The organism is Enterococcus thailandicus (assembly GCF_001886265.1).
Classification (GTDB): domain Bacteria; phylum Bacillota; class Bacilli; order Lactobacillales; family Enterococcaceae; genus Enterococcus_B; species Enterococcus_B thailandicus.
Map to the genome: position 1 here is coordinate 1 of NZ_JXLE01000016.1, position 57,671 is coordinate 57,671.

At 36.1% G+C, this 57,671-nt stretch carries 55 protein-coding genes and 1 pseudogene (1 of these 56 running past the window's edge); 43 read left to right on the forward strand and 13 right to left on the reverse strand.

Annotated elements, in window-relative coordinates; genetic code table 11:
• Positions 1-64: pseudogene (locus RV17_RS13290) on the reverse strand (PTS fructose transporter subunit IIB); the annotation flags it as partial.
• 14 nt (positions 65-78) lie between these two features.
• A complete protein-coding gene (locus RV17_RS10535) occupies positions 79-564 on the reverse strand; it encodes a PTS sugar transporter subunit IIA (RefSeq protein ID WP_067481219.1) in 486 nt (161 codons plus the stop codon).
• 171 nt (positions 565-735) lie between these two features.
• On the opposite strand from RV17_RS10535, the gene RV17_RS10540 reads away from it, so the two are divergent.
• From RV17_RS10540 to RV17_RS10625, 19 genes are all read left to right on the forward strand, one after another.
• On the forward strand, positions 736-1,521 hold the full coding sequence (locus tag RV17_RS10540; RefSeq protein WP_071869195.1) for a DeoR/GlpR family DNA-binding transcription regulator: 786 nt from the start codon (positions 736-738) through the stop codon (positions 1,519-1,521).
• 17 nt (positions 1,522-1,538) lie between these two features.
• Complete coding sequence (gene lacA, locus RV17_RS10545) at positions 1,539-1,967, forward strand: galactose-6-phosphate isomerase subunit LacA (protein WP_067481223.1); 429 nt, start codon at positions 1,539-1,541, stop codon at positions 1,965-1,967.
• A gap of 23 nt (positions 1,968-1,990) precedes the next feature.
• Positions 1,991-2,506 carry a galactose-6-phosphate isomerase subunit LacB gene (lacB, locus tag RV17_RS10550; protein ID WP_067481225.1) on the forward strand — a complete coding sequence of 172 codons (516 nt, stop codon included), beginning with the start codon at positions 1,991-1,993 and terminating at the stop codon, positions 2,504-2,506.
• 15 nt (positions 2,507-2,521) lie between these two features.
• Entirely contained in the window at positions 2,522-3,454 is a 933-nt protein-coding gene (lacC, locus tag RV17_RS10555; RefSeq protein ID WP_067481227.1) for a tagatose-6-phosphate kinase, read from the forward strand.
• A 73-nt stretch (positions 3,455-3,527) separates the two neighbouring features.
• Positions 3,528-4,502, forward strand: a complete 975-nt coding sequence (gene lacD / locus RV17_RS10560; protein WP_176694878.1) for a tagatose-bisphosphate aldolase — start codon at positions 3,528-3,530, stop codon at positions 4,500-4,502.
• Positions 4,503-4,709: 207 nt separating this feature from the next.
• The gene (locus RV17_RS10565; protein ID WP_067481229.1) at positions 4,710-6,653 is read left to right on the forward strand and encodes a PTS fructose transporter subunit IIABC; all 1,944 of its coding nucleotides are present in this window, start codon (positions 4,710-4,712) and stop codon (positions 6,651-6,653) included.
• Between the two features lie 87 nt (positions 6,654-6,740).
• Positions 6,741-8,663 carry a BglG family transcription antiterminator gene (locus tag RV17_RS10570; protein WP_067481230.1) on the forward strand — a complete coding sequence of 641 codons (1,923 nt, stop codon included), beginning with the start codon at positions 6,741-6,743 and terminating at the stop codon, positions 8,661-8,663.
• A gap of 425 nt (positions 8,664-9,088) precedes the next feature.
• On the forward strand, positions 9,089-10,555 hold the full coding sequence (locus RV17_RS10575; protein ID WP_071869196.1) for a helix-turn-helix domain-containing protein: 1,467 nt from the start codon (positions 9,089-9,091) through the stop codon (positions 10,553-10,555).
• A gap of 231 nt (positions 10,556-10,786) precedes the next feature.
• Positions 10,787-12,115 (forward strand): glycosyltransferase family 2 protein, encoded by a 1,329-nt coding sequence (locus RV17_RS10580; RefSeq protein WP_067481235.1) that lies wholly within the window; start codon positions 10,787-10,789, stop codon positions 12,113-12,115.
• Positions 12,099-12,245, forward strand: coding sequence for a hypothetical protein (locus tag RV17_RS13490; RefSeq protein ID WP_169819339.1), 147 nt, complete (start codon positions 12,099-12,101; stop codon positions 12,243-12,245). The genes RV17_RS10580 and RV17_RS13490 overlap by 17 nt, the downstream gene beginning before the upstream one ends.
• A 169-nt stretch (positions 12,246-12,414) precedes the next feature.
• On the forward strand, positions 12,415-14,583 hold the full coding sequence (locus tag RV17_RS10585) for a MucBP domain-containing protein (protein ID WP_067481237.1): 2,169 nt from the start codon (positions 12,415-12,417) through the stop codon (positions 14,581-14,583).
• A 14-nt stretch (positions 14,584-14,597) separates the two neighbouring features.
• Positions 14,598-14,990, forward strand: coding sequence for an LPXTG cell wall anchor domain-containing protein (locus tag RV17_RS10590; protein WP_071869197.1), 393 nt, complete (start codon positions 14,598-14,600; stop codon positions 14,988-14,990).
• A 1-nt stretch (position 14,991) separates the two neighbouring features.
• Complete coding sequence (locus RV17_RS10595; RefSeq protein ID WP_071869198.1) at positions 14,992-15,576, forward strand: WxL domain-containing protein; 585 nt, start codon at positions 14,992-14,994, stop codon at positions 15,574-15,576.
• Between the two features lie 70 nt (positions 15,577-15,646).
• Positions 15,647-16,714: a WxLIP family cell surface protein gene (locus tag RV17_RS10600; protein ID WP_083571985.1), complete on the forward strand. Its 1,068-nt coding sequence runs from the start codon at positions 15,647-15,649 to the stop codon at positions 16,712-16,714.
• A gap of 27 nt (positions 16,715-16,741) precedes the next feature.
• Positions 16,742-18,163 carry a hypothetical protein gene (locus RV17_RS10605; RefSeq protein ID WP_071869199.1) on the forward strand — a complete coding sequence of 474 codons (1,422 nt, stop codon included), beginning with the start codon at positions 16,742-16,744 and terminating at the stop codon, positions 18,161-18,163.
• Positions 18,160-18,489, forward strand: a complete 330-nt coding sequence (locus RV17_RS10610; RefSeq protein WP_071869200.1) for a hypothetical protein — start codon at positions 18,160-18,162, stop codon at positions 18,487-18,489. The genes RV17_RS10605 and RV17_RS10610 overlap by 4 nt, the downstream gene beginning before the upstream one ends.
• Positions 18,476-19,243 carry a class A sortase gene (locus RV17_RS10615; RefSeq protein ID WP_071869201.1) on the forward strand — a complete coding sequence of 256 codons (768 nt, stop codon included), beginning with the start codon at positions 18,476-18,478 and terminating at the stop codon, positions 19,241-19,243. The genes RV17_RS10610 and RV17_RS10615 overlap by 14 nt, the downstream gene beginning before the upstream one ends.
• A 9-nt stretch (positions 19,244-19,252) precedes the next feature.
• Positions 19,253-19,573 carry a hypothetical protein gene (locus tag RV17_RS10620; protein WP_067481249.1) on the forward strand — a complete coding sequence of 107 codons (321 nt, stop codon included), beginning with the start codon at positions 19,253-19,255 and terminating at the stop codon, positions 19,571-19,573.
• A 314-nt stretch (positions 19,574-19,887) separates the two neighbouring features.
• Entirely contained in the window at positions 19,888-22,035 is a 2,148-nt protein-coding gene (locus RV17_RS10625; RefSeq protein ID WP_071869202.1) for an Ig-like domain-containing protein, read from the forward strand.
• 113 nt (positions 22,036-22,148) lie between these two features.
• Here the strand turns inward: RV17_RS10625 and RV17_RS10630 are convergent, their stop codons facing one another.
• Positions 22,149-23,045 carry a helix-turn-helix domain-containing protein gene (locus RV17_RS10630; protein WP_067481254.1) on the reverse strand — a complete coding sequence of 299 codons (897 nt, stop codon included), beginning with the start codon at positions 23,043-23,045 and terminating at the stop codon, positions 22,149-22,151.
• A 173-nt stretch (positions 23,046-23,218) separates the two neighbouring features.
• On the opposite strand from RV17_RS10630, the gene RV17_RS10635 reads away from it, so the two are divergent.
• The 18 genes from RV17_RS10635 (at position 23,219) to holA (ending at position 43,054) form a co-directional block, all read left to right on the forward strand.
• The gene (locus RV17_RS10635) at positions 23,219-23,830 is read left to right on the forward strand and encodes a CPBP family glutamic-type intramembrane protease (RefSeq protein ID WP_067481256.1); all 612 of its coding nucleotides are present in this window, start codon (positions 23,219-23,221) and stop codon (positions 23,828-23,830) included.
• A 192-nt stretch (positions 23,831-24,022) separates the two neighbouring features.
• The gene (locus tag RV17_RS10640; RefSeq protein ID WP_067481258.1) at positions 24,023-24,298 is read left to right on the forward strand and encodes a UPF0223 family protein; all 276 of its coding nucleotides are present in this window, start codon (positions 24,023-24,025) and stop codon (positions 24,296-24,298) included.
• A gap of 5 nt (positions 24,299-24,303) precedes the next feature.
• Positions 24,304-25,068 carry an inositol monophosphatase family protein gene (locus RV17_RS10645; protein WP_067481260.1) on the forward strand — a complete coding sequence of 255 codons (765 nt, stop codon included), beginning with the start codon at positions 24,304-24,306 and terminating at the stop codon, positions 25,066-25,068.
• Positions 25,069-25,268: 200 nt separating this feature from the next.
• On the forward strand, positions 25,269-27,098 hold the full coding sequence (gene typA / locus RV17_RS10650) for a translational GTPase TypA (protein WP_067481262.1): 1,830 nt from the start codon (positions 25,269-25,271) through the stop codon (positions 27,096-27,098).
• A gap of 247 nt (positions 27,099-27,345) precedes the next feature.
• Positions 27,346-29,094, forward strand: a complete 1,749-nt coding sequence (gene recQ, locus RV17_RS10655) for a DNA helicase RecQ (protein WP_071869203.1) — start codon at positions 27,346-27,348, stop codon at positions 29,092-29,094.
• Positions 29,095-29,283: 189 nt separating this feature from the next.
• Positions 29,284-29,586 carry an Fpa/YlaN family protein gene (locus RV17_RS10660; RefSeq protein WP_071869204.1) on the forward strand — a complete coding sequence of 101 codons (303 nt, stop codon included), beginning with the start codon at positions 29,284-29,286 and terminating at the stop codon, positions 29,584-29,586.
• Positions 29,587-29,588: 2 nt separating this feature from the next.
• Positions 29,589-30,755: an FtsW/RodA/SpoVE family cell cycle protein gene (locus RV17_RS10665; RefSeq protein WP_071869205.1), complete on the forward strand. Its 1,167-nt coding sequence runs from the start codon at positions 29,589-29,591 to the stop codon at positions 30,753-30,755.
• Positions 30,756-30,776: 21 nt separating this feature from the next.
• Positions 30,777-34,205 carry a pyruvate carboxylase gene (locus RV17_RS10670; RefSeq protein WP_071869206.1) on the forward strand — a complete coding sequence of 1,143 codons (3,429 nt, stop codon included), beginning with the start codon at positions 30,777-30,779 and terminating at the stop codon, positions 34,203-34,205.
• Between the two features lie 27 nt (positions 34,206-34,232).
• The gene (locus tag RV17_RS10675) at positions 34,233-35,360 is read left to right on the forward strand and encodes a CAP-associated domain-containing protein (protein WP_071869216.1); all 1,128 of its coding nucleotides are present in this window, start codon (positions 34,233-34,235) and stop codon (positions 35,358-35,360) included.
• Entirely contained in the window at positions 35,350-35,781 is a 432-nt protein-coding gene (locus RV17_RS10680; RefSeq protein WP_067481350.1) for a YlbF/YmcA family competence regulator, read from the forward strand. Before RV17_RS10675 ends, RV17_RS10680 begins: the two co-directional genes overlap by 11 nt.
• On the forward strand, positions 35,771-36,109 hold the full coding sequence (locus RV17_RS10685) for a YlbG family protein (RefSeq protein WP_067481272.1): 339 nt from the start codon (positions 35,771-35,773) through the stop codon (positions 36,107-36,109). The genes RV17_RS10680 and RV17_RS10685 overlap by 11 nt, the downstream gene beginning before the upstream one ends.
• Positions 36,110-36,234: 125 nt before the next feature.
• Positions 36,235-36,795, forward strand: coding sequence for a 16S rRNA (guanine(966)-N(2))-methyltransferase RsmD (gene rsmD / locus RV17_RS10690; RefSeq protein ID WP_067481274.1), 561 nt, complete (start codon positions 36,235-36,237; stop codon positions 36,793-36,795).
• The gene (gene coaD / locus RV17_RS10695) at positions 36,792-37,283 is read left to right on the forward strand and encodes a pantetheine-phosphate adenylyltransferase (RefSeq protein WP_067481276.1); all 492 of its coding nucleotides are present in this window, start codon (positions 36,792-36,794) and stop codon (positions 37,281-37,283) included. The genes rsmD and coaD overlap by 4 nt, the downstream gene beginning before the upstream one ends.
• Positions 37,273-38,316: a SepM family pheromone-processing serine protease gene (locus RV17_RS10700; RefSeq protein ID WP_067481278.1), complete on the forward strand. Its 1,044-nt coding sequence runs from the start codon at positions 37,273-37,275 to the stop codon at positions 38,314-38,316. The genes coaD and RV17_RS10700 overlap by 11 nt, the downstream gene beginning before the upstream one ends.
• A gap of 203 nt (positions 38,317-38,519) precedes the next feature.
• Positions 38,520-39,188, forward strand: a complete 669-nt coding sequence (locus RV17_RS10705; RefSeq protein ID WP_071869207.1) for a helix-hairpin-helix domain-containing protein — start codon at positions 38,520-38,522, stop codon at positions 39,186-39,188.
• A gap of 18 nt (positions 39,189-39,206) precedes the next feature.
• Complete coding sequence (locus RV17_RS10710; protein WP_067481282.1) at positions 39,207-39,689, forward strand: ComE operon protein 2; 483 nt, start codon at positions 39,207-39,209, stop codon at positions 39,687-39,689.
• Positions 39,676-41,976 carry a DNA internalization-related competence protein ComEC/Rec2 gene (locus RV17_RS10715; protein ID WP_071869208.1) on the forward strand — a complete coding sequence of 767 codons (2,301 nt, stop codon included), beginning with the start codon at positions 39,676-39,678 and terminating at the stop codon, positions 41,974-41,976. Before RV17_RS10710 ends, RV17_RS10715 begins: the two co-directional genes overlap by 14 nt.
• Positions 41,977-42,010: 34 nt before the next feature.
• Positions 42,011-43,054: a DNA polymerase III subunit delta gene (gene holA, locus RV17_RS10720; protein WP_067481287.1), complete on the forward strand. Its 1,044-nt coding sequence runs from the start codon at positions 42,011-42,013 to the stop codon at positions 43,052-43,054.
• A gap of 235 nt (positions 43,055-43,289) precedes the next feature.
• On the opposite strand, the gene rpsT is transcribed toward holA, so the two are convergent.
• The 3 genes from rpsT to RV17_RS13755 all read right to left on the reverse strand — a co-directional run bounded on the left by rpsT (position 43,290) and on the right by RV17_RS13755 (position 44,544).
• Positions 43,290-43,544, reverse strand: coding sequence for a 30S ribosomal protein S20 (gene rpsT / locus RV17_RS10725; protein WP_067481289.1), 255 nt, complete (start codon positions 43,542-43,544; stop codon positions 43,290-43,292).
• Positions 43,545-43,966: 422 nt separating this feature from the next.
• Positions 43,967-44,236 carry a hypothetical protein gene (locus RV17_RS10730; RefSeq protein ID WP_067481291.1) on the reverse strand — a complete coding sequence of 90 codons (270 nt, stop codon included), beginning with the start codon at positions 44,234-44,236 and terminating at the stop codon, positions 43,967-43,969.
• 179 nt (positions 44,237-44,415) lie between these two features.
• Positions 44,416-44,544 (reverse strand): hypothetical protein, encoded by a 129-nt coding sequence (locus RV17_RS13755; RefSeq protein ID WP_256869128.1) that lies wholly within the window; start codon positions 44,542-44,544, stop codon positions 44,416-44,418.
• Between the two features lie 141 nt (positions 44,545-44,685).
• Between RV17_RS13755 and RV17_RS10735 the strand changes: the two genes are divergently transcribed.
• Positions 44,686-45,333: a DUF1361 domain-containing protein gene (locus RV17_RS10735; protein WP_082294061.1), complete on the forward strand. Its 648-nt coding sequence runs from the start codon at positions 44,686-44,688 to the stop codon at positions 45,331-45,333.
• A 78-nt stretch (positions 45,334-45,411) separates the two neighbouring features.
• On the opposite strand, the gene RV17_RS10740 is transcribed toward RV17_RS10735, so the two are convergent.
• From RV17_RS10740 to RV17_RS10760, 5 genes are all read right to left on the reverse strand, one after another.
• Positions 45,412-45,867: a DUF441 domain-containing protein gene (locus RV17_RS10740; RefSeq protein WP_067481293.1), complete on the reverse strand. Its 456-nt coding sequence runs from the start codon at positions 45,865-45,867 to the stop codon at positions 45,412-45,414.
• Between the two features lie 199 nt (positions 45,868-46,066).
• Positions 46,067-47,995 carry a heavy metal translocating P-type ATPase gene (locus tag RV17_RS10745; RefSeq protein ID WP_071869209.1) on the reverse strand — a complete coding sequence of 643 codons (1,929 nt, stop codon included), beginning with the start codon at positions 47,993-47,995 and terminating at the stop codon, positions 46,067-46,069.
• 195 nt (positions 47,996-48,190) lie between these two features.
• Entirely contained in the window at positions 48,191-49,024 is an 834-nt protein-coding gene (locus tag RV17_RS10750) for an undecaprenyl-diphosphate phosphatase (protein ID WP_067481296.1), read from the reverse strand.
• Positions 49,025-49,189: 165 nt separating this feature from the next.
• Complete coding sequence (locus tag RV17_RS10755) at positions 49,190-49,894, reverse strand: histidine phosphatase family protein (protein WP_071869210.1); 705 nt, start codon at positions 49,892-49,894, stop codon at positions 49,190-49,192.
• 23 nt (positions 49,895-49,917) lie between these two features.
• Positions 49,918-50,544 carry an MBL fold metallo-hydrolase gene (locus RV17_RS10760; protein ID WP_067481300.1) on the reverse strand — a complete coding sequence of 209 codons (627 nt, stop codon included), beginning with the start codon at positions 50,542-50,544 and terminating at the stop codon, positions 49,918-49,920.
• 340 nt (positions 50,545-50,884) lie between these two features.
• Here RV17_RS10760 and RV17_RS10765 point away from each other — a divergent pair, with 340 nt between their 5' ends.
• The gene (locus RV17_RS10765) at positions 50,885-53,233 is read left to right on the forward strand and encodes an ATP-dependent DNA helicase (protein WP_071869211.1); all 2,349 of its coding nucleotides are present in this window, start codon (positions 50,885-50,887) and stop codon (positions 53,231-53,233) included.
• Between the two features lie 407 nt (positions 53,234-53,640).
• On the opposite strand, the gene RV17_RS10770 is transcribed toward RV17_RS10765, so the two are convergent.
• Positions 53,641-54,132: a YajQ family cyclic di-GMP-binding protein gene (locus RV17_RS10770; protein WP_071869212.1), complete on the reverse strand. Its 492-nt coding sequence runs from the start codon at positions 54,130-54,132 to the stop codon at positions 53,641-53,643.
• Between the two features lie 178 nt (positions 54,133-54,310).
• Between RV17_RS10770 and RV17_RS10775 the strand changes: the two genes are divergently transcribed.
• The 3 genes from RV17_RS10775 to RV17_RS10785 all read left to right on the forward strand — a co-directional run bounded on the left by RV17_RS10775 (position 54,311) and on the right by RV17_RS10785 (position 56,308).
• Positions 54,311-55,237 carry a YitT family protein gene (locus RV17_RS10775; RefSeq protein WP_071869218.1) on the forward strand — a complete coding sequence of 309 codons (927 nt, stop codon included), beginning with the start codon at positions 54,311-54,313 and terminating at the stop codon, positions 55,235-55,237.
• Positions 55,238-55,378: 141 nt separating this feature from the next.
• Positions 55,379-55,723, forward strand: coding sequence for a metal-sulfur cluster assembly factor (locus RV17_RS10780; RefSeq protein ID WP_067481306.1), 345 nt, complete (start codon positions 55,379-55,381; stop codon positions 55,721-55,723).
• A 96-nt stretch (positions 55,724-55,819) separates the two neighbouring features.
• Positions 55,820-56,308, forward strand: a complete 489-nt coding sequence (locus tag RV17_RS10785) for a GNAT family N-acetyltransferase (RefSeq protein WP_083571986.1) — start codon at positions 55,820-55,822, stop codon at positions 56,306-56,308.
• 208 nt (positions 56,309-56,516) lie between these two features.
• Here the strand turns inward: RV17_RS10785 and RV17_RS10790 are convergent, their stop codons facing one another.
• Complete coding sequence (locus tag RV17_RS10790; protein WP_071869213.1) at positions 56,517-56,996, reverse strand: DUF3955 domain-containing protein; 480 nt, start codon at positions 56,994-56,996, stop codon at positions 56,517-56,519.
• A gap of 358 nt (positions 56,997-57,354) precedes the next feature.
• On the opposite strand from RV17_RS10790, the gene RV17_RS10795 reads away from it, so the two are divergent.
• Positions 57,355-57,671 carry part of the coding region annotated (locus RV17_RS10795) for a hypothetical protein (RefSeq protein ID WP_211276013.1) on the forward strand (this coding region is incomplete at its 3' end). 742 nt of the annotated region lie beyond the right edge of the window, so 317 of the 1,059 annotated nt are shown.

Here is a 57,671-nt window from a genome sequence, read left to right on the forward strand (position 1 = left end):
ATGCAGATTTGATTTGGTGGCTTGAGTTAACACCCGCACCACAAGCAGCTAAAATTTTGATCATTTCAGAACACTCCTCTAATTAAAATTCTTTTCTAAAAATGTATAAATTTCCTTTGGGTCTTCATATGAGAAAAATCTTTGTAACTCCTTTTTGTCAACAGAATTGATAAAGTCCATGATGTCTGCCAACATACCCGCTTGTTCTGCACCATTTTCATTTAAAATCATAAATAAAAAGGAAGCATCCAAAGTGTCTGATGGCCGAATCATGTGATGAAATAAAATTGGGTGCGTTAATTTGATTGGAACGATTCGAGTCGTTTTGACGAACTCGCTTTCAGTATGGGGAATCGCAATATCTGGCAAAGATGAATCGATGGGCGATAAGTCTAACCCAGTTGGATAATTGGCCTCTCTTTCTAATAAATGATCGAAAAAGTCTTCAGTGACTAATTCTTTTTCTACTAAATCTAAATAAACTTCCTCAAACACCTCTGTTTGGGTTTGTTTATTTGAAACATAGACTGTTTCGGGGAAAAAGAACGTAGTAGTTGTTGACATATTTCCTCCTCCTTTGTTTGAAAATGTTTGTATATCTCAATTACACCTACAGTATAACCGCTTACATAAGAAAGTCAAGCATCTTTTCAAAAGAAAATAAACATATTTTTGCTTTTCGGTGTTGATATTTGTTTGTAAATGTTTTATTATGTCGTTGGAAAGGTGGTGCCTATGTTGAAAAGTGAACGGCAACGTTCCATTTTAGAATTGTGTGAGCAGTTTGGCGTTATTACGGTGAAAATGATTCAAAAAAATTTACCAGTGTCAGATATGACGATTCGTCGAGATTTAGATGAACTGGCTCAGCAAGGTAAAATCGAGCGTGTGCATGGTGGTGCACAGAGTAAGGGATATGCCGAATCTGCGATAACGATAAGAGAACAGCCACTGACAGGGGTTGAGTTATCTCATACTGAGAAAAAAGCCATCAGTATAGAAGAAAAAAAGTATATTGCAAAAAATGCTGCTAAAAAAATTTCAGCAGGAGATACGATTTTTTTAGGATCTGGAACAACCATCGAATTAATGACTCATTTTATTCAAGAAGGGCCGTTACGGATCGTGACGAACAGTTTGCCAGTTTTTAATTTGCTAGAAAAAAAGGAAGATCTCGAGCTGTATTTAGTAGGTGGTTCTTTTCGTAAGAAGACCGGTGCATTTGTTGGTTCTATGGCAAATGAGACGATTCAAAAACTAAGTATCGAAAAAGCATTTGTCGGCGTGAATGGTATTTTGGACGAGCACGTCTTCACCTTCAGCATTGAGGAAGGAAAGTTCCAGCAATTAGTCTTGGAAAAAGCACACAAAAAATATTTAGTAGGTGATGCGCATAAATTTGGCCATAGCGACTTTTACAATTTTTATTCACTTACTGAAATCAATGGTTTTTTTACGGATTACACAATCTCAGAGGAAATGAAAACTCAATACGAACAATATACTCAAATTTTTAATTGATTAGAGGAGGAGTACAGATGAAAATCGTCATTGGATCAGATGAACAAGGAATGAAATTGAAAGAACCGATCAAAGAATATTTACTTAAAAAGGGTTTTGAAGTGGTTGACAAAAGTGAAACCGCTTCGACTGATTTTATCGAATCAACATTAGCTGTAGCAACAGACGTTTTAGCTGAAGAAGGAAGTCTTGGAATTGCATTTGACGGATATGGTGCAGGAAGTTTCATGACAGCAACAAAAGTGAAAGGTATGGTAGCGGCGGAAGTATCTGATGAGCGTTCAGCTTATATGACTCGAGAACATAATAATGCGCGAATGATTACGATTGGCTCAGAAATCGTTGGTGAAGGATTAGCCAAAAATATCGTCAAAGAATTTTTAGCAGCTGATTATGATGGCGGGCGTCACCAAATTCGCGTAGATATGTTAAATAAAATGGCGTAAAAAGAAAAGGATGGTAAATATTCATGAAAATAGCTATTGGTTGTGACCATATTGTGACAGATGTAAAAATTGCTGTTTCAGATTTTTTGAAAGGCAAAGGATATGAAGTTATTGATATGGGGACATATGACTTTACACGAACACATTATCCTATTTATGGCAAAAAAGTAGGTGAAGCAGTTGTCAGCCATGAAGCAGATTTAGGCGTATGTATATGTGGAACTGGTGTAGGAATTAATAATGCAGTCAATAAAGTTCCTGGTGTCCGTTCTGCTTTAGTTCGCGATATGACAAGTGCGATTTATGCGAAAGAAGAATTGAATGCGAACGTGATTGGTTTTGGTGGGAAAATCACCGGAGAATTTTTGATTTGTGATATTATCGAGGCCTTTATTCAAGCGAAATACCAAGAAACACCTGAAAACAAACGTTTGATTGCAAAAATCGATCACGTTGAAAAAAATCATCCAGAGCAAGCAGATGAACATTTCTTTGATGAATTTTTAGAAAAATGGGACCGTGGCGAGTACCACGATTAAAATGGAGGTGAAAAAATGATTGTCACGATCACAATGAATCCTTCAGTTGACATCTCTTATCCGCTGGAACATTTTCAACTGGATACGGTCAATCGTGTTTCGAAAGTGAGGAAAACTGCTGGCGGTAAAGGATTAAATGTCACACGAGTCTTAGAACAGTTGGGTGCCGATGTTTTAGCAAGTGGCTTATTGGGTGGTGAACTGGGCGATGCCATCCAACATGAATTGACAAGTGCAGGGATTAAACATGCGTTTTCACCTATTAGTGGTAAGACGCGAAATTGCATTGCCATTTTGCATGAAGGGAAACAAACAGAAATTTTAGAACAAGGGCCGGTCATTTCAGCTTCAGAAGCGGAAGACTTTTTAGTTCATTTTGAACAGTTGGCAGAAGATGCAACGATTCTAAGTTTCTCTGGGAGTTTGCCGGCAGGATTACCTGTTGATTTTTATAGTGAAATGTTGGCGATTTGTCAGCAAAAGAAGAAACCAGTCGTACTAGATTGCTCAGGGAAAGCTTTGCAAGCCGTTTTGGAAAGTCAGGAAAAACCAACAGTAATCAAACCGAATCTGGAAGAGTTATCAGAACTATTAGCGTTTGAAGTGACCAATGAGTTGCCAGTTTTAAAAGAAGCATTAAGAAATGAACGTTTCGCTGGGATTGAATGGATCGTTGTTTCACTGGGAGCGCACGGCGCTTTTGCCAAGCATGGAAATACTTTTTATCAAGTAAACATTCCTAAAATCGACGTGGTGAATCCAGTTGGTTCAGGGGATGCGACAGTTGCCGGTATCACCTATGCGTTGGAACAAGGGAAAAGTGCAGAAGAATTATTGAAAATAGCCAATGTTTTAGGAATGTTAAATGCGCAAGAAGCAGTAACTGGTCAAGTAAACTTAATGAATTTCCCTCATTTATATAACCAAATCAAGGTTGCGAAAGTTTAACTAATTATTTGACAAAATACATCAAACATTGAAGTGATTGATGATGAAACTCAATAAGGACGGTGCAAAATCAATGATTGGAACTAAAGGAAAACAAGCATATATTGAGCAATTAACGGATGAAAATAAAATTATCAGTGCATTAGCCATTGACCAACGGGGCGCATTGAAAAAAATGATTGCGAAACATCAAGCAACCCCCGCAACAGATGAACAAATTGAAAACTTCAAAAAAATCGTTTCAGAAGAATTAACCCCGTATGCTTCAGCTATTTTGTTGGATCCTGAATATGGCTTGCCGGCAGCTCAAGCGCGTGCAGAGAGTGCTGGGTTACTTTTAGCTTATGAAAAAACAGGTTATGACGCTTCGACACCGGGACGATTACCCGACCTTTTAGCGGATTGGTCAGTGAAACGGTTAAAAGAACAAGGTGCGGATGCCTGTAAATTTTTATTGTACTACGATGTGGATGAAGCTACCGAAATCAATCAACGAAAACAAGCGTTTATTGAACGAATTGGATCAGAATGTGAAGCAGAAGAATTGCCATTCTTCTTAGAGCTAGTTTCTTATGACGCTGAGAATGCGGATAGCGCATCTTCAGCATATGCCAAAGTTAAACCACATAAGGTGATTGAGATGATGAAAGAATTTTCTCGCGAACGCTATCATGTTGATGTATTGAAAGTAGAAGTCCCAGTCAATATGAATTATGTTGAAGGGTATGCAACTGATGAAGTTGTTTATACACAAGCTGAAGCTGCGGCTTATTTCAAAGAGCAGACAGAAGCAACTTCATTGCCTTTTATCTTTTTGAGTGCAGGAGTGTCTGCCGAGTTGTTCCAAGAAACATTGCGCTTTGCTAAAGCGGCAGGGTCAACATTTAATGGTGTCTTGTGTGGACGAGCAACATGGGCAAATGGTGTGGAACCATTCATTGTTGAAGGGGAAGTAGCTGCACGCAAATGGTTAAACCAAACTGGTCGAGAAAATATCGAGGCATTGAACACTGTATTAAAGGAAACAGCAACGCCAGTTTCCTTATAGATAACATTTAGCTAATAACGTAACTGAGCATTTTTAGCAAAAAAACTGTAGCGATGACGAATAAGTGATCGGCTACAGTTTTTTGTTTTGATTTTTTGAAGTAAAAGCTTTATGACAAAAATTTCCGTTATTTCGGAATCAAATTGTCCTTAATAAAAAGAAACCGTTTTTATATACTAAGTGAGTAGAAAGAAAGGTGGAAGAAAGATGAAAAAAATTGTTGCAATCACCTCTTGTCCAGTTGGAATTGCCCATACATACATGGCTGCTGAAAATTTAGAAAAAGCTGGGAAAGAACTTGGTGTCGAAGTGAAGGTCGAAACACATGGTTCGATTGGTGTAGAGAACGAGTTAACAGCCAGCGACATCAAAGAAGCAGCAGGTGTCATTATCGCGGCTGATACGAAAGTTGATAAATCACGCTTTGGTGGTAAACCACTAATCAATGTGGGTGTTCAAGATGGCATTCATCATGCGAATACATTAGTTGAAGATATCTTAACAGGAAAAGCGCCTGTTTTTGAAAGCGCTCTGACAGATGTTTCTGCTGAGAACAAGGGCGAAACAGAAGGACTAGGGAAAAAAGTTTATAAAAGTTTGATGAATGGTGTTTCTTATATGGTGCCGTTTGTTGTTACCGGTGGGTTGTTGATTGCAATTTCATTGACTTTAGGTGGGACAGCGACGCCAGAAGGAATCAAAATTCCTGAAGGCACGATCTGGGCAACGATGAACAGTATTGGCGGAATTGCTATGGGCTTGATGGTTCCTATTTTGTCAGCGTTTATTGCGCAAAGTATTGCGGATCGTCCGGGCTTAGTTCCAGGGTTTGTCGGTGGCATGTTGGCAGCTAACGGTGCTTTATATGGAAGTGATGCAAACGCTGGTTTCCTAGGTGGGATCATCACAGGGTTCCTGGCTGGATTTATTGCTTTGGGAATCAAAAAAATTCCTGTACCGAAAGCTTTGCAATCCATTATGCCGATTATCGTCATTCCGATTTTAGGTTCACTGGCAGTTGGCTTTGTCTTTATCTATGTTATTGGTGAACCTGTTGCACTTTTGTTTAATTCATTGACACAATTCTTAGCAGGTATGCAAGGTGGAAGTGAAGTTGTTTTAGCGATGATTCTTGGTGCGATGATTGCTTTTGATATGGGTGGACCATTTAATAAAGTTGCCTTTTTATTTGGATCAGGATTGATTGCTGAAGGAAATTACTCAATTATGGGGCCAATTGCAGTTGCAATTTGTATTCCTCCTTTAGCGTTAGGTTTAGCTTCATTGATCTTGAAAACGAAATTTACAAAAACTGAGCGAGAAGCAGGAAAAGCTTCGTTAGCGATGGGCTTGTTTGGGATTACAGAAGGTGCGATTCCATTTGCCTCAACTGACCCATTACGTGTTATTCCAAGTATTGTAGTTGGTGCGATGACTGGTAGTGTAATTGCGATGCTTTCAGGTGTAACTGACCACGTTGCACATGGTGGACCAATTGTAGCGGTGTTAGGTGCAGTTGATCATGTGGCAATGTTCTTTGCAGCAGTGATTGCTGGAATCGCAGTAACTGTTTTAATGTTAAGAATCTTGAAACCAACTTTACAAGTTACACCAGTTGTTGCGACACCAAACGGAGCAATGCACCTAGACGAAGTAGAAGACGCAGAAACTGAACCAACGATTGCTCCAGAAAATTTTGATTCAATCACAGAAATCATGACAGATGATACGATTGTTTTAGACACAACTGAAACAACAAAAGATACCGTTGTTGAAGATTTAGTACAACGTTTAGGGAAAACAGGTCACATTACAGATACAGCAGGGTTTAAAAAAGCAATCTATACTCGTGAAAATGAAAGTACAACTGGAATTGGGATGGGTATCGCAATCCCTCATGGTAAATCAGCCCATGTTACCAAGCCAACACTTGCTTTTGCGAGAAGTCAACAAGGAATTGATTGGCAATCACTCGATGGTGAACCGGCGCATTTGATTTTTATGATTGCTGTTCCAGAAAATAGCCAAGGAGATATGCACTTAAAAATTCTCCAACGTCTTTCACGCAAATTAATGGATGATGACTTCCGTCAAGCATTGATGGAAGCCCCAAATAAAGCGGCTGTTAATCAATTATTAAGCGAAATGTAACATAAGATGAAAAATCGACTGTGATGAGACATAATAGATGTGTTATCATAGTCGATTTTTTTATTCAGAAGGGAGCTTCTTTTCTTAATGAATCAACGCCAGCAATCTTTAATTTATCAATTAATAAAAAATAATAGTTATTTAACTACCAAAGAATTAGCAACGTGCTTCCAAGTTTCTGAGCGCACTATCCATAGTGATTTAAACAAAATCGAAGACTGGTTGAATGCGCACCAATTACCTTTAATTATTGAAAGAAAAAAAGGAACAGGTATTTTACTAGTTGGCTTACCTCATGAAAAAGATCAGGTCAAACGTCTGCTGAATGAAAAGACTGAAACGGAACTGGAGAAAAGCCAGTTAAGGCAATTGTTGATTTTTCATTTGTTAGTTGCAAAAGACGGTCTCAGTCTTGAAGAATTAGCAGAGAAATTATTTGTTGGTCGCCGAACAGTCAGAAAAGAATTAACAGATTTGCAAAGTTTTTTCCAACAACATCATTTAGTGTTAGTGTCAAAAACAAAACTGGGCACATTTATCACCGGTGACGAGCAAGAAAAAAGGCGACTGCTGGTGAAAACATTGCGTAATATGCAAAAGGCAGATCCACAAAGTCCATCCTTGAAGGAATTTTTTGCAAAAGACACACTAAAAGTAATTCAACATACGTTACGAGATGTCTTCTATGAGAATCAGCTAGAGGAACCAGCAGGCTTGTCTACTGTTGAGATTCATATTTATTTTATGTTAGAACGCATGAAGCAATTGCAAAAAGTCAAATTGAGTGAAGATGAAAATGAAGCAGTCAATCATACGCAAGCGCAAAAAATCAGTAGCCAAGTCTTAGCCAAGTTAGCAAACGTGTATCCAATTGAATTTTCACCGGATGAAATCAACTATTTAGCGTTAAGAATTGCTAACTTATTTTCTAAATCTCAGTCTGCTGCACGCTTTCAAGGTGAAGCAGATGAATTAGCCCTTCATTTGATTGATCAAGTTGAGCAATTCTTAGGTTATTCATTGAAAGAAGACCAGCTTTTGGCACAAAATTTAAGTTCTCATTTATCTTCCACTTATTTTCGTTTGAATTATGGATTAACGATTTCAAATCCGTTAACGAAAAATGTTTTTAGCACGTATACGCAATTATTTTTAGTTCTGCAATTGATTTTGGAGGATTATTTTGATAAAGAACCCTTTTATGTGCCGCAAGATGAGATTGCTTATTTGACGATCCATTTCCAAGCGGCAATCGAGCGCCACCAGCATCAAAAAAGTCGGAGATACCAAACGATTTTAGTTAGCGAATACTCAAAGGCAATGGCAACTTTTCTTGAAGCGAGACTTAATCGAGAACTTCCTGAATTGACAATTTTGGATTTAGTTGAGCATAGTTCTGAGCTGAATGCTGAAGAATTTCCACCGGTTGATTTTATTTTGACGACGCTCCCTTTTCAACATGAAAGCATTCCTGTAATCGAAATTTCACCGATGATTACGGAAACCGATTTATCGAGGTTGGCGAAATACATGCTAGAGCATGTGCCAAATAAACGAACAAAAACGTTTGATTTGGCAAATTTCACGAATCCATTCTTGATTTTCCCACATTTAGACTTAACAGACCCTACAGAAATCTTGTCTTTCATGGGAAATGTCTTAGTTGAAAATCAATATGTTCATCCGGAATTCATTGAATCTGTGTTAGAGCGAGATCGCCATTCGAGTACGCGGGTCGCATCACTAATCACGCTTCCCCATGGCAATCCATTTTATGTGAAGCATTCAACGATTTCGATTGCGACGATGAAGCAACCAATTACTTGGCACGGTGAGCAAATCTGTGTTGTTTTGTTGCTGGCGGTCAAGAAAAATGATTTGAAACATCCAGAATTCAAAAAATTATTCTCCGTCATTCATTATTTAGAGAAGCAGCCTGAACGTATGAACGAATTGTTGCAAACAGATCATCCGTTAGAAATTTTAACTTTGTTGTCTAGCTATGAGTAAAAGATATCCAAAGTTAAGAATAGTTGAACATATTTTTTTGGATAATAAATGTTTTTTTATATCTGACATTATTCCGTATAGGATGTTCAAATCCATTTTGCTACTTTATTAGCGAAATATTTGTATTATAAAAAAAGTATGGTATCATTAAGTTAGTTCAAATTATTAGATTTTCTTAAGGTAACACTGCCCGTTAGTGAAGTTTCAGGCAGTGTTACTTTTTTTGTTTATTTATGAAATAAAATTAGTTAAAATGTTATTATAAAAAAAACATTGTGTTTTTTTAGTAAAGAGTTCTTTTGTTAATTATGGCGATCATTTTGATGAAAGTAATATGTTAATTAAGTTTGGGTAGGACTGAACGTTATTGCGTACATAATAATAGGAGATAAAATTGGAAAAGTTAGGGAATATAGGTGAGCAAAATGAATCATTTAGTTGACGGGATGTTTGAAACCTTATTTTTTGAGTCAAACAGTCGAAACAAACTTCATTTATTTAAATATTTGATTGTGCAAGAACAAAAAGTTTCGTTAAAAAGTGTAGCAAAACAGTTTAATCTTTCCTATCAAGGAATACAAACATTGACGAAAGAAATTATTCAAGATGAGTTACAAGAACATGGTCAATCGCAATTTATCTTAAAAACGGGAAAGGTTCTTCAGGAGCAAGAAGTACAATTATTTACGATTGACAGTTATCGTTTATTTTTGCTAAAAAAAGAAAGTGTCACGTTTACCTATTTGGTTTATAAAGTGCGTCATCCTAATAAAAATGAACTCAGTTATGCGCAAAAACATTTGATTAGTATCTCAACTTTTCACCGGAAAATTCAGTTGCTAAAAAGCGTGCTAGCCGTTTATCAAATGAATCTAACGCTTAAAACGACAAACGATCTTCAAGAAACGGCTTATCGGACCTTTCTTTACTTTTCATTATGGTGGGGATATCGCGGTCAAGAAAATTTATTTACTTATCTAGGTAATGAAAAGAAATATCAGGTGATTGCGAGTCAAGATAGCTCATTTATCACAAAACAGCAGCTGGTTTTGCTATTAAATGTGTTGGAAAGTCGCTATTTATTAAAAAAATATTTAACGAATTTTGAGTTACAGGACGGATTACATACCCTCTTTTACGATTATGGAGCTCCTTATGCTGAATTATGGCATCACACACCGAAAAAGGTCAGAAGTGCAGAGAAAAAATTCTTGAGCACGTTTATCAATTTGTTTATCTTGAATGAGCGAATCGCCACGGAACAAAAGAGAGTATTTGCCAGACAACAATTAAAACAAAACAAACAATTAGCCGAGTTTGTCAAAACGTACCTGAGATTACTTGAAAAAAATCAATTTGAAATCATCAGTGACAGTGAGTTTGTGTATGATGTCTTGCTTTTTTCAGGAATGGTCAACAACTTGATTGGGGAAGAAGCCAAAGAAATTATCCAGCTTATTCAACAATTGTTACCAGCTAGCTATCAAAAAACGTTAGTCGCATTGAAAGGAAAAGTGATTGAGCAGGAAGAACTACAACTCGCAACAAAAAGCAGACCTTTATTGGTGCTCTGTGTATTGTTGACACTTCACTACCGTAAGTATCGCGTGCCATCAGTGACCGTTGGTTTACCTAAAGAATTGGGAATCATATGTATCAAGGATTTGCAATCATTTTTGGGAAGCTTTGGCTTTGTCAAAGTCATTATTCTTGAGGATATTTCAACTAACTCCTGTGATTTACTTTTAATCAATTATTCGCTCATGAAACAAAAGGTGCCAAAAAAACAACGATATTATTATTGGGATCAAAGTAATTTTCCAGAAAATTACACCGCACTTGAAAGAAAAATTTTTGAAGAAAAAAATAGAAGAACTACTGAAAATCATTGAGTTTTCAGTAGTTTTTTTATTTTTTTAAAAGATAAGTAGAGACTGATTCCATGAAATTTGAAAAAGTGTAATTTATTTTTTGAATTTTGAAGAGGAAAGCATAAATTATGCTTGTTATACTAATTTTCGTTGGCTGACTTCTCAATATCTGAAAAAAATTTTTTAAAATAATGGGAAGTTGACTATCCAAGAGGGTGCTACTATTTAATAGAAGGACAGGAGGAATTTTAATTGTTTACGTTACCAAATTATTTATTTGAACCGCTATCTTGGATTTGTACAGCGTTGATTGTACTTGTTTTTGCAAATCTATTATTTTTTACAGCATTATCTGTTTTTGGTCTCATCACGCCAAAAAGAGATTATGAAATAGTTGCTCCGAAAAAGAAATTTTTATTTTTGATTCCTGCGCATAACGAAGCGGCAGTAATCAAAGAAACTGTCGAAGCGTTAGTTCATCAGGATTACGATCCTAACTTATTTGACATTGTGGTGATTGCTGATAACTGCACTGATAATACAGCAGAGATTGTACGGAGTATTGGCAAAGCAAAAGTGTTTGAAAACACATCGAAGCCTGATGAACCAAGAGGGAAACCACATGCAATTGCAAGCTTCATCAATAATGAAAGTTGGCAAGAGTATGATTATATTGCATTTATTGATGCGGATAATATTGTGGAACCTAACTACTTAACAGAAATGAATTCACAAAGTATTGCTCATCCGGAATTTGTAGTCATCCAAGGATATTTGGGTATGAAAAATGTGTTTACATCGATTACAGCATCTGGTTATTCTGCTGTGTACTTTATTACTAATCGTGCGGTTCAATTTGCCAATTATGTTTTAGGCTGGAATGCAGCGATTGGTGGCACAGGATTTATTTTAGACACAAAATATTTAATGGAACGTGGCTGGAATCCAAGAAGTTATACCGAAGATTTCGAGTTGCAAGTGGAGTTGTCAATGAATGGGTTAAGAAGTGGTTGGAATCAGTTTGCAGTTGTCCATGATGAAAAACCAAATAGCTTTTTAGCAAGCCATCATCAACGAACACGTTGGGCGCAAGGACACTGGTATGTAGCATTTTCAACAACTTTTAAACAAATTAAGTCGTTATTTAAATCAAAACACTTCAATGAACTAATGAGTAAGATTGAAACCTTATTTTATTCTTATTCAATGGTTCGTCCGGTAGCTTACTTAATTATTTTAGCATTAGGAATTATTGATATTCGTTTGTTGAAATACTTACCTAATTTGTTTTCTGTTATCACATTCTGGTTAACAATGGAAGCATTCAACTTTTTGATTATACCGACCGTTTACTTTATTGAAGAAGGTAAGGACTATTTCCAATTGAAAAACACTTGGTGGAAAAAAATCCTGTTTTTCATTCGCTTGGTTTACTGCTTTATTTATAATTCGTTAACGTATATGATTGCGCAAATCGTAGGCTTCTTTACGTGGTTCAAGCCACAAAACAAATGGAACAAAACAGTACATTCCGTACAATACAAAGATTTGGAAGGTGAACAATATGCAAGCACAAAATAATTTGAAGTTAGATCAAAAAACAAGTCGTCATCAGACGGAGAAAGAACATCGCGCAGGTTATTTCGGAAAAAATTTGGTTTATTTAGTGGTAATTGCAGGAATTTTAGCATTTTTCTTTATCAGTGCATAAGTCTTAACTAGCGTAATTAGCTTGTGAAAGTTTATTCATTCTTTGAAATTGAAAAATTTTTTTAAATATTAAAGAGGAAAAGGTTTTTTATGATTAGTACAATGGGTTTGTAAGTAAATAACAGCGAAATGTTATTTAGGTGCAATACATTTGAAGGGAGGTGAAAGAAGTGAAAAGTTCAGCATATAAGAAGTTTGTTTTATTAAGTAGCGTGTTTCTAACTTTATCAGTAACAAATGATCTTGTAACAATTGTTTATGCAGAAACAGCTGACCAAACAACTCTCTCATCGGAAGCAACAGAAACAACAACCACTCAAACCTCTGAAAATTTAAGTGAGACAACAAATACTTCCGAAAAAGAGTCCAGTGAAAAAAATATTTCAAGTTCCATTATAACGGAAACTGAAACGAGTGCAACAGAAAAAGAAACAACAGCAGATGATGCAATCAAAAAAGACGTTCTCCCCGGAATAACTCCAAAAATTGCTACCGGCTCTGTTTCTTATAAAGCTAACTCTAGTGAATATACGTTAAATACAACTTATACAGGGACGATTACGTTGAGCAACAAAGATGGTGATTCGATTCCTGCAGGTACAACAATCGTTATTTCTATTCCGTCAGAAGCAATTGATTATAGCACGATTGATTTAACAGATGAAAACATTTCAAATTATTTTGATGTAACAATTGATGAAAGTGCGGGAACGCTCACGTTCGTGGTCAAAAAAGATATTGTTGGTAATACTACAATTTCGGCTGATTTTCATACAAAAGTAATTGGAACCCCTGGAACAACGTATAATGTGTCTGCAACGACGACATCAAACGGACAGGACATACCAACAATTGTTGGCACGCCTAAGTTAAAAGTAAATACCAATACACCGCCAATTTATAATTATGTTAACTCTTATTGGGGGATTTCAAATAGTAATCCTGGAAATTTTGTTGCAAGAGATGGCTCTGATATAGGTGGACTACCAACTGGTAATTTTAATCGTACGTCAGACGTGATTCAAAACTTTATTGAGGTAAACTATACTGGAGAAAACATTTTGCCTTCTGATTGCTTTTATCGTTTTGCTTGGTACATCGAACCAGTAGGAAACGGAAAAGTGACTATTACAGACGAAGACATAGCGAATATTGTTGTTCGAGATACGTTAACACAAGCAGTGATTCCTAAACAATATTACAAAGTGTATCGGGATTCTGGAAAGCCAGACAACAATGAAATTTGGATCGATTTACAGTCTGAAGACGTTTCGGGAGGCTATATCAAACGAGATGGTCGCTACGAAGCAAGTGTCAGCGCACATGCTAATAATGATAGTATCACTTACCCAAGTCAAGCTTATATCTATATGGCTACAGCTAATGGTGGGAATATCGGTGGTGGCGCACATTTTGATTTGAATAACCGGTTCTTGACGACTGGTGACAGTACCGTTTTTGCTAACTTAACTGTTGAAGATAAAACATTTTATGTTGGTGATCTAACAGACGAAAATATTAAAGAAAAATTATTAGAAAATATTACGGCTAGAGACACTGAAGATGGCGATATCAGTAAAGATGTGACAGTTGATTATAGTAGTGTTCAACCGAATACGCCAGACAAGTACCAAGTCACTTATTCTGTGACAAATTCTTCTGGACATCTCTCAACGAAGACGGCAACCGTTACGATTTTGGAAAAACAAGATGGTGCGCCAGTTACTGTGAAGTATGTTGATGAAGATCAAAATGAAATTGCTGAAGCAAAGGTTCTAAATGGAAAAGTTGGCGATCCTTATACTTCTCAAGCAGCAACAATCGATAACTATACTTTATTAGATGAACCTGATAATAAAGAGGGGCAATTTACAGATAAACCTCAAACAGTCACATATATTTATCAAGGCAAACTTCTCTTTGTTGATGCGCCAACTCAACTGCAATTTGGCGAGCACACCATTTCAGCAGGAGATGAAACTTACTCTTTAGAATCTTTGGATAAGAACTTACTCGTCCAAGATTTACGTAAAAATGGATCTACTTGGAGCTTAACTGCAAAATTGAATCAAGAATTCATTGGCACAACAACGAGCAAAAAATTAGGTGCTACACTGTATTACAATAATCCGACACAAGGTAAACAAGCAATCACAACAGACGAAAGTGTCGTTATCCATAATCAAACAACAAGCAACCATGATGAACAGAATGTGTCTCAAGACTGGCAGTCAAAACCCGACACTCTTCAATTATTCGTTCCTGGTGGAAAAGCTGTTGCGGATACGTACGATGCAACGATCGAATGGGATCTAAACGATGTTGTAGCAAATGAATAAGGGGATAGAAAGCTATGAAAAAAAGAAACAAGCGATTCGCTGCATTACTATCCTTGATCTTATTCTTTGGTTTTGCTTCACAGGTTCAAGCAGAGCAAGTCGCTGATTCTGGTGGAAGTAAAGCAAACGTTGGTTTTTACAAAACAGAGGATAGTAGTACAAGTGATTCACAAGAAGATTCAAACAATCAGATCATCAATAATAACGATCAAACAACAAATAATACAGTGAACAACGATACAAGACAACTTGTTCCTGATACGACACAATCAGGTTCTTACAAAATAAGCTCTGGCATCCTGCCCAAAACAGGTACTGTTAACTCAGACCCGATTACACTTCTTGGAGTTGCCATGATGATTATTGGGGTCATTTATTTATTAAAAAAACGAAAAGAGGAATTTTAAAATGAAAAAAGCAATTATGGGAATCGTATTATCTGCAACTTTATTATCTGCAACAGCTGGGGCAACTGTTTATGCTGCTGACATTGATCAAAAAGATACAACTGGTGAAGTTGGGTTTAAAGCACCAGATACTGGCGCTTTGACACTTGTAGAGGCTGCTGACCTAGACTTTGGTATGCATGAAATCTCAGCTACTGACCAAAACTATACAACTGAATCAGATACTTTCAGCAAAGTTCAAGATTTACGTGGTACTGAAGCTGGTTGGGCATTACAAGTTTCTGAAGCTGGTCAATTTAAAAATAACACACATGAATTAACAAATGCACAAATTACATTAGTTTCACCAACGATTGATACAAGTTCAACAGCAGTTGCTCACGAAAAAGCAGGTGTTGTTTTGAAGACTACCAATGAAGCAGCAGTCATCATGGATGCTCAAACAGGTGAAGGTAATGGTTTAGCAATTGAAGATTTTGCTAAAGGTGCTGCATCTTTAAGCGTTCCTGGTGCAACAGTTAAAGTGGCTGGTCAATATACTACTACGCTTAACTGGGTATTGACAGATGGAGTTGCAAACAACTAACCATTTGTAAACGTGTAGGAATAGACAGTCATCCGGCTATCTATTCCTATTTTTTTGAAGGAGAAAAAAGATGAAAAACAAAGTCAAGGCTTTTTTATTATGTGCTATTTCAGTAGGTACGTTTTACTCATTTCAAAACGTGTCTGCTTCTGCGGTTGATTTTCAAGTAAATCCATTACCTTCTGAGAAACAGGTAGATAAGTCGTTATCGTATTACGATTTACAGCTGAAACCGAAAGAAGCAACAGAGTTAGTCGTTCAAGTGACGAATAATGCCAACCATCCAATTGTAGTCGATACAAATGTGGATCATGCATCAACAAATAGTAATGGTGTTGTGGAATATAAGAATAGTCAACAGTTTGAAGTAGCAAACTTAACAAATGATATGAAACAGTTGGTGAAAGTCCAAGTCGATAAAATTGCGCTAAAAGCCAATGAAACAAAAGAATTAACTTATACAATTACTGCGCCAGAAAAAACGTTTGATGGAGTTGTAGCAGGCGGAATCAATTTGATAGAAGAGATTTCTAAAGAAACGCAAGACAGTGCTGCAAATAAGAGCAGTATGGCAGTCCAAAATCAATATGGATACACGATTGCACTTATTTTACATGGCGAAAAAGAAATCACAAAGCCGATTGTCGAAGCTGGCAAAATCAAGGTGGAACAAATTAACGGCCGAAATAGTATTAAATTCCCTCTAAAAAATACCAGTGCAATGTTTATCAATAAGTTAAATGTGAAGGGGGACATTCGCAAAGCCGATGAAGAAAAGGTGTTATACACCACGAAAATCGAAAACGGGCAACAAGCGCCAAACTCAGTGTATAACTTTGATATTCGAACCGATGGAAAAGAATTGAGTCCGGGTAAATACACGGCAACTCTGACTGCTGAATCAAAAGGAGAAAAATGGGAATTCAAACAAAATTTCACTATTTCGAAAAAAACAGCAGCTGATTTAAATAAAACGGCAATAACTAAGGAAGAAGATCACACGATGCTTTACCTGATTCTTCTAGTATGTGGTATTTTATTACTTCTTTTTATTATTATCTTTATCTACATTCGTAAGAAAAATCAGAAAATCAAAAAATTAATGAATGAACTACAGAAAGAAGATAGCGCCAGCTAAATAGTAGCTATTTTAAAGAGGAATCGTATGAAGGAACTATTTGAAAAAGAGACGTTAGCAAAGCTGATGTTATTCTCATATATTGATAATTTAGACACTGACTCTTTTGCAGTCAAAGATATTGAAAAACAATTTGACTTAACTTATTTTCGGGCAAATAAACTTTTAGGTTTATTAATCGAAGACTTTAAAACGATGGAGCTGGATGATTACTTCTTTATCTCCAAAAATAAAAGTAAATATATTTATAAGAAAAACTGTTTGGATTCTATCAATCGTTTGATTTGGAAATATGGTAGAGAATCTTATTTATTTAGTCTTTTAGATTACTTCTTAAAAAATGGTATGAACACCAAAGAAATAATGGAGAACTATAGCTATTACCACTATGTAAGTGTTTCTTATTCCTATGTCATCAAAAATAAATTGGAAGCATTTTTGGAGATGCACCAAATGAATTTTTTGGTTGAAAATGTAAGTGAAAGCAAGTTACGCATTTTTTTAGCACAGATTTATTTTTATATTTTTAAAAATTATGAAAATCCTTTTTCAGCGGAAGAGTGGACAACTGCGCAAGCTTTTATTGAGGAATTACAAGAATTAAAAGTAATCGAGCCAATTGAAAAATTGAAAAAAACAAAACTTCTGTATTATTGTTTGGTTTCTTTTTTTAGGGTAGAAAACAAGCAAAATAGTGGCGATGAGGTATTGCTTGTATCAACTGATGAACGCTATATGGAACCAATTATCTTAAGTTATCGCAAATTTGCGGAAAATCGGGATGAAGTCAAAACTGAAGACGTCATCACGTTGATCAACTATTTGAGAGTCAACCATTATCTTTTTCAGGAAAAAGACAGTAGCTTAAAAAAAGAAAATGATCTTATGCAACTAACACGCAATTTGTTAACTACAGTAGGAATCGAACAACCAGATGAAAAGCTTAATAACCAGTTATACGAATTGTTGTTTAAATTTTCTTATTACAAAGATAGTCTATTAGACGGTCATTTTTATGTCATCTTAGATTTCTTTTTTGATGGTTTTGGTCAAGAAGCAGAGCGAATTTTACAATTTTTGCGTAATAAAGAAACGATTGCGGTGATTGGTAATCAAGCGGAAAGCCAACAACTATTATTAGAAACACTTTTACTTATCATCAACAGTCAAGCCTATCGAAATCAAAAACAAGCAATCACAATCACGATTGATTTCACTTTAGGAGAAGAATACAACAAGTACATTGCCAATAATATTGTGCATTTGCCGTTTGTTACCCTAAAAGTCGATAATCAGTACTCGGCTCAAACAGATATCTATCTATCAGATGTTCTATCCGAAGTAGTTGAGAGTGAATACTTAATTTGGAATAGTCCGCCAAGTTCAAAGGATTGGAAAGTCTTTGGGAATTTGGTATCAAAAATTTATGGAATGAGAAATAGCTTATGAAAAAATATTTAATCGTTTTTTTGTTTAGTTCGGTTATGATGATGAATGGTGAAAAAGCAAGTGTTCCTAAACTTTATCATGCAGAAGAAGATGTGGTACACGAAGAAGAGCATACCCGTGAAACAAGTGTTGGCTTCTATGAAAAAAAGTTGAGGAAGAAAAAATCAGCACAACCAGTTGTTGGTTTTGCACCAAGTAATGGGATTAGTAAGAAGAAAGTCGCGAATTTTGGAAGTAGCTCAATCCCGGTAACTAAATTGGGGAATGTTTTCGAAAGTCTGTCCGGTACGCTTATCTTTGGAGGAAAATCGAATGAAAAAGAATAAAAAAGTTTATTTTCTGCTGTTTTTCTACATTGCTTTAGCGTTGGTCGCTTATCGGTACATTGAAAATTCAATTTTTACACAGCACATAGTAACTGCCGAGTATACGGTGGGCGACAACGTAGCAAACTTACCAACGATTCCATTTGAAGAAGTGCAGTCTGCGACGATGAATGATGTGTTTACGTTGAAAAATGAGGAGTCAACGGCAATCGGTGCATTATCAATCCCTGAATTAACATTAGCTGTTCCGATTTTTCCTGGAATCAGTCAAAGTGCTATGCTTATCGGTGCAGCGTCTATGTATCCGAGCCGGAATCCATTGAAAGAAAATATGATTTTTCTAGGACATCATTTAAGCGAAAAAGGTTTATTGTTTGGAAAATTAGTAGATGCGAAAAAAGGACAGCATATTGATATGACGTATTTAGGCAAAAGCTATCACTATGTAATAAGCGAGAAAAAGATAATTGATGAAAAAGAAGTCAATTACATCGAAGAAAATCCAGAAAAGACAGTAACGCTATTGACGTGTGATAAGGCAGCAGCAACAACAAAGCGCATTTTAGTTAAGGCAAAAATGATCGAGGATACACAAACAGCATTAACAAAAAAACAACTTTCAGCAAAAGAGCCACTTCAAATGATTGAACAGGTGAACAAAAAGGCAATGCATAAAGTTTATTTACAAATCGCCTTGTTTGGTTTGTTTGCAATCGTTGGAACAGGTGTCGTTTTATTTAGCAATAAGATTTGAGGTGTCACAATGAATTATTATGGAAAAATATCAAGTTATAAACAAAGATATTACTTGGAAAGAATTGCTAGCTTGAATCAAAAACTTCCGCGAATGGGTGCCTATAATTACCAAATAGAAACAATATTTTTAGAAAACTACTGTCCAGTTACATCTATTTCACTTTATCAAAAAAAGAAATGGATCAAAACTTGGCGAATCAGTGTTCAAAATGATGCCAATATCATTAGAAAAACAAAGGATGATTTTGTCATTGGCATTGATGGTCAATGGACGAATGCCAAAAATAAGATTTTAAATGATGCAAAATCGATTATTTTACAATCATAAATAACTTAAAAGTTGAAATGCCCGATATGAATTGTATCAGGTATTTTTTTTATTGTTTCAAAGCGTTTTTTTAATATAAATCATTAGTTTTTATGGTTTTTAGTTATTTTAATTATAATAATTATTTTTAAAGTATATTTTCATTCGAATAAAATAACTTTTATATTTTAATTTTTTGTTATATTTTAATATTGATGTTTCTTTTTATAGGTGTTATATTAGTTGTTGTAAGCGGTTGTTACATAATTTGTTTATTTTTTGATATTATCGTTATAACTGTAATTACATAAAAATAAGTGTAGAGGTGTTTTGTTATGAAAAAATCATCAATTATTTTATCGTTATCAGGAGTTCTTTTTTCAGTCGCGCTATTAGGTCAAGCGCAATCAGTTAAAGCCGAGACAAGCCAGCCAGCTATTGAGGTTAAACAAGTAGAAAATAACGTAGATGTGTCGACGTGGGAAGAGTTTAAAGAAGCAATTAATGATGACACAGTGACAGATATCAGCTTGTCTTCCGATATCACAATGGCGACGACAGAATCAATTACGAACTTATCGAAAAATATTCATGGTAACGGACATACGATTGATGCCGACTTACATCAACTTTATTTTACGAAAGCAGATGCGGTTGGTTTGATGGAAAATGTGAAAATTATCAACACAGATATTTATGGACTACTTTGGAGTTCACATACAGCAAATATTACATATAAAAACGTTGAACATACAGGAAGACAAATGATTTATTTACCAGAAGGAAAGCTAACTTTAGATGGTAATGTATCTAGTGTTTCTACAACAGAAGAAGTTTATCAAGGAAAAGAATTAGAAGTGAAACCAGGTGCCGTAATTAACTTTGAAAATGAATCAACGGGACTTGCAGCGGTACATATGGCATATGCAGATGGAACTTTATTCGTTGGCAAAAATGCTGAGGTCACGATTAAATCTAATTCAACGGCTATTCAAGGAGGAAGCGATTTCTCATTTGTCAATGAAGGAAAGATTGAGTCAACTTCCACAGATGATCGAGGAATTAAATTGGGAACCGGAAGTACGTTGGAATTGAAAGATGGTAGTTCTTTAAAAGTACATACGGACGATACAGTTTATGAAAGTATTTTAGTTACTTCTGGTAATTTCTTCGTACGAAAAGGTGCGACTGTTGAAGCTGATTCAAATGGTAACCACAGTACAATCATCGCAGGAAAAGAAATCGTTTTCGAAAATGGGTCAAACTATTCAATTACCAATCATCACTCAGAGGGCCCTATTTTAGGTGGCTATGCAACAACAGCGCATGTAACTTTGGATTCACCAACAGGCTACAATCTTTGGTGGATTGACAGTGTAGAAGAAGCAACGCCTGAAGAAGTAATTGCGGGGCCGGTAAAATCGTCATTTAATATCTCGGGGTATACACATACAGGAATTAAGACCACGGATTTCTCATCAACTGATTCACATTTTGAAACGACACCATTTACAAATTACGGAAAAATTCAAGGGGGGTCATTTGTTGATGATGGCATCGTTATTGAGAAACCAGTTTTCAATGCAGTAACGGATCAAGACAAAGAGTTAACTGGAACAGGAACGCCGGGGGCGACAGTTAATGCGTATGTGAATGGTGACTTGATTGGAACAGGAACAGTGGATTCAGAAGGAAACTGGACAATCACAATTGATCCACAGGCAGAAGGAACGAAAGTTGATGTGAATCAAGTTGTTGATGGAAAAGAAAGTGAAATGGTTTCACAAGTAGTTACTCATGAAGAAAAAGTTGATGCGCCTGTTTTTAATGTTGTCAATGATAAAGACAAACAGTTAACAGGACTTGGCGTACCAGGTGCAACAATCAATGCTTATGTAGATGGCGTATTACTTGGAACGGGAACCGTAGAAGCGGATGGTCGTTGGACAATCACGATCGAACCACAAACTGAAGGAACAAAAATTGACGTGAATCAAGTCATTGATGGAAATGAAAGTGAGTTTGTTTCACAAATTGTTAGCCACTTAGATCAGACTGTTAACTTCTTCAAAACAGGTTATTGGCAAAGTTATGGGTTGATTTTAGAAGGATCAATGGATAACGGGAACTTAGATTTAACAAATCAAGATGCTGCGAAGAAAACGCTTCATTTGACAGCTGCAGACGGAACAGAGGTTGGTACGATTGCCTGTGCAAATCAAGATTGGTATAATCATGGTGTTTTCAATGGCTATCAAGGCATTATTGACAACACATTACTAGGTGGATTAGAACCCGGGGAATATAAACTTAGCGTAACGTTGCAAGTTGGCGACTTTGACGAAACACAAGATTTAAATGTAACAGGATCTGTACGTGATGATTATCAGCATGTGTTTACAGACATTGAAGAAACGACAGTTGGTAGTCATACGATTTCAACATTGGACAAAGATGGAATTGGTTATTTAGTTGTAAAATAAAGGAATAATCAAAAGAAGCATTTGGGACAACAGATAATGTTCCAGATGCTTCTTTTTTTTAGGTAACGACAGCTTTAAGCGTTGCACAGATAAAGAAAATTTTTTTGCTATAATTAATCTGTAGAGTTGGTTTCTTTTTGACGTAGTGTTCGAGTCAATGTGAGGGTTAAGATTTCTGTGTGGTAGTGATAGTCCATTTGCTTCAAAAGTTCGATTGCAGCTCGCGCTTTTTTTTCGCCGTTTGGGTGGTTGGTAAGAATCTGCCAAAGTCCTAAATAAAAATGATAATAATTTCGAAAAAACATCTGGTGCGCTTTATCTGAAAAATCATATAAAGTAGTTAGCAAGGCTGGAATGCCTTCTATATGGAAATCTTCAATTAACTCATGAATCGCGTTAACTAAGAGCACACAAATCACATTCCGTGCTTTTTCAAAATTTTTGTAGCGATCCATTGCTGGTAATATGGACTGAAAATAAAGTACACGATCAGTTGAGTCAAGTAAATCCAAGGTGTTAGCAAAAAATCGAAAATCTTCGATTGTCCAAGATTGGATACTACTTAACGTTTGTTTTATTTTTGTTGTTGTTTGTAAGCTGACGCTGTCTTTTGTTAGTTTATTGGTTTCTTGATAATAAACTAACTGATCTAAGCGAGCATCTAATTGGAGTTTCCAAGGATGATCGGCTGAATGCTCTGTATATGTCTTTAAATAATGTTCCTTTAAAGAGAATAAAGCTGTGCTATCTGTTTGGTTGCCGCGTTTGCTAAATTCTTCGTAGAACCACTCTGTTTCAGATTCTTGATAATTCTGATGAATATAGAGAAACTCATCAATCTCCATTGGAAAGCGTGCCAAAATTTTGAGCAATAAATAAAAAGAGATATCGTGTTTTCCTTGTTCCAATCGAATGGCATATGATTTCGATAAAATATCTTGGTAGAGTACTTTTTGAGGCATATTTTTTTTTAAGCGAATCGTACGAATTGTTTCACCATAATTTTTCATGATTGCTACCTCCCTAACATGGATTTTAGCATCTAGGTAGTAAATAAGGTACTTTTCAGCTTGAACTTTTTTTTGGCAGTATAATTATGCCATTCCATAGCTAGCAATGGCTAAATATTGTTCATCAGTACAATGTAGTTGTGGAAAGGATGAGAAGAATAGGAGGAACTAAGATGGATTACTTAGTTAACGTGAAAATTAAATGGCAGCAATTAATAATTGGTAGCGCACTTTTGATTATGGGGTTCGGTTTATTATCACTATTTGAATGGACTTGGTGGGCATTGTTTTTTACGAGTATTCTTGCGTGGGTCGTTGTATTTGGTCCTGCTAGCAAAGAGATTTTTACTTTTCCAAGAAAATTTTGGGTGATTCCTTGTGCGGCACTTTTTTACTTGATTTTTGGCGGGGTCATAAGTGCGCTAACAAAAAGTATTGGATTTGACTGGACCAGTAATCCAGCAACAGGTAATCTGATGCTTTTGATCTTTAAGTTACCTTTTATGTTAATGGGGGAGGAATTATTAGGAATTGGTGTTCTGGAAGTTGCACATAATAAAGGCTTTTCCCTAACGATTAGTAATTTAATAAGTGCACTAGTTTTTGGGTTGATGCATGTATTTGTGTATTGGGACGGATCCATCATTTCAACAGTAATCCATGTATTGTTGTTGCAAGGTGCCGCACGATTAATTTTTAATTATGTCTATATTATTACTGGAAGAAGTATTTGGGGATCTTGGTGTACACATGTTTTAGTGGATTTAGTTGCATTAAGTCTGTAAACAAGTATACGAATGTTAAAAAGTTTATGAGATTACGCGGAGCCGTTTATTTCATAAACTTTTTTTGTGTTTTTAAAAATTAGACTCTTACTTATAAGTTTGCTGGGAAAAGTTTAAAGCTTGTGAGATTCTGTTGCAAATGTCTTAGCTGTGATAAACTAAGGTGGAGTAGGAAAATGGAGGAATGAATGCATGCAAGATTACCAATATCCAATTGATTTAGATTGGACAACGGATGAAATGGTGACCGTAATGAATATGTGGGAAGCGTTAGAAAAAGCAAACGAAGCCGGCATTAATAATGAAAAATTTTTAGCTGCGTATCAGCAGTTTAAAACAGTGGTGAAATCTATTGGAGAAGAAAAGCGTTTAGGTCGAGAATTTGAAAAAGTTTCAGGCTATTCGCTGTATCGAACAGTTCAAATGGCGAAAAAAAATCAGAAAAAAACTTTGAAAATGAATGGGTGAACCAGATGGAACCAATAATTCACGAAATCAAAAGTTGGCTGCTTGAAGCGGGAGAACAAATCAAAGCAAGTGAAAGGCAACAACTAACTATCTTTGAAAAAACAAATCGAAAAGACTTAGTCACAAATATGGATCGAACAGTTCAACAATTCTTAGTTCAGAAGATTGCTGCATTCGATCCAGATGCAAGAATTCTAGCGGAAGAAGATGGTTATAATGAGTTAACTGACTTAACTGGACGAGTATTTATTATTGACCCCATCGACGGAACGCTCAATTTTGTGATGGAAGGCGAAAATTTTTGTATCATGCTGGCTATGTATGAAAACGGCGTAGGACAGTTAGGGTTTATTTATGATGTGATGCAAGAAGAACTTTACTGGGGCGGACGTGGAATAGGCGTCTATCAAAATGATTTGCAGCTTTCACAACCTGTGAACAAAACGTTAGAGGCTGGATTGTTAGGAATGAATGGCTATTTATTTGCGCATAATAAGTTTAATATCCGAACAATTGGTGAAAAAAGTATGGGGGTCAGAATCACTGGGTGTGCCGGCTTGGAAATGATTGCAATGCTAAAAGGAAATCATATTGGCTATTTGTCAAACTTGAGTCCATGGGATTATGCGGCTGGTTGTGTTTTGTTAACAGAATTCGGTTTCTTCTATAGTAATATGAATGGTGAGCAGTTAGCATTTCATGGGCGTGAATTATTTGTAGCAGCAACTCCGAAAGCGTTCCAGCAAATCCACTCATTCTTAGAAATCTGAGTAGGCAGGTACAAATGAAACTTAAAAAAGCTGTGAAACGGAATTTTTCGAGATGAAAATGAAAAAAAGTTGATAGTTTATTAAGTTTCGCGAAAAAATGAAAACATTTCACTATATTTCATGAAAAAAGTTTGCTATAATAAGCAGTCGAGTAAATTGCCCTGTCAGAAATAAACTGATAAAAGAAGGAGTTAGTTACATTGAATTATAGAAACGATATCCGTAACGTAGCAATTATTGCCCACGTCGATCACGGAAAAACAACATTAGTTGATGAGTTATTGAAACAATCAGATACATTAGACGCACATACACAATTACAAGAACGTGCGATGGACTCAAATGCATTAGAAAAAGAACGTGGAATCACAATCTTAGCTAAGAATACAGCTGTTGATTATAAAGGTATTCGCGTAAACATCATGGATACACCTGGACATGCGGACTTCGGTGGTGAAGTTGAACGTATCATGAAAATGGTTGATGGCGTAGTTTTAGTTGTTGATGCTTATGAAGGTACAATGCCTCAAACACGTTTTGTTTTGAAAAAAGCTTTAGAACAACACATTACACCTATCGTTGTTGTTAATAAAATTGACAAACCGTCTGCTCGCCCTGAACACGTTGTTGATGAAGTTCTTGAACTTTTCATCGAATTAGGAGCAGATGACGACCAATTAGATTTCCCAGTTATTTATGCTTCTGCATTGAACGGAACTTCAAGCTTATCTGATGATCCTGCAGATCAAGAAGCAACAATGGCACCAATTTTTGATACAATTATTGAAAAAATTCCTGCGCCAGTTGATAACAGTGACGAACCTTTACAATTCCAAGTTTCATTGCTTGATTACAATGATTACGTTGGACGTATCGGTATTGGTCGTGTGTTCCGCGGAACAATCAAAGTGGGCGATCAAGTTGCTTTGATGAAACTTGATGGAACAGTTAAAAAATTCCGTGTAACAAAATTATTTGGTTTCTTTGGTTTGAAACGTTTAGAAATCGAAGAAGCAAAAGCTGGAGATTTGATTGCTGTGTCTGGTATGGAAGATATCTTCGTTGGAGAAACTGTTACACCAGTCGATCATCAAGATGCTTTACCAATCCTACACATTGATGAACCAACTTTACAAATGACTTTCTTAGTTAATAATTCACCATTCGCAGGTCGCGAAGGTAAATATGTAACAGCTAGAAAAATCGAAGAACGTCTAATGGCTGAATTACAAACTGACGTGTCTTTACGTGTTGAACCAACAAATTCACCTGATGCTTGGACTGTTTCAGGCCGTGGGGAACTACATTTATCAATTTTGATCGAAACAATGCGTCGTGAAGGTTATGAATTACAAGTTTCACGTCCAGAAGTTATTGAAAAAGAAATTGATGGTGTAAAATGCGAACCTTTTGAACGTGTACAAATCGACACACCAGAAGAATACATGGGTAGTGTGATTGAATCACTAAGCTTGCGTAAAGGTGAAATGCAAGATATGGTTCATACTGGAAATGGCCAAATTCGTTTGACTTTCTTAACACCGGCGCGTGGCTTGATTGGTTACTCAACAGAGTTCCTTTCAATGACTCGTGGTTATGGTATCATGAACCACACATTCGACCAATATTTACCAATGTTAGCTGGTCAAATTGGTGGACGTCACCAAGGTGCATTAGTTTCTATTGATACTGGTAAAGCAACTACTTACTCAATCATGAGTATTGAAGAACGTGGAACAGTCTTTGTAGAACCAGGTACAGATGTTTATGAAGGTATGATCATTGGTGAAAACAGCCGTGATAATGACTTAACAGTTAACATTACAAAAGCAAAACAAATGACTAATGTTCGTTCTGCTAACAAGGATCAAACTTCTGTAATCAAAAAACCTAAGCAATTAACACTTGAAGAATCTCTTGAATTCTTGAATGATGATGAGTACTGTGAAGTAACTCCAGAATCAATTCGTTTGAGAAAACATATCTTAAACAAAAATGCTCGTGAAAAAGCATCTAAAAAGAAAAAATAATTCATTGATGAATGAATAATCTTAAGACCAGCTCGTTCAAAATGAGCTGGTCTTTTTTTACCTGTGGAGAAGTGAGAAAGAAAAGGAAGAAAAATCTCGTAAAAACAAATAAGAACTTTTAAAAGTTTTCTTAAAGTTTTAAAAAACCAGTGAAAATGTTTCATATTTTATGTTTGTTTCACGAACAAAACGAGTACTTGTATTGCTCCAACTCTCGAAGTAAACTAAAAAAGAAAGGAGTCACAACATGTATGAAGTATTAAAAAAATATTTTGGCTATGAACAATTTCGTCCTGGACAGCAAGAAATCATTCAAAAAATTTTTGAACAACAGGATGTATTAGGAATCATGCCGACTGGTAGTGGGAAATCAATCTGTTATCAACTCCCGGCAATTATGATGGATGGACTAACAATTGTTGTGTCACCCTTAATTTCCTTGATGAAAGATCAAGTCGACGCTGCCAACCAACTAGGCATCCCTGCTACATTTATCAACAGTTCGCTAACAGGAAAAGAAACAGCCGAAAGATTTCAGTTATTGAATCACGATCAGTGTAAATTACTTTATGTTGCACCAGAACGTTTTATTATGCCTGATTTTCAGCAGGCAATGAGCTATTGGAAAGTTGAATTGATTGCAATCGATGAAGCACACTGTATTTCACAGTGGGGACATGACTTTCGTCCAAGCTATTTGCAAATGGCTGAAGTTTTAACTCAATTACCAAGTCGACCAGTAATTGTAGCGTTGACAGCGACGGCAACCATTCAAGTTGCTGCAGATATCAAAAGACTTTTAAAAATCCCTGATAGTAATCATATTCAAACTGGTTTTGCTCGGGAAAATTTGACCTTTCAAGTAATCAAAGATCAAAAAAAGGAACAATACTTAATTGAATATTTAAAAATCAACAAAAATCAATCTGGAATTATTTACGCGGCGACCCGAAAAGAAGTTGATCGTGTGTATCATTTGCTGCAAAAGTTTGGGTTTTCAGTTGGACGCTATCATGGTGGACTAAATGAACGTGAGCGGACCGAAATGCAAGAAGCATTTTTGTTTGATCGTGTTCAGCTGATTGTAGCAACCAACGCATTTGGTATGGGAATCAACAAAAGTAACGTTCGCTTTGTCATCCATTATCAAATTCCTGGATCCTTAGAAGCTTACTATCAAGAAGCAGGTCGGGCTGGTCGAGATGGATTACCAAGTGAAGCAATTTTATTGTTTGCTGCTCAAGACATTCAAGTTCAAAAGTTTTTTATCCAACAATCACAGCGTGACGAAGGACAAAAGCAAAAAGAATATGAAAAATTAAAAGCAATGACTGAATATGCGTATATTGAGTCTTGTTTGCAGCAATATATCTTAAATTACTTTGGTGAAAAGAGTCTACCTTGCAATCGATGCGGAAACTGTTTAGACGATCGCGAGCTGATTGAAGTAACAACTGAAGCGCAAATGGTCTTGTCATGCCTTAAAAGAATGGGTGAAGCTTACGGAAAACAGCTTTTGATGAAAGTTTTGGCGGGTTCTAAAGAACAGAAAGTAAAAACGTTAGGATTTCAACAATTATCGACCTACGGGCTATTGAAGAAGCAATCTCAAAAAGATATTTTACAACTCATTGAGTATTTGATTTCAAGCGGTTATCTGTTATCTGTGACGGGTGAGTTTCCAGTACTTAAGGTGACTGATAAAGGAATCCGAGTGTTGAAAAATGAACAGAAGGTTTATCGAAAAGAAGCGAAGAAAGTTCGGCAATTGGCAGAAGATGATACTTTGTTTGAACAGCTTTGTGAGTTGCGAACTGACTTGGCTGCTGATGCAGGTGTGCCACCTTATGTGGTTTTCTCTGATTCAACATTGAAAGAATTGAGTCAGGTACGTCCAACAAATCGACTAGAAATGTTACAAATCAAAGGTGTAGGACAAAGTAAATTAGATAAATATGGCGAGGCATTTTTAAAAATTTTGAATGAAACAACTTAAAAAAATAACAAATAACTACTTGTTTTACAAAAGTGATTTTTTATTTTGTAGAAAAGTTTGTAACCTGAAAAAAATTTGTGTCTATGTAAGAAAAAATGGATAAAAAAAGCGAGGAATCCCTTGATTTTACTGTTCGTTAAAAAATCAAGTATGTTATAATGAATAAATTAGAATAGGGGGTAGACATAGATGGATTCTCTAACCAAAGAATTCGCCGTTCATGTATTAAAGGAAGATGCAAATCGGATCAAACGATTGATTCGCAATCAAAAAAACAGTTTGTGTATTTCACAGTGCAAAGCATTTGAAGAAGTTGTTGATACGCAAATGTATGGTTTTTCTCAACAAGTTAGCTTTGCTATTCGTGTGGGAATCATTGAAAAAGACGAAGGACAGCTAATTTTGAGTGAACTAGAGCGTGAATTGAATCAGTTATATAATGATGTTTATCAGGAAAACTATGAAAAAAATGAAAGTGGCAAGGAGGAATAAACTTGCCTAAAAAAGTAAAAAAACGGCATTTAATGGACTATACGATTTTAATTCCCTATTTGATTTTGTGTGCACTAGGCTTGATTATGGTCTATAGTTCTACTTCATATTTATTATTAGAAAATGGTCAAAATCCCATGTCATCGGTGATCAATCAAAGTGTCTTTTGGGTATTGAGCTTAGTGGCAATCGCACTTTTATACAAGATGAAGACAGATGTTTTGAAAAATCAGCGACTCATTATGATTGCTTTTGTTGTCTTGGGACTCTTGTTGATAATCGTGCTATTTTTTGGGAAAGAAGTAAACGGAGCCAAAGGTTGGCTAACAATTGCAGGTTTTTCCATTCAACCAGCTGAGTATTTAAAAATCATTGCCATCTGGTATTTGTCATTGACGTTGGCAACTCGTCAAAATGGTGTGCAGAAAGATTTTGTGGGTTCGATTAAACGACCCTTAGCATTGGTTCTCGGATTGACAGTTATCGTGGCTATCTTACCCGATTTTGGGAACGCAACAGTAATCTTCTTGATCGTTTTAGTTATGCTTTTAGCAAGTGGTGTAAACTACTACTACACTTGGATTGTCGGAATTGGTGGAGTTGGCTTAAGTATTTTTGTTATTTGGCTGATGAATGTTACGCATGGGAAAATTTTACCTGCGCGTTTGCAGTACATTTATAGCCGCTTTTCGATTTTTCAAAATCCATTTGCTGATGAGCTGGATAAAGGACATCAAATGGTCAATGGTTATTATGCAATTTTCAACGGTGGTTTGTTTGGCCGCGGTTTAGGTAATAGTATTCAGAAAAAAGGATTTCTGCAAGAGGCACAAACAGACTTTATTTTCGCTATCGTTGTAGAAGAACTTGGGTTGATAATGGCAGTCTTGATTTTAGCTTTGCTATTTTTCATGATTGCTCGCATTATTTTAGTTGGAATTCGCTCAAGTGATCCATTTAATTCATTGTTATGTATAGGAATTGGCGGAATGTTTTTGATCCAAGTGTTTATCAACTTGGGTGGGATTACTGGCGTTATTCCTTTAACTGGGATTACCTTTCCCTTTTTAAGTCAGGGAGGATCAAGTTTACTGATGCTCTCGGTGTGTGTCGGATTTGTACTTAATATTAGTGCAGATGAAAAACGGAAAAGTTTAGGATTATACTAAAAAAGATGTAGGAGTGGTTCGATGAAAAAGGTTTTAGTTGCTAACCGTGGAGAGATTGCCGTGCGAGTATTTCGTGCTTGTACAGAATTAGGAATTAAAACTGTTGGGATCTACGCACAAGAAGATGAATATTCTGTCCATCGCTTTAAAGCGGATGAAGCTTATTTGGTTGGTAAAGGGAAAAAACCAATTGATGCGTATCTTGATATTGAAGGAATCATTGAAATTGCGAAAGAATGCGGTGCGGATGCCATTCATCCTGGTTATGGATTGTTATCAGAAAATTTAAGCTTTGCTCGTCGTTGTGAGGAAGAGGGCATTATTTTTGTGGGACCTAAACTTCACCATTTAGATATTTTTGGTGATAAGATTAAAGCAAAAACTGCTGCAATTGAAGCTGGAATTGCTTCCATTCCTGGGACAGATGGACCAATCGCAACTGTCGAAGAGGCATTACAATTTGCTGATACTTACGGTTATCCAATCATGATCAAAGCTGCCCTTGGCGGTGGCGGCCGTGGGATGCGTGTTGCTTATGACGAAAAGAGCGCTCGTGAAGGGTATGAACGTGCTAAAAGTGAAGCAAAAGCTGCTTTTGGTAGTGATGAAGTTTATGCAGAAAAATATATTGGTAATCCCAAACATATTGAAGTCCAAATCTTAGGTGATACTCATGGAAATGTGATTCATCTTTTTGAACGTGATTGCTCTGTTCAACGCCGTCATCAAAAGGTTGTTGAAGTTGCACCATGTGTATCTTTAAGTGAAGAACAGCGCCAAAAAATTTGTGAAGCAGCTGTTCAGTTAATGAAACATGTTGGTTATGTGAATGCAGGAACTGTTGAATTTTTAGTGGAAGGGGAGAACTTCTACTTTATTGAAGTCAACCCACGTGTCCAAGTTGAACACACGATCACTGAAATGATCACTGACGTAGATATTGTAACTACCCAATTATTGATTGCCCAAGGAAAAGATCTCCATAAAGAGATTGGGTTGCCACAACAAAAAGATCTTCAATTGAATGGTTCAGCTATCCAGTGTCGAATTACAACGGAAGATCCATTGAACCACTTCTTGCCAGACACAGGGAAGATTGATACTTATCGTTCACCAGGTGGATTTGGTGTTCGTTTGGATGTGGGTAACGCCTATGCTGGTTATGTCGTTACACCTTATTTCGATTCATTGTTAGTAAAAGTGTGTACGCATGCGGCGGATTTTGATACAGCAATCCAAAAAATGGAACGTTGTCTGAAAGAATTTAGAATCCGTGGGGTCAAAACGAATATTCCATTTATGCTAAATGTGATTACTCACCCGGAATTTCAGTCTGGCCATGCCAAAACGACGTTTATTGATAATACACCTCAATTATTTGAATTTCCACGTTTACGTGACAGAGGAAATAAAACAATGAAATATATTGGCGAAATCACGGTGAATGGCTTCCCGGGAATCGAAAAAATGGAAAAACCATTTTATGATGAACCAAGAATGCCAACTTCATTGGAACTTCGTCAAGACTATGTGACAGCAAAAAATGTTTTAGATGATCAAGGTGCAGATGGTCTGGTTGATTGGATTACAAATCAAGAGAACCTTCTGTTAACAGATACGACATTTAGAGATGCACATCAAAGTCTGTTAGCTACGCGTGTAAGAACGCAAGAATTCAAGAAAATTGCTCGCTTAACTGGTGAGGCGTTACCTGAATTATTCTCAAGTGAGATGTGGGGTGGCGCAACCTTTGATGTTGCTTATCGTTTCCTAAATGAAGACCCATGGCAACGACTTAGAAAAATCCGTGCATTGATGCCTAATACATTACTACAAATGCTCTTTAGAGGATCAAATGCTGTTGGTTATTCTAATTACCCAGATAATGTTCTAGTTGAGTTCGTACAAGAAGCAGCGGCACAAGGAATTGATGTTTTCCGAATTTTTGATAGTTTGAACTGGACACCACAAATGGAAAAAAGTATTCAAGCAGTTCGTGATGCAGGAAAAGTGGCTGAAGCTGCAATTTGTTATACTGGTGACATCAATGACCCAAGTCGTGCAAAATATAATGTGCAGTATTATAAAGATATGGCAAAAGAGCTAGAGCAATTAGGTGCCCATATCATTGCAATCAAAGATATGGCAGGTTTATTAAAACCACAAGCAGCTTATCGCTTGATTAGTGAATTAAAAGCAACAACAGACTTACCAATTCATTTGCATACACATGATACTAGTGGCAACGGGATCATTACTTACTCTGCTGCTTCAAAAGCAGGTGTTGATATCGTCGATGTGGCAATGAGTGCAATGAGTGGAAATACGAGTCAACCAAGCATGAGTAGTTTGTATTATGCTTTGGTAAACGGTCCACGTTTACCAGAAATCAATATTGAACATGCCCAAAAACTGAATCATTATTGGGAAGATGTCAGAATGTATTATAAGCCTTTTGAAAATGGCCTGAATGCTCCTGAAACAGAAGTGTATATGCATGAAATGCCTGGTGGACAATATTCGAATCTCCAACAACAAGCAAAAGCTGTTGGTCTTGGCCATCGTTGGGATGAAATCAAGAAAATGTATCATACAGTTAACCTGATGTTTGGGGATATCGTAAAGGTGACACCTTCTTCTAAAGTAGTAGGAGATATGGCGTTATTTATGGTTCAAAATGATTTAACAGAAGAAGCTATTTATGAAAATGGGGATAACTTGAGTTTCCCTGAGTCAGTCGTAACATTTTTCCAAGGAGAACTTGGTCAGCCTGTTGGTGGATTTCCAGAGAAACTGCAAGCAATCATCTTGAAAGATCGTCCAGCATTTACGAAACGTCCAGGATTATTAGCTGAACCAATTGATTTTGAAAAAGTAAAAGCAGAATTGGCAGAAAAAATTGGTTATACTCCTCGCAAAGATGAAGTGTTAAGCTATTTGATGTATCCACAAGTCTTTTTAGATTACCAAACGTCCTATAACCAATTTGGAGATGTTACGTTACTGGATACACCGACATTCTTCCAAGGAATTCGTTTGGGCGAAACAGTGAATGTTCAAATCGAGCGTGGGAAAATCTTGATTATTCGTTTAGATGAAATTGGGGAACCTGATATTGATGGAAACCGAGTATTATTCTTTAATTTGAATGGACAACGTCGTGAGATTCTCGTTAAAGACAATTCAATTATCAGCTCAGTTCAAACGAAACGTCGTGCTGAACCAACAAATAAAGAACAAATCGGGGCAACGATGTCTGGGTCTGTTTTAGAAGTATTAGTGAAAAAAGGTGACGTAGTCAAAAAAGGTGATACGTTATTGATTACAGAAGCAATGAAGATGGAAACAACGATCGAAGCACGTTTTGACGGAAAAGTCGAACATGTCTACGTGAGTGCTGGTGAAGTCATCAATTCAGGTGATTTGTTAATCGAAGTGACCGAACAATAAAATTTGATGAAGGGTGGAATTAAAAACGTGAAAAGAGTAGGATTGTTTACTGCCATCTTCTTTTTGGTAGTTGTGGCATTTTACATGGAACCTGTTTTCTTTCCACCTAAGACAGAAATCAAAAATGATCGAACTCAGCAAATAGAAGAAAATCAAATGACAACGTGGAAATATCAGGAGCTTCAAGCGACTGGTTTTTCCACGTACATAGACCAACCCGTTAGCAAGCTTGAAGCGGATTTTGGCAGTGCGCATGATCGATTAGCCAGTGGATTTGGATTTGAAATCAGATATTACCAAGATGCCGAAAAACAGCTTCTCTTAGAAGCAAATATTCAAGAGAACAAGGTGAAAGCCGTTAAGGTACTAAACAGTGCGAATGATCAGATTGCACCATTTTCTTTTGGCATGACGATGCAAGATTTAACAGCTTTTACAACGATTTATACGAATTTCACATTTGATTATCAAAAAGAAGAAATTGGAATCGAATTGATGGAAGAAGATATGAACTACCGTCCCTTGATTGCTTTTGATAACGATACTTTTGCAATTATGTTTTTTGATCAGACAACAAATGGTCTATTTGCCGTAACATATTTGGATAAAGAAAGCTTGCTGAAATTGCTTCCTTATCAAGTTTTTGGTGACAATCTGCCAACCTATCAACTAGATAAAGAAGCAGACTGGGATAAAATCAATCGGGTAAAAGAACAAAAAGGAACAGAACTACTTAATCAACTGAGAGAAGAAGATAGTTTACCTGCTTACCGACAGATGTTACTTTTTGAAGAAAAAACAAAACATGTTTTATCAAGCTTTTTGACTAAACCAGAAGATTACTTAACACCAGAACGAGTAGGAGAATGGCAAGCAGCAGTGACTTCTTCTAAAACAATGAAACGTTTCTCTCTGACTGGTGATGAGTTGACGGATATTCTTGAAAAAAATCAATTGAAGCAAACAACTGGCTTGTTTACGCACCCGATGATTGACCCAACCTTTTCTTTTTTACAGTGGTATAGTGATCCGTATACACACGAGCGTTTTATGAGTGAATCGGCTGATACATTAGCAATTGCCTTTTCAAAAGAAAATGTGTTAGTCTTATTGCAAGAAGAGCAGGAAGAAAGTAGTGATAGCAGTGATCATTAATGAAGAATTATTTTGCTTAGAAGATCAATGTCAACAAGTGGTTCAGCGTATTCGTGAAAGTGAAACATTTCGTGCATATCTGATAAGTAAAAGAGTCATGAATCACTCTGATGAAGTTGAAGAGCTAAAAAAAGATTTTTTAACGAAAAAAGCTAGCTTTGAGCAAATTGCCGATTATGGGAAGTATGCCCCTGATTTTCGAGAAAAACAACGTGCAGTCAGAGCTGCAAAAAGAAAACTAGACTTAACGGATGAAGTGTCAGAGTTTCGGGTAAATGAAACACAATTACAAGGGATTTTGGATGAGATAGGGCAACAACTTGCAAGCGGGATTTCCAGTGAAATCAAAATTAATGCAGGTAGTCCGTTTTTTGAAACAAGTAAACATGCTGGATGCGGAGGGAACTGTCATGCAAGTTGATAAAACTAACTTTGAAATAACGAAACGTCGTGGAATAATCGTTTGGGTATATAGCTTAAAACAATTAAAAAATCTAAAGAAATTTGGGTTACTCCACTATGTCTCAAGAAGAATGAAATATGTTGTTCTTTACTTAAATGAAGAGACATTTGAGCAAACACAAGAGAGAATCCAAAAGCTTCATTTTGTTCGGCGAGTAGAACCTTCTTATCGTCCTGACATTGAAATGAATTTTGCAGAAAAAATTGGTTCTAAAGATGCAATCAAAGATGATGGCTTTGAAATCGAAGAACTAAGCACAGAAATTCGTTTAGCTGAAAATATTTAAGTCATACTTTCGTAGATAAAAAAGAGTGAGGACTGTAAGTTACTAAGAAATTGTTTGGTGACTTGCAGTCCTTTTTTTGTCAGGTTTTGGTATACTAGTAAAAGCGAGAAACAAGGAGTGAGCATATGCGAGTTATTTCCGGAGAATACGGCGGACGCCGATTAAAAAGTTTGCCTGGTGCAAATACGAGACCAACAACTGATAAAGTCAAAGAATCGATTTTTAACATGATTGGCCCTTACTTTGACGGTGAGCGAGTATTAGATTTGTTTGCAGGTAGTGGTGGATTAGCAATTGAAGCTATTTCACGAGGCTGTTCACACGCTGTTTGTGTGGATAAAAATTATCAGGCTTTAAAAATCATCAAAGAAAATATTGCAATCACCAAAGAACCAGAAAAATTCACTACATTGAAATTAGATGCTGATCGTGCAATCGAACAATTAGCAAACCAAAAGGAGCAATTTGATTTTCTTTTTTTAGATCCCCCCTACGCAAAACAAAAAATCGTGGATCAAATTGAGAAAATGCTAGAACTTCGTTTGCTCAAACCAGATGCGATTATTGTGTGTGAAACAGATAAAACAGTTGAGCTTCCTGAAACGATTGAAAGTTTGACACAAATCAGACAGCAAAATTATGGGATTACTGCTGTAACTATTTATCGAAATGAGGCGAAAGCATGACACGTGCATTATTTCCTGGAAGTTTTGATCCTTTAACAATGGGGCATCTTGATACAATTGAACGAGGAGCAGAGTTATTTGATGAAGTCATCGTTGGCGTGTTCGTCAACACATCAAAGAAAAGTTTGTTTTCGGCAGAAGAACGAGTGGTGCTTATTACGAAAGCTGTTGCACATTTACCAAATGTTCGCGTGATTCACCAAGAGCATCAGCTAACTGTAGAAACAGCAAAAGAATTAGGTGTTAAAGCGTTGATTCGTGGGATTAGAAATGTGAAAGATTTTGAGTATGAACGAGGTATTGCTCAAATGAATCACCACTTAAATAGTGAATTAGAAACAGTTTTTCTTTTAGCAAAACCTGAGTACAGCCATATTAGTTCAAGTTTGTTAAAAGAAGTACTCTATTTTAATGGTGACGTAAGTATTTATTTACCACCAGTAATCAATGAAGCTTTAGCTAGAAAGCAGGATCAAAATGAAGCTTAAACCATGGATCAAAAGTGTTATTATCGTACTGATTGGGCTAGCGGTGGCAGCCTTTGTAATTGTTCCACTGCCATTTTATATTGAGGCACCAGGGGCAACAATCAATTTAAAAGAACTGATTACTGTTGATGGAAAAGCAGATGAGTCATCAGGTTCGTTTTCTTTGACCTCTGTAGGTATTCGTCAAGCAACAGGTTTATTAGCAGTTAAAGCAAAGTTCACCGATTTTGAAGATATTATTAGTAAAGAAGAATTGACAGGTGGAGCAACGAGTGAAGAATATAATCAGATGCAAAAGTATTATATGGAATCTTCACAAAATGCGGCTATCGAACAAGCGCTTAAATTAGCAAACCAATCGTACACAATGAAGTTCGAAGGCGTGTATGTGATGAGTGTTGAAAAAAATTCAAATTTTTATGGCAAACTGGCTGTGGGAGATACCGTAACAAAAGTCGATGGCAAAACATTTAAGAGTTCTGAAGAATTTATGAAGTACATCAAAAGCCAAGAAGTTGGGCAAAGTGTAACAGTGACATTCTTACATGCTGGAGAAGAAAAAGAAGCGACTGGCGACTTAATTAAGTTATCTACAGATAAAAAGCCAGGAATTGGGATTACTTTGACAGATCATACAGAGATTTCATCTGATACAAACGTAAAAATTAATGCTGGTTCCATTGGTGGTCCTTCAGCAGGATTAATGTTTACCTTAGAAATTTACGATCAAGTAACAGGAAGTAATCTTCGACAAGGAAAAGCGATTGCTGGAACGGGTACGATTAACAGTTCGGGAGAAGTTGGTCGAATTGGCGGAATCGATAAAAAGGTTGCAAGTGCAAATCAAGCAGGTATGGATATTTTCTTTGCACCAGATGATACGCTAGATCCTGCAATTAAGAAAAAATACCCAGAACTAAAATCAAATTACGAAGAAGCAAAAGCTGCTGCCGAAAAACTGGACAGTAAAATGAAAATCGTTCCGGTTAAAACGGTACAAGATGCGTTAGATTATCTAAAAAAGATGAGCTGATTTAAACACTAGACGAAAAGTTCGGACAACTTGTTCCGGATTTTTCGTTTATTTTTTTGAAAAACAAATGCATTAAGAGCGATGAGATTGTCAAAAAATTGCGAAATAAAAAAATAAAATCTCATTTCGACGTAATTAATTGTGAATGGGGAAGTACCAAATAACAAAATGGGAACAAAAAAGTGGAGAGGAGCGATTTCCAAATGTTGGCAAAAGTAGTTGCATCGTTGAAAGCACAATTAGCCCAGATCTATCATAAATTTGTCGAATTCCCTAAACTTGTGGTCAGTCTTTTTTTAGGATTAATATTACTTTGTCTGGGTGGAGGGATCTATTTTTTTCAAATAAATACAATGAAAAAACTTCCAGCGGCAACGATAGACCAAACAATTTTAACGACCGAGACGACAGCCAAAGAGCAGAGGAGTAGCGCAGTCGAAGAAATATATGTGGATATCAAAGGAAGTGTTAAGTATCCTGGTGTTTATTCTGTGACGCAAAGCCAACGTATAAAAGATTTGCTAACTAAAGCTGGTGGATTGACCGAAGACGCAGATGCGAGTCAACTTAATTTTGCTGCGAAGCTGGTTGACCAACAATTGATTTATGTTCCGAAAATCGGAGAGATTCGTTCACATCCGCCACAGAGTCAAACATCAACAGCCACAGAGTCAAAAATCAATATCAATACGGCAGATATTTCGGAATTGCAAGAATTATCAGGGATCGGGGCAAAGAAGGCGCAAGACATTATCAACTATCGTGAAGAGAATGGGCACTTTAAATCAGTAGAAGAACTACAGGAAATATCGGGAATCGGGGAAAAGACGGTTGAAAAACTAAAAAACTTAGTTACAATAACAATAGACTAACTCACAGAGGTGAAGAAAATGAGCAATGATCGAATTCCTTGGGACCAGTATTTTATGGCCCAATCTGTATTATTATCTTTACGTAGTACGTGTACACGATTAGAAGTCGGAGCGACTTTGGTTAGAGAAAAACGCATCATTGCTGGTGGATACAACGGCGCTGTAAGTGGCGATGTTCACTGTATTGATGAAGGATGTTACATTGTCGACGGTCATTGTCTGCGAACAATTCATGCGGAGATGAATGCTTTACTTCAATGTGCAAAGCTAGGAATCCCCACAGAAGGTTCAGAGATTTACGTGACCCATTTCCCATGTTTGGCTTGTACGAAAGCATTATTACAAGCTGGTATTACTAAAATCAATTATCTACATGATTATCGAAATGATGCTTATGCACTTTCGTTGATTGATCAAATGGGTGCATCAATCCATCAAGTATCACTAGATTCAGCCTACTTCTCTAAACTACAAAGAGAGCTATCTGGTGAACACGTTTAGTTTAAAACTTTGTCTTGTCCAAAATCGCTTGATTTTTCCTGCGTTGATTTCTGGCTTGATTAGTTTAAGTTATTATACAGAAAGCTGGCAATATCGTTTGATTTTTGCCAGCCTTTTTTTCTGGATTTGTTTAAAAGAAGATCGTTCGATTTTGTTTTTAAGCTTAGTTGGTGGCGCTCTGGTATTTTCATCTTGTTTATTTTTAGAAAAACCAGCGATTCAACCAAAGGTGTCAACTTCCAGTAGCTTCATGATTAACACTGATACAATGCGTGAATCAGGTGATTTTATTACATTGATTGGAACACTGATAGATGAAAAACAGCAAAAAATTCAGTTGAGTTATCGAGTCCAGTCTGAAGAGGAACTGATTCAAATTAAAAATCTTCGAGGAACAGCTTTTATTTTATGGGCAAGCGGTGAGTTCGAAGAGCCTGAACGAGCGCGAAATCCTTATAATTTTGACCAAACCGCCTATTTTAAGAGCCAACGAATAATGGGGAAATTTACAATTCAAAAAGTAAAAAAAATTCAAGAGCATCATACTTGGCGTAATTTTTTACAACGAAAAAGAGCTGCTGGAATCATGCACGTCAAAAAACATTTACCAGATAAAGTAGGGGTGTATGTCAACGCTTTACTATTTGGTTACAAAGATGCGACTTTCACTGACTCCCAAGAAGTGTACCAAGAAACGGGCTTGCTTCATTTATTCAGTTTGTCGGGACTACATATCCAGGTCTACTTAGGTTGGATCTATTATGTTTTTAGACGACTGGGAGGGACAGTGCAAGAAAATACTGGTTTCTTGCTGATTATCACACTATGTTATGTTGTACTATCCGGGGGATCTGTGTCTATTTTACGTGCGAGCTTCTTGTTTTTACTTCGTCTAGTAGGGAAGTGTTTTAAGTTACGATTATCTGCAATGGATCGTTTCGCAGTTGTTATGTGGCTATTGTTGTTGCTGGAACCTTTGACACTTTATCAAACTGGAGGTCAATTAAGTCTTTGGTTTAGTTTTTTGTTTATTATTTTGCCGTTATCGGAAAGAAGGCAAGGCATATTTCAATATTTTATGAAGTTGGCTATCTTTAGCATAGTCATGATGCCATTAATCATTTGGCATTTTTTTCAATGGCCAATTTTTGGGATGTTCTTGACACTACTCTTTTTACCGTTATTTGAATACTTATTGTTGCCGCTTGTAGTTAGTATTTTCTTTTTACATAATTATCTACCAAGTAGTCTTTTATTTGCTTTAAATGAAGGACTAGGCTATTTGGAGCAATTGACGAAGCAACTGACATTTGGCAATTTGATCGTTGGGCGCCCAGATAGTTTACTCTTTTTGTTAACTATGGTATATCTGTTATCTCTTCACACTATTTCTTTTCGAAAAAATGATTTGTTTAAACGGATGATCCTTTCTTTTTTTGTTCCGTTCATTTTGTGTCATGGAACAAAGTTTGATTTGACAACCTCAGTTACTTTTATTGATGTTGGCCAAGGAGATAGCATTCTTTTAAAGGCACCTAATGGACGAGAAAACGTTTTGATCGATACAGGTGGTAAGTTATCCTTTAATAAAGAAAAGTGGAGAGAACGTCCAAAACGAGCATACTCTGATTATAATCTCGTTCCGTTTTTAAAAGGACAAGGAATCAGAACAATTCATCGATTGATTTTGACCCATGATGATACAGATCATGTAGGTGAACTTGCTAATTTAGCAAAACATTTTATCATTGAAACTATTTTTATCGGTAAAGGGTCTGGGAAAACGAAAGAGGTCAAGAACCAGCTGAATCAACTAAAGAAACAAGGGACAATTGTTCAAGAAATAGGTGCGGGGCAAGAAATCACTGGTTATTTTGGACTGCGCGTATTGGCACCTTTGAGTCAAGGAAAGGGGGAAAATGAGGACTCTGTTGTTCTTTTAGCAGAAGTCAACCAACGAAAATTTTTATTTTTGGGAGATTTAGACCAAACAACAGAGGAAAAAATAGCGAAGCGATACCCTCTGTTAAGAGCGGATATTGTCAAGTTAGGACACCATGGAAGCAGAAGTTCAACCAGCCCTTTATTGATGTCACAACTTCAAGCAAAATTAGCAATTATTTCCTGTGGAGCAAATAATTTATATGGTCACCCACATCAAGAAGTGTTAACTAGTTTAACGAAACAACACATTGCCTACCGTAGAACAGATGAGGAAGGAATGATTCGTTTTCTTTGGAAACCATTTGATGTAGCAGAGGAAATTCAAACGATGGAAGGCTGGTAATTCAATTCTTGAAATGGTAGGATAAGTTTTGAAAGTGGTGAATAATTTGAGCGTGCAAGCAGACTTACAAAAAATTCGCAAAGAAAAATTACAACCTTGTTACTTAGTTTTAGGAACTGAAAAATTTTTACAAGATCAAGTGCGAGAAGAAATTTTGAAAAAAATACAAGTTGATAGTAAAGATGACTTAAACTTTTTGAGTTTTGATATGGAAAATGCTAGTTTGGACGAAGTAGTCGCAGAGGCGGAAACTCTTCCATTTTTTGGAGAGCAACGATTAGTATTCGTAGAAAATCCTTATTTTTTAACTGGTGAGAAAGTTAATAATGGGATTGAGCAAAATACCGATTTATTAGTCGATTATTTAAAAGCACCATTAGAGTCCACCGTGTTGGTTTTCTTTGCACCGTATGAGAAGCTAGATGAACGAAAAAAAGTAACAAAGCAGTTAAAAAAGACAGCAATCACAATTGATGTTAAGCAACTAAATGAAAAAGAAGTCCGTCAATATTTGATGAACACGCTAAATAACTCAGAAATTGAGATGGATCGTTACGCAATCGATTTATTTTTACGATTAACGGATCTAGATTTATCAAAATTGATGCGAGAACTTCAAAAATTAATGCTTTTTGCACAAGACCAAAAGAAAATCACGACCAAAGAAGTGGAACAGCTTGTGCCTAAAACGCTGGAGCATAATCTTTTCGATATGACACAATATGTGTTAACTGGGAATACAGAACAGGCATTGCGACTATATGAAGATTTAGTCTTGCAAGGAGAAGAAACAATCAAAATCAATGCCATTTTATTGGCACAATTGCGCTTATTACTACAAACAAAATTTTTAATTAAAATTGGCTACCAGCAAGCAAATATTGCAGAAACATTAAAGGTCCATCCTTACCGGGTCAAGTTAGCGATGCAAGAAGTTCGTCGTTTTGACGAAGGATTATTGATACGACTATTTGATCGATTGGTGGAGTTGGATTACCAAATCAAAACAGGGCAAATTGATAAAGAATTAAGTTTCCAACTATTTGTTTTGCAAGCTGGACAATTAGTTAGGAAGTAGACAAAAACATAACTGAACATAGAATTCGTGACATAAGATTCGAGAAAAAAAGTGTATGAAACAATACGTAGTCATTTTTGTTTGGCGCGCTGATTTTGCTTAAATTTATAGACGTGTGTTTAATAAGTCAAAGAAAACAATCAAACAGGGGGTTAGGACAAAACATATTGGTTTTGTCCTAACCCCCTGTTTGATAATCAGCAAATAAAAAAATCGGCATCAGCCGATTCTTTTATTATTTAGCAATTTTTTTGCTTAAACGAGATTTGTCGCGGTTAGCTTTGTTTTTGTGGATTAGACCTTTTGACTCAGCCATGTCGATTGCTTTAACAGCTTCTTTATATAACGCATCTACGTTTTCAGCACCTGAAGCAACAGCGTCTTCAAATTTCTTGACAGCAGTACGCATAGCGCTTGTTTGAGATGAATTCTTTACATTAGCGTTTTCGCTTGTGCGAACGCGTTTAATTGCAGATTCAATGTTTGGCATTAGTTTCACCTCCGATAATTTAAGTTCTTACGCGAGTTACCGCATAATTCAACATTCATTATTATACCTAAAGGAAGCTAGCTTTGCAATATGAACATGACAAGTTTTTTTCCTTAACAGTAAAAGAACGCAATTTTTTTGGTTGTTTATCAATAAATGAATAAAATAAAGCACCTGACAGTGAGCTAGGGAAGTAGGCAACAAAAAAACGCTATTGTGGGAGACAATAGCGTTAACCAAACTAGATTAGATCTATAGTTTAAAACAAAATTTGAATGGGAATGTTTGGTACATGGATATTATATAACAAGTGCTACCGTTTGCAAAGTATTTTTTGAAAAGGGATTACATTCTTGATTTAATAAATGTTTATGATTGAAATCATTAGTTATTTTATAACTTTGAAAATATCATGAAAACAGTTACTCAGGCGTGCCGACGATTTTGATATATTCATCAATATTTTTGATGATCATCTTTTTGATAACTAATTGATTTCTACGGTTCCATTTTCCTGAAACTTCTAGGACATACTTGTTCAATGGTAAGCGTAAAATATATTTAGCTAAATAACGATCTTTTAACAAGCCGTTAATTACGCGATCTTCAAGCTGAAGATTGATGCCAGTTAGCATCATAGGTTGTTCTTGTAGTACATAAGTATCTATTAAAAGACCTTCAAAGGTTTCCATGAGCGTCTTCCTTTCTATTAATTGTAACAATCTGACATCATTTTCTGATGTTCTTAACATTTAGTATAGCAAAAAAAGTGCATTTGAGCCAAAAAAGAAAAGAGTTGTCACCAGAAGTCTTTCGGCTAGGCAGCAACTCTTAAACGAACAAAAGATTGAGAAAAATCAATCGTTGTGATTTAAAATTTAAATTGGAAAACATTTTGGATCAAGTCAGGAAAGAGAACATATGCTAAGCCTAAAATCAATAGAATAGCCAAGACAAACCAGCCAATAGTACCAAAGAAATATTTTATTTTTTCTAACATTGCATTCACCTCCCTATCAGTATACCATGGATTTTGCATAATCATTTATTAAGAAACAGCAAAATATCAATGTTCTTGTTGAAAACTAAGGTGCATTACACGAAAATATTCGTTACAATATGAGAGAAAAGGAGTGGTTTGATGTTTATTTGGTTTGTTCGTTTGTTGACAGCCGCTGTCATGGTTGTCACATTCATCCCAGATACTCCATTAGTTTTTTTACCAGTTAACACGTTTCTTGCGTATCTTCCTATAGAATTATCCTACCAGATTTTGCGAAATAAGACCAAAAAGAGTAGTAATGTATTGTTACCAATCTGGTTACTCTTTTTTCCTAATATCCCTTACTTATTAACTGACTTTGTTCACGTAAAGAGACTGCACATTTATGCGCCAGCCGAGTTAGCTGGGATACCAGATGTTAGACACTGGACGCTGTTCGTGATTTTAGCGTTATTGGTTTTTACGTATGTTTTATTAGGATTTACTTTAGCTGAAAAAATCATTGAAACGTTCCCGCTATTTGGGCAAACGAGAGCATTGAAAAATTGTTCATTGATGATTTTTTCATTTTTATCTTCGCTTGGAGTGTATGTAGGAAGATTTCCACCGAGGATTCATTCAATTTATTTGTTCAAAGAACCTTTGAGGGTCATTCAAATTGTCTTTTTTGAATGGAGCTTTGAAAAATTATTGATTATTTTGTTATTTACTGTTTTTCATCTTTGGTTATTTTTTATGTTTTGGCTTATAAAAAAAGTTGTCATGGAAGCAGAAGGTGTCAAATAAATAGAAAAAAAGCTTATCTTAGTGTGACTCAATCGTCGAGATTACGACTTGTTTTGGGCACACCAAAGATAAGCTTTTTTATTTTCCGATTGAAATGAGTTGTAAGATACAATAGGCGATGCCAGATGCAATAACAGGCCCAGCAGCAATTCCTTTTAGGAAAACAACTCCAAGAATTGTTCCAAAAACTAAAGCTACAGTAATCTGAGGATCAGAAGCAATCAGACCAACTCCCTTTGAAGAAAGGACCGCAACCAAACCACCACAAAAAATAGCAACCCAGCCCATTGGTGATTTAAAAGCTTCTAACAAGTCTTTTAAACCAATTTCGCCCGTAGCGATCGGAATCAAAATTGTTGCAGTAATGATGGTAACTCCGATATTGATCCCTTTTCCTTGAAGCCAAGGATAGATATTTTTTGAAAGGGGAATCAATTTAAGTAAGAGTACAAAACCTGTCGCAATCAGTAAGCTTTGGTTTTTTGCAATAAATGCAATCAATAAAATAAGACCAAGAAATAACCAGCTTTCCATTAAGAGACCTCCTTTATTTAGAAGTTAATCATACCATTTCAATTATCCAAACAAAAGTGGAGATGTGGTGAAGCAATGAGAGAATAGAAAAAAGTTCGTGGATTGAAACACAAAAAGGCTGTGAGGCTCGTTCGTGCTTTAAATAATCAGAAAAAAATTATTTCTTAAAGGCAAACGGGGGTTCACAACCTTTTTAATTTTAATGTGTAATTGCCGCTTGGTACAATGGACAAGGTGTGCATCGTTTAGAATCATCGTTTTTCAAAGGCGCTAATGGTTGTAACATTCGTAGTCCGTTGAGAATCACTAAAATAGTACTGCCTTCATGACCAATCACACCAAAAGGTAAATTTAAAAATTGAAGGAAGTTTGAAAGAATCAATAAAACAATTACACCAACAGAAAAGACGATGTTTTGCTTAATGATTCGTTTTAATTTCAAGGAGAGACGATGACTGTATACTAATTTGTCTAAGTCACTATTCATTAAAACGAGGTCGGCAACGTCAATCGCAATATCAGTTCCTTTTCCCATAGCAATACCAAGGGTCGCGGTAGCTAAAGCTGGTGCATCATTCACACCATCACCAACCATTGCATTTGTCTGATACTTTATTTGTTCTTGTTTGATGAGCGCTGTTTTTTCTTCAGGCGTACACCCGGCATGAAAAGCGGAAAGACCTACTTGGGTAGCAATTGCTTTGGCAGTCCCAAGGTTATCGCCAGTAATCATACTGGTATGAATAGCAGATTCGTTGAAATAATGAATAGCAGCTGCCGCATTTGTTTTGGGAACGTCTAACAGACCAAGAATCGCTAATAGTTCATTTTCTTTTGAGAAGAAAATAACAGTTTTGCCTTGCTTCTCTAGTTCTTCAACAAGACTCGCCAATTTTTCATCTTTTTTAATCTCAGCTAGTGAATAAGCATGCTTTCCGACATGCCACTGACTTCCTTGATAGTTGGTGGTAAGGCCAAAACCAGTGATTTCTTCAACAGTCAATTGTTGAAATTCTTTAGTTGATTGACTTCCAAAATGAGTTGTAATTGCTTCAGCCAATGGGTGTGTTGTTTGGCTTTCCATAGCAACTAAAACGTTTTTGCTGACTGGATCATCTGTTAAAAAGAAAGAATCCGTTACAATTGGTTTTCCACGAGTCAGTGTTCCAGTTTTGTCAAAAGCAACTGCCTTTAATTCAGCCAACTGTTCTAAGTGAATCCCACCTTTGATTAAAATCCCGTTTTTAGCAGCGTTTGATAACGCAGCTAAGGTTGCGGGTGTTGCAGAGGCGACGAGGGCACAAGGTGAAGCGACAACAAGTAAGACCATTCCTCGGTAAAAACTTTCTTCCCATGTCCATCCAGCCAAAAAGGGAGGGAGAAGAATCATCAGCGGAACGCTAAGCAGTACGAGTTTGACATAAGTGTTTTCGATTCGTTCGATGAAGGAAGCTGTTTTTGTTGGCGTATTTTGAGCTTCCTCAACAAGTTGGATAATTTTAGCAAAAACTGTATCCGAACTAAGTTTCGTCACGGTCATCGTAAAGGGGTTTCCTTGATTCAACGTTCCTGCGAAAACTGGATCTTGCTGTTGTTTTTCCACTGGTACGGATTCACCGCTGATTGCTGCTTCATCAATTGTTGCTACTGGGCTCGTTAATTGACCATCGATTGGAATTGCTGCACCTTTAGGAACAAAGACTTTATCGTTGATTGTTAACTCAGTTACATCGACTTCCTTTGTTTCGCCACTTTCAAAAAGTTTTAAGGCACGTTGTGGTTGCAAATTCATCAAAGCGGTAATTTCTTTTTGACTTTTATTTGTCGTATATTCTTCTAACGCGCCACTTAAACAAAAAATAAATGTCAGCATGGCACCTTCAAAATAATTTCCAATCAAACACGCACCAATAGCGGCGAGAGCCATGAGCAAATCGACATTTAATGTATGGTCGAAAAATAATTCAGTCAAACCTTCCTTTGTCTGCTTAAAGCCACCAATTCCAATTGCCAAGAGATACAAGAACGGTGCAAAGGGGAGGGCAAGTTTAGTAAAGATGAAGCCTAAACTCATGAATACAAAACAAAAAATCGTAAAAATAAATGCTTTTCTTTTAAAAAGTTCCATTGGGCATTCCTCCTTCTCAAAATTACTATAGCATAGTCAAAATCTAATTGATAATAAAATATGCTAATTGAGAACGATAATGGTTATCAGTTGTATTTGCAGATTCTATCTATTATTCAAATAATAATTATTATCAATAAAACAATAAAAAAAGAAGCTGGGGTCAAGAGAAACCCCAACTTCGTTTCTTATTTCCTACATACTAATAAACCAATAACCAATTAAAATAATTCCTAGAATAATTCGATACCAACCAAAAGCAGTAAAGTCATTTTTCTTCAAGTAACTTAATAAGAATTTGATTGCTAAAATAGAAACAATGAATGAAACAAGTGTACCGACTAGTAAAACGACGGTTTCTTCAGTTCCAAAAGTATTTCCTTCCATCAAATACTTCACGATTTTCAACCCGCTAGCTCCAAACATCACTGGAATGCCTAAAAAGAATGAAAATTCAGTTGCAACAAAACGTGAAGCACCAATAATGATTGCACCTAAAATTGTTGCGCCTGAACGAGAAGTCCCAGGAACAAGTGCCAACACTTGGAATAAACCAACCATCAAAGCTGCTTGATAAGTAAAATCGTTTAATGATTCCCAACGTGGTTTTCTTGTTTTGTTTCTTTTTTCAACGATGATAAATGCAATCCCATAAATAATCAAAACAATAGCGACTGACAAGAAGTTATGAAAATGTTCCTCCAACCAATCATCAAGTGGTAATCCAATAATTACAGCTGGTAGACAAGCAACCACCACTTTGAACCATAAAGACCAAGTATCTTTTTTCTCAATTGCTGTTTTACTAGGTGAGAACGGGTTTAACTTATGAAAATAAAGAACTACGACGGCTAGAATCGCACCTAATTGGATGACCACGTTGAACATTGACATGAATTGTGTGCTAGCATCCAGTTTGATGAATTCGTCAGCTAAAATCAAATGGCCAGTGCTACTAATAGGTAACCACTCGGTAATGCCTTCGATGATTCCCAAAATAACTGCTTTAATAACATTTGCAAAAAACATAAATTCCTTCCTTTCCAAACAAAATACATGTTATAGTATACCGTTCTTTTTTTTGAAAACCAAACTGTTTTAAAATATTAAGAAAAAATTTCTAAAGTTCCTTTCAACGCAAAAAAACAACTACGTCAAGAAAGTCAACGTAGTTGTTTTTTCGAGTATTTTTGATTATAGAAAAGAATCATGAGTAAGTTCTTTTCCTTTTTCAATATAGCTAACATCATTGATCCCTAAAATAGTAAATTTTCCATCTTGATAAGAAACCTTTGTCACGCTACCATTTTGCAAACCAGCACGTACAGGTTGTTTTCCATCAATCAAATTTAGTAAGAAGGCAATCGTTAAACCATGTGAAACGACTAGAACATTTCCGCCACCGTGTTTCTCGCAGTGATGTGCGATATCTTCGAAGCCATTCCAGACACGTTCTTTCAGTGTTTGATAAGTTTCAGCCCAGCCTGCAGTATCTAAATCATAGACAGCATTTGCAATCTGTTCAAAGGTCACATCAGTGGTAAACATTTCATCAGGTGTTTGAAAATTCAAGACACGAGGGATGACACCCCACATTTCTTTATCATAGCCACCTTCAAGTGAACCAAAACACCACTCGCGAATTCTTGGGTCGATTGAATATGGAATTTCTTTTCCTTTTAAATGCTCCCCTAAAATCGTACGAGCAGTTTCGATTGCGCGACCGCTATCACTTGAATGAGCAAAAGCGAATTCAATTTCTTTTAATCCACGTCCCAGATGACGTATACCTTCTTTTCCTTCACGTGTGAGTGGCGTATCACACCAACCTTGGACACGCTCGATCGTATTAAACATGGTCTTTCCATGTCTGACAATATAAAGAGTTGTTTCAGTCATTTGAACATTCCTCCTAAAATAGATTATGCATTGAAAAATGGATTTGTTTGTTTTTCATGTTCGATGGTAGTCGCGTCACCATGCCCGGGATAGACCGCGAATTCATTTGGTAAAATAAATAATTGCGTTTTGATACTATCTAGTAATTGTTCTAGATTACCAGTATACAAGTCTGTTCGTCCAATACTTCCCCGGAATAATGCATCACCAGAGACGACAAAGTCATCAAAAATAAAACTGACACTTCCAATTGAATGTCCGGGGGTAGGTACGACCCGAAAATGAATGTCACCGAGTGTATATTCTTTCATTTCAAATTCGTATTCAGCAGGGGCAACGATAATATTATTGATGTCATCGTGACGACCAAGCCCAGAAAGGTTAAGGATCGGATCGCCTAACCAAGATTGTTCTAGTGGGCTGACATAAACAGGGATGTCATAAAAATGACGTAGTTCTTCCACGGCACCGATATGATCATAATGCGTGTGTGTCAACAGAATAGCTACAGGTTGCTGAGTGGTTTTAGCGATTTGCTGACGAATCAAATCAGCGTCTTCTCCGGGATCGATAATTAGTAGTGCCTCGTCGTTATAAACTAAGTAACAATTTTCTTCGATAGGCCCAGTTTTTAGACGTTCAATGTGCATAAGAATTCCTCCAATATGTTTTCAAGCAAGTCGAATTACTTACTATAGTATAACGTATTCATCCTGATCAAACAAAAAAGCTCACTTATCTGAATTATCAGACTATATGAAAAGTATTTATAGATTTTAAACGGAAGGATAGTGAGTTTTCATCACATTTTAATTTGTCCTTGTTATATTTAACTCATCCAAAAATCCAAATTCTATATCCTATATCCCTGCCCATCCAGCAGGGTGTTTTTTTTTGCCAAAAAACGAAAAAAATGTTCGTTTATTGTATTTCATCCTTTGCGAATGAGTTTTTTTCAGGTAATCTTATAGACGAAAGAAGGAGGCGGATGTGGTGAAACAATCAAAAATCTCTGTGCGAAATCTTGTTGAATTTATTTTGAAAAGAGGAAGCATTGATAATCGCAAAAAGAGTAACCATACCGCATTAGAAGGTGCAAAAATTCACCGGAAGTTGCAAAAGCAAGGTGGAGATACTTATGAAAAAGAAGTATTTCTTAAGAAAACGGTGGATTTAGACGGTTACCAATTAACGATTGAAGGCAGAGCAGATGGAATTTTTCAAAAAGAAGGTATTTATTATATCGACGAAATCAAGACTTCTGAACCACGCTTTGAAGATTTGGAGAAAGAACAAGTTGAATTGTTCTTTCATCAAGCACGAGTGTATGCTTATATCTATAGTCATGAGCACGACTTGACAGAAATCAATTTACAATTAACTTATTTTCAAACAACGGAAGAAATTATTACTCGGAAAATCGAGCATCAAACGATTGAAGAGTTAGATACTTTTTTTACAAAATTAGTAGCGGATTATCAAGAATGGCTGATTTTTTCTGAGAATTGGCGGACTGTTCGGAATGCGTCGTTGATGGCATTGAAATTTCCTTATGAACAGTACCGAAAAGGACAACGTGAACTTGCAGTTGCGGCTTATAAAACGATCCGGACAAAACAAAAACTTTTTGTCGAAGCGCCCACAGGAACAGGAAAAACGATTTCAACGTTGTTTCCGAGTCTGAAAGCAATTGGCGAAGGTGAAGGAGAACGACTTTTTTATTTAACAGCCAAAACAATCACGCGGCAAGTGGCGGAAGATGCTTTAGTTGCCTTGAAAGATGTTGGAGCACAAGCAAAAAGTGTAACGATTACTGCAAAAGATAAAATTTGTTTTCTAACAGAAACAACGTGTAATCCAGACCAGTGTCCTTATGCCAATGGTTACTATAATCGGATCAATGAAGGTTTATGGGATCTACTGAATCACGAAAATCAGCTGACCAGAGAAGTGATTGAAAAATATGCAAAAAAACATACTCTGTGTCCGTTTGAATTGTCTTTGGATGCAAGTCTTTGGTGCGATGTGATTATTGGTGATTACAATTATTTGTTTGATCCAACTGTTTATTTGCGACGATTTTTTGAAGAAGAAAAAAATGAAGAGAACCTTTTTCTGATTGATGAAGCGCATAATCTGGTGGGGCGTTCAAGAGAAATGTATTCGGCAGAAATCTCCTATGCAAAAACAAAAAAAATAAAAAAAGAGATTCCAAAAGAATACGCAAAGTTACGACGACGTTTTACAAAAGTAGAAAAGGAATTCAAGCAAATTGAACAAGCGTTAGATACCAAAACATATCATCATCAAAAAGCTTCTGCAGATTCATTGACCAATGCGTTGTATCAAGTCAGTGAACATATCAAAGAATGGCTAGCTGAATATCCAGAGCATCCAGTGCAAGAACAGTTATTATCCTATTATTTTGAGGTGTTGCATTTTTTGAAAATCAGTGAGTTTTATGACGATCATTATGAAACAACAGTTGAGAAGAGTTTGTATGATTTGGTAGTGAAAGAATTTTGTATCGATCCAAGTTATTTTCTTGAGCAGTCATTAGCGAAAGGACGAAGTAGCTTGTTGTTTTCTGCTAGTTTTTCTCCGTTATCTTACTATCAAGAAACATTGGGTGGAAAAGATAGTTTGGCATATCGTTTGCCAAGCCCATTTCCAGAAGAAAATCAGCAAGTGATTGTTGCAAGTTATCTTGAAACCACTTATCGAAAACGAGAAACAAGCTTGCCGGCATTAGTTGAAACGATTGCACATTTCACGCAGGGAAAAACAGGAAACTATTTTGTTTTCTTTCCTTCTTATAGCTATCTAGATCAAGTAGTAACGGTTTTTAAAGAACAGTATCCTGAGGTGGAAGTACTAATTCAAGAAACAAAGATGGATGAGAACGAGCGCGAAACATTTTTATTGAATTTTCAGGAAAATCCTCAGGAAACCTTGATTGCATTTTGTGTATTGGGTGGTATTTTCTCAGAAGGCATTGATTTAAAAGGAACGCGCCTGATTGGTAGTATGATTGTTGGCGTTGGGTTACCTCAAATGAATCACGAACAAGAATTGATTAAAGAATACTATGACGAAAAAGAGCAGTTGGGATTTGCTTACGCGTATCAATTACCAGGGATGAATAAAGTATTGCAAGCTGCTGGTCGAGTGATTCGAGAGATGACCGATCAAGGAATTATTTTATTAGCAGATCGGCGTTTTGCTAGCCCACAGTATAGTCAACTGTTTCCTAAACATTGGCAAAATGCTGCAAAGGTCCAAACTTTAAGCGGGCTTGATGAAACGGTAAACCAATTTTGGCAACGAACGACAAAATAAACATCAAAGAAGGATCTCAGGACAAAACGGCAGTCGTTCTTAACACATTTTTCAATTAAAAAAAGCCTAAAATCAACGTTTTCAAAAACGAATTTTAGGCTTTTTCTTTATTTAGGCTACTTTTGTTCCAGCCTCTTTTTTGTTAGTGAAGAAAATCAATCTTTGCGTTAGTTCATCGAAAGGAAGTGAAGCTAAGCTTCTGTGGCAACTCTTGCAAGTAACTCAAAATATGTGTTTGCAAGGGTTGTTTTTTATTTGTTGACGCTAGGCGCTTTGCGACATGATCTAATACGCGATGTTCCCCAAGCAACTCCTTGAAATAATTCATAACTGACCAAAAATATGAAAAGCAATTTTTGTTAGTTGCTCATTATTTTTTCGGAGTTGACCGCTTGGAGCCACAACCTTTAACGATAGTTAGTAAATTGCAACTCAATCGGCAAATCAAGTTTTCTTAATAAAGAAATTACTTCTTGCAAATCATCACGGCTTTTACCCGTCACACGAATTTGATCTTCTTGAATTTGTGCTTTTACTTTTAACTTGGCATTTTTAATTGCGGTAGTAATTTTCTTAGCATTTTCACGGTCAATTCCACTAACTAAATCAGCATTTTGCTTAGCTTTTCCACCAAGTGCGTGTTCAGAATCAGAAAAATGAATGTTTTTAATTGGAACACCACGCTTAATCAATTTACTTAATAAAACATCTTTGATCTGTTCTAATTTAAAATCGTCATCACCTAAAACAACTAAACGATTTTGCTCTAATTTGATTTCAACAGTTGAACCTTTAAAATCAAAACGATTAGTTAATTCTTTGGTTGTTTGTTGAATGGCATTTTTTACTTCTTCCATATTGACCTCGGAAACGATATCGAAACTAGCATCTTTTGCCATGGATAATCCTCCTTATTGCTACAATTAGTTTTCTTCATTGTAGCATAGTACCGCATTTATAAAGTAGCCTTTGTTAAAATTCTTCTCATTTATCTAACAGGTGTTTTATTTTAATTAAGAAACTGTTATTCTTACATTTGAAATAAGGTGTAGAGGAGAGGTGCTCGTGAGCAAAGTGATGACTGTCTATCAAAAAAATGAAATGCTGAAGAAATTAGTGGTGATTTTGATAACCGGAGTAACAGCAGCTGTTGCTTTGAACTATTTTTTGATCCCAGCAAATGTTTTTTCTGCGGGGATGAATGGGATTGCACAAATCATCGCTTCTTTGTTGTATGAGTGGTTTCATATCCAAGCTGATACCGGAATCTTTATCTTCATACTAAATATTCCTGTGTTTATTTTAGGTTTTTTAAAAGTTGGTAAAGGATCTACGATTTTAAGTTTTATCAATGTTCTCGGTGTGTCGTTGATGACAACCATTATGCCAGTGGGACACGTAACAGATAATATTTTGATGAATGCTTTAGTTGGAGGCGTTTTGCTTGGGGTTGGCGCAGGACTTTCTCTTAAAATGGGGTTTACGACTGGTGGAATGGATATCATTTCTTTAGTTCTATCGCAAACAACGGGGAAGACTGTTGGTAATTATATGTTTATCTTAAATGGTATCATTGTTGTCATTGCTGGCTTCTTTTTCAATTGGGAGAGTGCGTTATATACAATTATTTCAATTTATGCTTTGACACAAGTCGTTGACGCGATTCACACAAGTCACCAGAAAGTAACGGCGATGATTGTAACGGTCAAACCAGACCAAGTAACCGAAGAGTTAATGAAAAATATGGTACGCGGACTCACTTTATTACCATCAGTTGGCGGTTATTCAAAAAAAGATGGCAAAATGATTATGATGGTAATTACACGTTATGAGTTATACGATTTAGATCAAATCGTTCATGAGGTCGATGAAGAGGCCTTTATTAATATTTTGCCAACACAATCTGTTTTTGGTCGTTTTGCAAACGAGCAAGAACAAAAGACGTATCGTTCAACCGGTGTCTTGCCGGAACCTAAAAAGAAACAAAATCGTAAAAAAAGATAAGTAGTTAATAATAACTTTAATATAATAACTTGGTAATTAAAAAAATTCTTAGCTAAACGAGAACATAGCATCACAATTCTCATTTACAAATAATTAAAAAGAGAGTATGATAAACGAAAATCAGATGAAGGAGTGTCGACTATGACAGAAGCAAACCAAGACTGGTCTGCACAAGAAACAGAAGCAATCAAGGAACGAATTCTTTCTGCACTAGAAACGGTTATCGACCCTGAATTGGGAATCGACATCGTGAACCTAGGCTTAATTTATGATATTGAATTCAACCCAGAAGATGGCGACACAGTAATTAAAATGACGTTAACAACGATGGGCTGCCCGCTAGCAGATATCCTAACAGACTCCATTCACGATGCTTTGCGTGAAGTCGAAGAAGTAAAAAAAGTCGAAGTGAAACTTGTTTGGTATCCCGCTTGGACGACCGATAAAATGAGTCGTTATGCACGGATTGCACTAGGAATCAGATAAAGAAAAAGTACGCGCTTTTTCGTAAATAAACTCGCAAATAGAACTCCTCTACTCGCCTTAATAAGAAAGCTAGTAGAGGAGTTATTTATACCTAAATTGGTAAAAAATGTTAGCATCAGAGACAAAGCTGAAATGGAAGGATTTAAAAAATTGATCAAAAAAATAGAAGAGATAACGGAAAAAGAGCTACAAGAAATTATCAGTATATGGTTAGAGAGTAACATCCAAACGCATCACTATATTGAGAAAAGTTATTGGGAAAAAAATCTTTCTGTGGTCGAAAAAGAATTGCCTAAAGCAGAAATTTTTGTCGATAAAATAGATGACAAAATTGTTGGTTTTATAGGAATTATGGATGGCTACATTGCAGGTGTTTTTGTGGAAGAAGCCTATCGAAATCAACAAATAGGGAAAAAACTTTTAAAAAAAGCAATGGAATTGAATGATCAGTTATCTTTAAATGTTTATGAAAAAAATAAACACGCAATTGATTTTTATCTAAAGCTAGGTTTTAAAAAGGCTCACATGAACATCGATGAAGAAACCGCTGAAAAAGAATTAGTTATGGTATGGGAAGCAAATTGAGTAGTAAAATTGGATGTTCTTCTTTCTAGTTAACTTTTTCATTAGTAAAACTTCGATAACTGTAACCTCAAAAACGAGAGTAGGGCAACACTAAAAATCTAGTCGTTTTTAATCCATTTTTCAATTAAAAAAAGCCTAAAATCAACGTTTTCAAAAACGAATTTTAGGCTTTTTTTCTGGTTAGGCTAGTTTTGTCCCAGCCCCTATTTTAGTGTCGTTTTTTCAATATTGTTAATAAATAAGTTATTCCAGTTGCTAAAAATACCATGAGACCTGCAAACAAGAATAAAAAGCCAATTGGAATCAAAAAGAAATTTTCGTGTAAGATACCGGATGAGTCGATATACTCGACTGAGTGTCCCTTGATGAAAAAGCAAGCAAAACCAAAGAGTAATAAGAAAGTTCCGATGAGAGTAGTAAATAAGTTGAACTTCGCTCTTTTTGTTTCACTGCCATCGTTGATAAGTTTTTCAGTCAGATTGTTCATGTTTGTTCCTCCTAAAATCAATTCATCAAGTGAAAGGTGAAAGAGATCTGCAATCATAATCAACAGTTCTAAATCAGGAAGGTTTCGATCGTTTTCCCAGTTCGAAACAGCTTGCCTTGTCACGTTTAGTTGTTGGGCAAACTGCTCTTGTGTTAATGCATTTTGTTTACGAATTACTTTTATTTTTTGTCCGAATTCCATGAGTGATTTCCTTTCATTGATGTGCTTTTAGCATAAGAAAATTATTTGATAAATTCGAGAAAGCATTGCTTGCTTACTGATAAATCAAAGGAAAGAGCTACTTGCGTCATTTATTTTTGTCAAATTCTTCATTCAGTGTGTATGTTACTGTATTATAGGACAACTGAGCGCTAAAGAAAAAGGATATTTTTAGTATAAGACTAGGTGAAGATAGGTAATGTATTTCTTTATAGATGAGAAGAATTTTAAATATATGTTGATAAATAACGCTTGTATTAGGAATAAATTAGAAAATCGGACTATACCTTGAAACATTTTATTCATATGGTACCCTTGAGAGCAGAAAAGGGGTTTATATATGAAAATCAGTAGTTTATTGTTTGCATCATCATTACTAATTGGTCCATTGGCAAGTCTCGGAACGGTTTTTAATCAACCGACACAAGCAGAGACGGAAAGTAGTTATGTTTCTAACTGGGCGCAGTCAACATACGGAAATGTTAATAACATCAAATTTACAGGAGATTTTTCTGACTATAATTCTGGTGTGAAAAAATTAGCGGTGGGCGAAACAATTAACATCAGCGCATCAATCAGTTTTTCGGGTGACAAGGAAGCGATTGAACAAGCAATAGTTGAGTTTGAAAATGTAAATCCTAACTTGACGATTAACTA

What these genes read in the sequence shown, in the direction of transcription:
- RV17_RS10535 (WP_067481219.1), bottom strand. Translation starts at nt 564, where the DNA reads ATGTCAACAACTACTACGTTCTTTTTCCCCGAAACAGTCTATGTTTCA.
- RV17_RS10540 (WP_071869195.1), top strand. Translation starts at nt 736, where the DNA reads ATGTTGAAAAGTGAACGGCAACGTTCCATTTTAGAATTGTGTGAGCAG.
- lacA (WP_067481223.1), top strand. Translation starts at nt 1,539, where the DNA reads ATGAAAATCGTCATTGGATCAGATGAACAAGGAATGAAATTGAAAGAA.
- lacB (WP_067481225.1), top strand. Translation starts at nt 1,991, where the DNA reads ATGAAAATAGCTATTGGTTGTGACCATATTGTGACAGATGTAAAAATT.
- lacC (WP_067481227.1), top strand. Translation starts at nt 2,522, where the DNA reads ATGATTGTCACGATCACAATGAATCCTTCAGTTGACATCTCTTATCCG.
- lacD (WP_176694878.1), top strand. Translation starts at nt 3,528, where the DNA reads ATGATTGGAACTAAAGGAAAACAAGCATATATTGAGCAATTAACGGAT.
- RV17_RS10565 (WP_067481229.1), top strand. Translation starts at nt 4,710, where the DNA reads ATGAAAAAAATTGTTGCAATCACCTCTTGTCCAGTTGGAATTGCCCAT.
- RV17_RS10570 (WP_067481230.1), top strand. Translation starts at nt 6,741, where the DNA reads ATGAATCAACGCCAGCAATCTTTAATTTATCAATTAATAAAAAATAAT.
- RV17_RS10575 (WP_071869196.1), top strand. Translation starts at nt 9,089, where the DNA reads ATGAATCATTTAGTTGACGGGATGTTTGAAACCTTATTTTTTGAGTCA.
- RV17_RS13490 (WP_169819339.1), top strand. Translation starts at nt 12,099, where the DNA reads ATGCAAGCACAAAATAATTTGAAGTTAGATCAAAAAACAAGTCGTCAT.
- RV17_RS10590 (WP_071869197.1), top strand. Translation starts at nt 14,598, where the DNA reads ATGAAAAAAAGAAACAAGCGATTCGCTGCATTACTATCCTTGATCTTA.
- RV17_RS10595 (WP_071869198.1), top strand. Translation starts at nt 14,992, where the DNA reads ATGAAAAAAGCAATTATGGGAATCGTATTATCTGCAACTTTATTATCT.
- RV17_RS10600 (WP_083571985.1), top strand. Translation starts at nt 15,647, where the DNA reads ATGAAAAACAAAGTCAAGGCTTTTTTATTATGTGCTATTTCAGTAGGT.
- RV17_RS10605 (WP_071869199.1), top strand. Translation starts at nt 16,742, where the DNA reads ATGAAGGAACTATTTGAAAAAGAGACGTTAGCAAAGCTGATGTTATTC.
- RV17_RS10610 (WP_071869200.1), top strand. Translation starts at nt 18,160, where the DNA reads ATGAAAAAATATTTAATCGTTTTTTTGTTTAGTTCGGTTATGATGATG.
- RV17_RS10615 (WP_071869201.1), top strand. Translation starts at nt 18,476, where the DNA reads ATGAAAAAGAATAAAAAAGTTTATTTTCTGCTGTTTTTCTACATTGCT.
- RV17_RS10620 (WP_067481249.1), top strand. Translation starts at nt 19,253, where the DNA reads ATGAATTATTATGGAAAAATATCAAGTTATAAACAAAGATATTACTTG.
- RV17_RS10625 (WP_071869202.1), top strand. Translation starts at nt 19,888, where the DNA reads ATGAAAAAATCATCAATTATTTTATCGTTATCAGGAGTTCTTTTTTCA.
- RV17_RS10630 (WP_067481254.1), bottom strand. Translation starts at nt 23,045, where the DNA reads ATGAAAAATTATGGTGAAACAATTCGTACGATTCGCTTAAAAAAAAAT.
- RV17_RS10635 (WP_067481256.1), top strand. Translation starts at nt 23,219, where the DNA reads ATGGATTACTTAGTTAACGTGAAAATTAAATGGCAGCAATTAATAATT.
- RV17_RS10640 (WP_067481258.1), top strand. Translation starts at nt 24,023, where the DNA reads ATGCAAGATTACCAATATCCAATTGATTTAGATTGGACAACGGATGAA.
- RV17_RS10645 (WP_067481260.1), top strand. Translation starts at nt 24,304, where the DNA reads ATGGAACCAATAATTCACGAAATCAAAAGTTGGCTGCTTGAAGCGGGA.
- recQ (WP_071869203.1), top strand. Translation starts at nt 27,346, where the DNA reads ATGTATGAAGTATTAAAAAAATATTTTGGCTATGAACAATTTCGTCCT.
- RV17_RS10660 (WP_071869204.1), top strand. Translation starts at nt 29,284, where the DNA reads ATGGATTCTCTAACCAAAGAATTCGCCGTTCATGTATTAAAGGAAGAT.
- RV17_RS10670 (WP_071869206.1), top strand. Translation starts at nt 30,777, where the DNA reads ATGAAAAAGGTTTTAGTTGCTAACCGTGGAGAGATTGCCGTGCGAGTA.
- RV17_RS10685 (WP_067481272.1), top strand. Translation starts at nt 35,771, where the DNA reads ATGCAAGTTGATAAAACTAACTTTGAAATAACGAAACGTCGTGGAATA.
- rsmD (WP_067481274.1), top strand. Translation starts at nt 36,235, where the DNA reads ATGCGAGTTATTTCCGGAGAATACGGCGGACGCCGATTAAAAAGTTTG.
- coaD (WP_067481276.1), top strand. Translation starts at nt 36,792, where the DNA reads ATGACACGTGCATTATTTCCTGGAAGTTTTGATCCTTTAACAATGGGG.
- RV17_RS10700 (WP_067481278.1), top strand. Translation starts at nt 37,273, where the DNA reads ATGAAGCTTAAACCATGGATCAAAAGTGTTATTATCGTACTGATTGGG.
- RV17_RS10705 (WP_071869207.1), top strand. Translation starts at nt 38,520, where the DNA reads ATGTTGGCAAAAGTAGTTGCATCGTTGAAAGCACAATTAGCCCAGATC.
- RV17_RS10710 (WP_067481282.1), top strand. Translation starts at nt 39,207, where the DNA reads ATGAGCAATGATCGAATTCCTTGGGACCAGTATTTTATGGCCCAATCT.
- rpsT (WP_067481289.1), bottom strand. Translation starts at nt 43,544, where the DNA reads ATGCCAAACATTGAATCTGCAATTAAACGCGTTCGCACAAGCGAAAAC.
- RV17_RS10730 (WP_067481291.1), bottom strand. Translation starts at nt 44,236, where the DNA reads ATGGAAACCTTTGAAGGTCTTTTAATAGATACTTATGTACTACAAGAA.
- RV17_RS13755 (WP_256869128.1), bottom strand. Translation starts at nt 44,544, where the DNA reads ATGTTAGAAAAAATAAAATATTTCTTTGGTACTATTGGCTGGTTTGTC.
- RV17_RS10735 (WP_082294061.1), top strand. Translation starts at nt 44,686, where the DNA reads ATGTTTATTTGGTTTGTTCGTTTGTTGACAGCCGCTGTCATGGTTGTC.
- RV17_RS10740 (WP_067481293.1), bottom strand. Translation starts at nt 45,867, where the DNA reads ATGGAAAGCTGGTTATTTCTTGGTCTTATTTTATTGATTGCATTTATT.
- RV17_RS10745 (WP_071869209.1), bottom strand. Translation starts at nt 47,995, where the DNA reads ATGGAACTTTTTAAAAGAAAAGCATTTATTTTTACGATTTTTTGTTTT.
- RV17_RS10750 (WP_067481296.1), bottom strand. Translation starts at nt 49,024, where the DNA reads ATGTTTTTTGCAAATGTTATTAAAGCAGTTATTTTGGGAATCATCGAA.
- RV17_RS10755 (WP_071869210.1), bottom strand. Translation starts at nt 49,894, where the DNA reads ATGACTGAAACAACTCTTTATATTGTCAGACATGGAAAGACCATGTTT.
- RV17_RS10760 (WP_067481300.1), bottom strand. Translation starts at nt 50,544, where the DNA reads ATGCACATTGAACGTCTAAAAACTGGGCCTATCGAAGAAAATTGTTAC.
- RV17_RS10770 (WP_071869212.1), bottom strand. Translation starts at nt 54,132, where the DNA reads ATGGCAAAAGATGCTAGTTTCGATATCGTTTCCGAGGTCAATATGGAA.
- RV17_RS10775 (WP_071869218.1), top strand. Translation starts at nt 54,311, where the DNA reads ATGACTGTCTATCAAAAAAATGAAATGCTGAAGAAATTAGTGGTGATT.
- RV17_RS10780 (WP_067481306.1), top strand. Translation starts at nt 55,379, where the DNA reads ATGACAGAAGCAAACCAAGACTGGTCTGCACAAGAAACAGAAGCAATC.
- RV17_RS10790 (WP_071869213.1), bottom strand. Translation starts at nt 56,996, where the DNA reads ATGGAATTCGGACAAAAAATAAAAGTAATTCGTAAACAAAATGCATTA.